We start from the raw sequence: 57,259 nt of genomic DNA, 5'->3' as shown, positions 1-57,259 counted from the left end.
ATGCTCTGATCTTCCTCTGACATAACCTCCTTATGCTTAAAAAGAAATCACATGCATGGGAGGAAGCACAATGAAAGATCCGCGAATCACAAAGATGGCTGAAAACCTGATTTCGTACAGTCTGGATGTACAGGCCGGGGAAAATGTTTGCATTGCCTTGCATGGAGAAGGCGAACCGCTGGCAATCGAGCTGGTCAGGAAATTATACGAGCGCGGAGCACATCCGTACGTCAAAATTTTTCAGCCCAGGCTGCAACGGGAATGGCTGAGGGGACTGACAGAAGAGCAGATTGTCCAGCATTTCCGCTTTGAGCAAGAGATGTGGTATGGCATGCACGCCTATATCGGCATACACGGCATGACCAATGACGCGGAGCTCAGCGATGTTCCCGTGGAAAAGCAGCGCCTGTATGGGCAGGCATTTGAACAGATCGCGCATTATATCGACAACAAGACCAAAGGAATACGCATCCATTACCCGACCGCATCCTTTGCGCAAAAGGCAAATATGTCGACAGAAGCCTTTGAAGACTTTTACTACCAGGTATGCTCGCTTGACTACCGCAAGCTGGAGGAAGCGTGTCAGCCGTTATACGAGTGGATGGATCGGACAGACAAGGTGCACATCATCGGTCCGGGTACGGATCTCGTCTTCTCCATTCGGGGAGTCGAGACACAGATTGCCGCCGGCAAGCGCAACATCCCGGATGGAGAGGTGTATACGGCACCGGTTCGACACTCGATCAACGGGAGGATCTCCTATAATGTACCCAGCCAGTACAAAGGCACTTCCTTTGAGAGAATCAGCTTTACCATTCAAGAGGGCAAGATCGTAGAAACAGCAGCCAACGATACATTCAAGCTGAACGAAATCCTGGACACGGACGAAGGAGCCCGTTATATCGGAGAGTTTGCGATTGGCGTCAATCCGTACATCCTCCATCCGATGAATGATATCCTCTTCGATGAAAAAATCGCCGGCAGTTTTCATCTGACTCCCGGCCGTGCCTATGAACACGCAGACAACGGCAACCGCAGTCTGATCCATTGGGACCTGATTTCCATCCAGCGGGCCGATTATGGCGGGGGAGAGATTTGGTTTGACGATGTGTTGATCAGGAAGGACGGCTTGTTTGTACCAGAAGCACTCCAAGAATTAAATCCCATAAAATGGTAACCGATACAAAAAACCTCCCGCCCTTTCGGATGTTACGATTCCGAAAGAGGGGAGGTTCTTTTCTGTGAAAGAGTCCCGGGGAAAAAACGGCCGGCAATCAATGCGTCAATCAATTGTTCGAGCGATAAAGAAATGGTCAAGCCCGGATCGGGTATGGTGACCAGGAATAAACCCGTTTGGTGCTTGAAATGGAGTGAACCCGACGGATGAAGGGAATAGACAAGGACATCCTGATCCGTCCGTGTCCCGATTTTGCTAATCTCTCTGAGCGTATAAAAAAGCTCTCCCCAAACCGGCAAATACGGCTTCTTGCGATGGCGGATCAGGGTGTCAACCACCTGTTTCTGTAGGTCGACGAGCAAATCCTGCTGTGTGGTGAAAACATCGAGATACATGCGTCGCACGAGCTCCTTTGTTGTGAAGATGGAGCCCGAAATCCGCTCCAATCTCTGCCAGATGGTATCGTCCTAAATAGTGTAAGAGAATCCCTGGAAACTTTCAAGCTCTCCGGGCAGGTTTGTATTTGACTGCTATTCCCGATTCGATTAGGATAAGTGCGAATAGAAATTGAGGTGACAGGATGACACATACGAAAACAAAAATACTGGTGAGCGGTGTGGGAGGGGACCAACTGCTGGCATTGCGGCTCGTCCTGCAGTCGTCCTCGGCCGAACTGAGCGGAATCACTGTTCGCGGTGATGATCACCAGGCAGCGCAGCAGGCTGCCCAGCTTCTGGAGACATACGGTGTAGCGGCATTGCCGATAGCGACAGGAGAGAAAAAAGCATTGTTGTCTGCACAAAGATTGGAACTCACCGACCCAAAAGCCGGCATAACTGCATCCGAATTGATCGTTTCCCAAGCAAATCAGCATACGGGCAAGCTGCATCTGGTAGTGCTCGGCCCGCTGACGGACCTCGTTAAAGCACTGGCCATCGACCCTGATTTGCCGCATAAATTGGCGGGTGTGATTGTGATGGGGGGAGCGATCCGTGTTCCGGGAGATGTCACAGCCGTGGCAGAAGCAAATATCTACAGCGACCCGGAAGCCGCCGCGTTCGTATTGGCTTCGGAATTGCCGCTGACCTTAGTTCCTTTGGATGTGACACAAAAGGTCGCGCTTCCCATGGGACAGGACTACGTAGAAGGGCTGGACGCATGTACGGCGGTGCTGGCCGTGATCGAACCGGAGACACTCCAAAAGACAAAGATGAAGCTTACGGTCGATTGCCAGAGCGTGCTTTCACGGGGAGCAGTGCTGGCTGATCTGCGGGCGATCCCGCGCATCGGCTCCGATGTTGAAGTGTGCGTCGATGTAGATGGACAGCGCGTTGTCCAGCATATCCGAGAAGTTTTGGAAGCGGGAGGAGTACAATGAAAAAAGTGATCATAGACGTCGACACCGGCATTGATGATGCCTTGGCTCTCTCCTATGCCGTCCATTCCCCGGCCCTGGAGGTATTGGGAGTAACGACAACCTTTGGCAATATCGCTGTCGAGGAGGCGACCCGCAATACCCTGCAAATCCTGGAGCTTCTGGGTGCCAGTCAGATTCCGGTATATCCCGGGGCAAGCAGGCCGCTTTTTCGCGAGTTGAAGGAAAAAGCCAAGCTGTTCCACGGCGAAAACGGTTTGGGCAATATTGAGCTGGACAGACCGCAAACGGCGGCGAAAGACGTGCGCGCATCTTCTTTCATGATCGCTCAGGCTAAACAGCATCCAGGTGAGGTGACGATCATCACCGTGGGCAGCCTGACCAATCTGGCTGCTGCGATCATGGCTGAGCCAAAGCTTGTTGACCTTGTAGAGCGCGTGGTCGTTATGGGGGGAGCGGTGACAGTGCCGGGAAATCGGACCCCCGTAGCTGAAGCTAATATCTGTGCCGCCCCCGAGGCTGCCTCTCTGGTCTTTCAATCCGGAATCCCTGTCACGCTGGTAGGGCTGGATGTTACGATGCAGACATTGTTGACCCGGGAACATCTCCAGGCCTGGAGAGAGCTGGGTACCCATGTCAGCCGTTCGTTTGCAGATATGTGCGAGTTTTACATGAACGCCTACGCCCAGGTAGGCAACGTCAAGGGCTGTGCCCTGCATGATCCGCTGGCTGTTGGAGTTGTCATCGATCCGACCTTCGTGAAGGCCACGCCAATGCATGTCGCGGTGGATACCTCTGGTGGTCCGTCCGATGCTCGGACGATTGGCGATCGACGGAAGCAGCCTGCCGCAGCTCCCAATGTGGAGGTCTGCCTTGAGGTCGACCAGGAGCGCTTTGTCACGCATTTTCTTCAGCATGTGTTTTCCAGACAAAAATAGAAAAGGGTTTTGTGCATGGATATAAATAGAGAGACAGTCAATAAAAGAGGTGAGAGGATGCTCAAAGAATTTAAAGAGTTTGCATTAAAGGGGAATGTCATTGATCTGGCTGTCGGGGTTGTCATCGGCGGCGCTTTCGGCAAAATCGTAACGTCTCTGGTCAATGACATCATCATGCCGACCGTCGGCCTGCTGCTTGGCAAAATCGATTTTACCAATCTGTATATCAATCTGGGCGACAAGGTCTACCCGACGTTGGCCGCAGCCAAGGAGGATGGGGCTGCCACGATCAATTACGGATTGTTTATCAATACCGTAATCGACTTTTTAATTATTGCTTTCGCAATCTTTATTGCCGTCAAACAGGTGAATCGTTTTCGGAAAAAGAATGAGCCGGAAAAGGCGCCAGCTACGACAAAGGAATGTCCGTACTGCATCTCGGCCATTCCGCTCAAAGCGACACGCTGTCCACAGTGCACTTCGCCGCTTATCGAGGGAGAAGCTGTCGGGGCAAAAGCGTAAATTCGCTCGTGGCGCGATACGCATATAGCAGACATGAAAAAGAAATCGGCACTTCTCTTTACGAAGAGAGGGCCGGTTTTTTTCTTTTCCGCTGCTTTCGCCAAGCCAGATATTCCGAACGAAGGCGTTTAATCCGGTGATAGTAGATTTTCGTGGGAAGATCGGCAAAAGGACCATAGCCAGGAAAGTCAAAATTGACTTCGATCAGGACAAGCTTGCCGGTTTTGTCGATGGCCCAGTCAATCCCGATCAGGGAAGAATGCTTGTATTTGTTAAAGTGGTCGCAGATGAGATAACTCATTTTAATCAACTCACGCATGAGCTTCGCTCTCCGCTCCGGCTTGACACTGCGGGATTGAGCAATCGCTCTCTGAACGGTAATCACTTTTCCGCCCCCGGCCACATTGGTGACTACGCTATTTTTTGCCGCCACCTTAGCCAGCATGCCAGCGTATTGCCACTTGCCTGAACCATTACGCATCATCATCACGCGGATGTCAAAGGGCCTGCCTTTTACCTTCGAAAGGGGAATTCCCTTTTGAATAATGTGCTGCTTTTCCCCGATTTTTTGTTGTAGCTTCTGTCTCAACCGTGACAGTGTAGGGACGGAAACGGTTTGGCCGCGTTGTTTGACAAAAGAGTAGCCGCGATGAGTTTTCCATACCTTGATAATGCCCCGGCCCATATGCTCCCGACTGGGTTTGATAAAGACGGTATGGTATCGGTGCAGATAAGTTCCCAGAAGAGTTGGCCGATAAAGGGCGGTAGGAGGCATATAACCTTTGATGACGGGATGTTTGGCGAAAAAGCGGTGCAGACTCCATTTTGAAGAAGGTATCAAGCAGAAGCCCTCCATTCATGCTTAGTTCTCCTGATAGAATATACAGCAGCCGAGAAAACTCCACACTTATTTTAACGCTCAGCTTTCCGGGGCTTGGCAATCACTCTCCTTAAATTGCGATGACGGTGACCATTTTGTCCGGTATGATGTTTGGAGATGCTATACGCGATATTCTTGTACCGCGCCATCGCGGCAAGCAACGGAGGGACGGCGGTGAGTCAGGTAGAGCTTGCTACAATACTGAAAAAAAGCCTAAAGGAAAGCCTGGAAGCAGGGATCAGCCAGGGGGTTTTTCCGGGCGGGATTTCCATGCTGATTCAGGATGGTAAGTCGGCCGTCACGGTTGCGGCGGGGACTCTGTCAGCAGCCGAAGACACGGGACTTGCCCTGGAGCTTCAGGAGAGAGTTGATGAGACAACCATTTATGATATGGCCTCCTTGACCAAAGTCATGGTGACGCTTCCGCTTTTGCTGCTCAGTGTGCAAGAGGGAAGGCTATCCTTGACAGATTCAATTTCTCAACATCTGCCGGAGCTGGAAACGGGTACGGACTTAGCCGTGAAACGAAAGATTACACTGCTTCACCTGCTTACCCATACCGCCGGACTTCCTGCCTGGCGCCCATATTTTCTCCATGACAGCGGGTGCGAGGCGTATATTCGACGGATCGCCCAGGAAGCGATGATCGGCATACCCGGCAAGCAGGTCGTGTACAGTGACCTGGGCTTCATACTCCTGGGCTTTATCCTGGAACGGGTTTGGGATGAACCTTTGGACGAGCTGGCCCGAAGACTTATTTTTCAGCCGAGCGGAATGAGCAGCACCTGTTATCTGCCCCTGGTGCATCCGGAGCTGGAGAAGAAGCGAATTGCCCCCATGGAAAAGGGCGACGGCTTTGAGCTGAATCTGGCGATGCAGCAGGTTGTTTCCGAGGAAGCACTGGGCTTGCCCACTGCACAGGCACTGTCGGAGCGGATCGCTTCCTTTCACTGGAGGACCGGGATCATTCATGGCATCGTACATGACTGCAACGCCTATCACGGGCTGGCTGGGATCAGCGGTCATGCCGGCCTGTTTTCTACCTGTCCAGATACCGAGCGATACATGCGTATCTGGACCTCCGCAGAAGCGCCTGTCCGGATTGATCCGCTGCTGCAGAGGTTGGCTTGCCGCTGCCAGACAGGTGGACTTGCGCCGATGCGGGCACTTGGCTGGGAAGCAGCGGCGACAGGCGGCAATCTGGAGCAGTTGAGCGTCGGCTGCACGGGAGGAGATTGTCTCTCGGAGCATGCCTTTGGCCATACGGGCTTTACCGGTACGTCCATTTGGCGGGACCCGTTCAGAAGGGCTACGCTGATCACGTTAACCAATCGCGTTCATCCAACGGTGAGCCGGATGATGGGTACTTGGCGGCGATCCCATCATAATCGTCTGTTTTCTTTGATCACGCCTGTCGCAAAAACGCGTGGAAGATGAGGGGACAGAAAAAATCATGTACAGGTCGTCGAAAACAAGATGGATGGAAAAAATCAATTTGGAAGAAACCAGTTGACTGGTATCGGGAAGCTCAAGTAATATCCTTCTCAATGGGTATGGCCGTTTTACTTGCGGGCAGGGTGCCGTTCCTCGGTACTGTGCACTAGATTGGAGAGAGAAAATGAGTAAACAAACCGTGTTGGTTGCACTTGGGGGAAATGCGATTTTGCAACCAAAGCAGGAAGCAAATTTTCAAAATCAGTATGAGAATGTAAAAACAAGCTGTCAGTTTCTCGCCAAGTTGGTACATAACGGATACAACATCGTGGTAACTCATGGAAACGGACCCCAGGTAGGAACGATTTTGCGCCAAAATGAAGAAGCGAGCCACGTTGTGCCCGCCATGCCGCTGGACGTGTGCAGTGCAGAAAGCCAAGGCTTTATCGCCTACATGATGCAGCAAGCTCTGCATAATGAACTGAACCGTATCGGCAGCCCCAAACATGTGGTGAGCGTGGTCACCCGAACAGAAGTGTCGGCAGACGACCCTGCCTTTGCCAATCCGGACAAACCAATCGGCGTCTTCTACAGTGAAGAAGAGGCGAAAAAACTAAGTGCAGAGAAAGGCTGGACCGTGGCAGAGGATGCCGGACGTGGCTGGCGCCGTGTTGTGCCATCGCCAACGCCGCTAAGCATCGTGGAATCCGCATCCATCGTCGATCTGATCAACGGCGGTCATATTGTGATATCCTGCGGCGGCGGCGGCATCCCGGTCGTGAAAAAAGCGGATGGCAGCTATCAAGGCGTAGAAGCCGTCGTCGACAAGGATCGCAGCGGTTGCAAACTGGCAGAGCAAATTCAGGCGGACATTTTTGTTATTCTGACAGATGTTGAGCATGTATACATCAACTACGGCAAAGAAAATCAAAAAGCGCTGACAAACGTCACGTTGGAAGAACTGGAAGGCTATATCGCGGAAGGGCAGTTCAGCGCTGGAAGCATGGGGCCGAAGATCGAGGCGGCATACAAATTTGCCAAGCAAGGTGGCACTGCCATCATCTGCGCACTGAACAAGGCAGATCTGGCGCTCGAAGGAAAGAGCGGTACCCGAATTACACAATAGGAGTTTTAAACAGCAAGGGAGAAAGGCGGGGGAATCCTGTCTTTCTTTTCTTTTTTTACACATAGGCGTAGCAACGCAGCTGTAGTGAGAAAAATCATGTTTCCCTGCGTGCGACTGTGAAGCCCAGCTCAGCGGAGCAGCGGGTGGAAGGAAAAAGGGACGCAACCCTGATTCGCTTCGGAGCGACACGGCTTTTGCGGCCCCCTGCCACCCGCTGTGGAGCGGACAGTGAATCTTCCATGCAGGGCGGAGTACGGAGCTTAGCAGGGAAACATGATTCTTCTCACCACGGCCTCGATATACGGTAGGAGAAAAAAGAAATAACCAAAAAATAGCAATCAAAAAAAGAATTATAAAAAAATTAATAGTTTTAAACATTATATGCTATGATACCATATATCATTTTAATCAAGTAGGAAACTGTTTACATTGAGTGAAAAAAATATGTCTGATACTATATATTTGTCTCGTCGACAAAAATCGACATATGCACTGCACTTTTTGTTTTAATCAACATCTTTAGAATAGACAGCGAGGTGTCAGGATGAAACGATTTGGATTAGCTATTCAAATTGTTATTGGTCTGTTTTTGGGTATTTTGGTTGGTGCACTTTTCTACGGAAATCCCGCTGTAGCCACCTATCTGCAGCCTATAGGTGATATCTTTATTCGCCTGATTAAAATGATCGTCGTTCCGATCGTCATCTCAACGTTGATCGTCGGTGTAGCTGGCGTAGGTGACGTCAAAAAACTTGGCAAAATTGGCGGAAAGACGATCCTCTACTTCGAGATCGTCACGACCATTGCCATTATCGTCGGTCTCGTTGCGGCCAATCTGTTCCACCCCGGTGTTGGGGTTGACATGACGCATTTGACCAAAACAGATATCCATCAATACGTGGAGACAGCAGAATCCACGCAAAGCCATGGCTTTGCGGACACGTTCGTGAACATCGTCCCGAAAAACGTTTTCGAGGCAATCGTCAAAGGCGACATGCTGGCCATCATTTTCTTCTCCGTCCTGTTTGGGCTTGGGGTTGCAGCTGCCGGTGATCGAGGACAACCTGTTCTTCGTTTCTTCCAAGGTGTAGCTGACGCCATGTTCTGGGTCGTCAATACGATCATGAAGTTTGCTCCGTTTGGGGTTTTTGCACTGATTGGCGTAACCGTTTCCAAGTTTGGTCTCTCTTCACTGGTACCGCTTGGCAAGCTGGTTATTCTGGTCCACCTGACCATGCTTTTCTTTATTCTCGTCGTGTTGGGCATTATCGCCCGGATGAGCGGGATCAGAATTACTTCTCTGATCAGAATTTTGAAGGACGAGCTGCTGCTCGCTTATTCCACAGCCAGCTCCGAAACCGTCCTGCCAAAGATCATGGAAAAGATGGAGCGCTTGGGCTGTCCAAAAGCGATTACCTCCTTTGTCATTCCGACGGGTTATTCGTTTAACCTGGATGGCTCCACGCTTTATCAGGCTCTGGCTGCTTTATTTATTGCACAAATGTACGGCATTCACATGCCCATCAGCGCTCAAATCACACTGATGCTGGTCTTGATGGTAACTTCCAAAGGTATTGCCGGCGTGCCTGGCGTCTCCTTTGTGGTACTGCTGGCCACGCTCGGCTCGGTAGGAATTCCACTGGAAGGTCTCGCCTTTATTGCGGGGATTGACCGCTTGCTGGATATGGCCCGCACCGTGGTCAATGTCATCGGCAACTCTCTCGCCGCTGTAGTCGTCTCCCGTTGGGAAGGACAGTTTGATCAGCAAAAAGCAAAAGAATACATTCAGGAAACGACAGCACAAGTGGCCTGATAACTGCCTCTCCCTTCATCAGTATGACTGGCGAAGGGCTTTTTTTTTGTTGTATGATGAGACGGGGAGGATGTCTGTCCGTGACTAGGAAACGAGCTGAGCCCAAAAGTTCCTCAAAAAGGAGAAGATCCTATGAAAGAGCGTTATGCTGTCGGGATTATTGGATTGGGAGTAATGGGAGAACGTTTGCTGAATGCAATGGTGGCCCATGAGCGTTTTTCGGTGATAGCGGTCTGTGATATTTCTGCAGATCGAGCAAAGGCAACAGCGGAACATTACGATATTAATGCCTGGTACACAAACCATCAGGAACTGTTGGACAAAGAAGAGCTTGATTTGGTTTACATAGCTGTTCCGCCAAAATTTCATCATGGTGTCGCCTTGGACACACTGGCAGCGGGCAAGCATGTGCTTTGTGAAAAGCCGTTGGCAGGATCAGTAAAAGAAGGAGCCGAGATGCTTGCGGCGGCAGAAAAAGCAGGAGTCATTCACGCGATGAACTTCCCGATCTACTACCGTCCCCTCTTTCTTGAGCTAAAAAGAAGAATCGAAGAAATCGGAAATATCCGCCGAATCGACATCGTCACTCATTTTCATCAATGGCCGCGCCCTTGGCAGCAGACCGCATGGTTGTCCGGACGGGAGCAGGGGGGCTTTGTACGGGAAGTGCTGCCGCATTTTCTGCATCTGACCCAGGCGCTTTTTGGCAGCTATGAGGTGGTTCGCAGTGATGTCGATTACCCTGAGGACCCGGAAGCCTGTGAAGTGGGAATCTCCGCGCTGCTCCGTCTGCTAAACGGGACACCTGTGACGATAAACGGTTTGGGCGGCATCGGACAGAAGGAGCATTTGACCTACACCATCTACGGGACAGAAGGCACACTCACCGTCCAAAATTGGAATACGCTTCTTGCCGGGGGAAAAGGAGAGCTGCCAGTAGAAGTAACCATGCCCGAACAGGATCGGCTCTCTCTGCTGCTGGATGAGATGGCCAATGCGCTGGATGGGAAAGAAGCGAGACTCGTCGGCTTTGATACCGGGCTTGCCGTACAAAAAGGGCTGGATACGTTGCTGGGCATTCACAGTTGATCGGCTGTACACCAACAGCACAGCATCATTCGAATCCATGGCGTCGAAAAGAATGCAGAGAGGATACTGCTCATGAAAAATGAGTTGCTCGATATTTTTGATGAAGAAGGTGTTTGGATCGGAACTGAGTCGCGAAGTGAAGTGCATCGGCTCGGGCTCTGGCACCGGACCTTTCACTGCTGGATTTATCGTCGGGAACAGGATGCCATCTATCTGCTTTTTCAAAAAAGACATGCACAAAAAGACACCTGGCCAGAAAAGCTAGATATCACGTCAGCCGGACATTTGCTGGCGGGTGAGCAGCCGGAGGAAGGCGTGCGTGAGCTGGAAGAGGAGCTGGGCATGACGGTTCCAATCGAGAGGTTGCAATCGATCGGTGTGATTCCCGATGTCCTGCATGAGCCCGGCATTCATGACAAAGAGTGGTGTCATGTGTACGCCTGCGAATCTGCTCAGCCCTTGTCCGCCTACAAGCTCCAGCAAGACGAGGTAATCGGCCTTCTCTGGATCGGGCTGAATGACGTGAAGCGTTTGGCCGCAGGAGAGGTAGCCGAAGTGGAGGCGAACGGCTTTGTCCGTGATGCGGACGGCCGGGAGACAGCGGGCTGCCAGAGGGTAGCATGGGACGATTTGGTGCCGCATGAGCCCCATTATTATGAAGCTGTCTTTCGAGCAATCGAGGGTTTTGCAGCCTCGCCGCGCTGACAGAATCGATCCAAATCAGATTTACCTTCAGCTTGATACGCAAGCGTGGCCGCCGGCTTCTCTTATTCGGTATTTTCCTGGTTTTCCACTTTTTCCTTGTCAGTTCAATATGCTATTCGATAAAATATTTTTTATAAAGAGGACTGACAAGGAAGAGGGGATCGAGAAGATGGAAGAGATTCGGGCATTAGAGAAATCAGAAGCAGAAGATTTTGTCAGAATAGTCGGAATGGCGTATCCGCGACTGGAAATACAGGCGCCTGAAGCAAAAGAAAAATGGCTTCAGAGAATTCGTGAGGCGATTGAACATGATGCGACCAGTTCCTTTCAGGGATGTTTTCGCGATGGAAAGCTGGTCGGCGTGATGAAGTGGCGTGACTTTATGACGAATGTTCATGGGAAACGCCTGCTGACAGGCGGTATTGGCACGGTCGCCGTCGATCTTCTCCATAAAAAGGAAAAGGTCGCCAAGTCGATGATGACCCGGTTTTTGCACGCGTATCGGGAAAGGGGAGTTTCTCTGGTCTCGCTCTATCCTTTCCGCGTCGATTTTTACAGGCAGATGGGCTTTGGGGCAGGAACCAAGATGAACGAGTACCGGGTTCATCCCTTGAGTTTGCCTAGAGGCAACAAGCGTGACGTGGTCGCATTGACAAGCGAGGATCGGCAAGGGATTCTTGACTGCTACAATCGCTATGCAGCCCGCACGCATGGGATGACGGAAAAGACGGAGCGTGAGCTGCAGCTCATGCTGGATCGCCCTGACTCTCATTTCTTCGGCTTTCGTCGGGATGGGTTGTTGAGCGGATACCTGATGCTTGAGTTCCAGCAGGTAAGCAAGGACAATGCCAGCATCCACGATATTCATGTGCGGGATCTGGTGTACGAAACCCGGGAAGCGCTAAGTGCCCTGCTTGCCTTTTTGCGCAGTCAGGCAGACCAGGTGAGACGTATTGCCTTTTATACGCAGGAGGAGGATTTTCATGTTCTGCTTACTGATCCGCGAAACGATTCGGACCGTCTGATTCCCTTTTACTACCATGAAAGCCATGCCACAGGTGTGGGGCTGATGTATCGGATCATTGATGTTGGGGCGTATTTTCGTCAGTTGGCTGGACAAAAAATCGGACAAGGGAGCTGCACGCTGACTTTTCATGTGCGCGACAGTTTTTTGCCGGAAAATGAGGGGGCCTACACTGTTCGCTTTTGTGACGGGGTACCTGAGCTGATTGAGCATCCCGGTTCTTCGGTCGAAGCGGATGCCGCGGTGACCATGGATATTTCTGACTTTTCATCTCTGGCTATGGGATCGGTCCGCTTCCGCAGCCTCTATACGTATGGATTAGCTGATCTGTCTCATGATGGTCATCTGGACCTGATTGATCGCCTGTTTGACATCGCGCAGAAACCGCGCTGTACGGCTGCCTTTTAGTAGAATCAAGAGCATTTTTCACACTTTCTCCCCATATGCTGGTGATAAAGGGGAGGGGATGTGTCCGTGTGGGGAGCCGTTCTCATCTTTTGTATCTTCATGGTTTTTGTTTGGCTGGTGATTGATCTTTTGTTCCGGTTTATTCGCTCCGATACCATCAAGTATGATCGGAATCATTTATGGGAAAATTCTCGCGTTACCAAGAAGGAAATGAAGTATCCTGAAAAGAAATAATAGGGAAGTGCTATTTCGAGCGGGAATTTATAAATAGCGCCGTGCAAGCGGCGTTTTTTCCATTGGCAGTACCCAGCTTTGCCGGAGCGTCTGTGACGAATCCAGATTACAGGAAGAATGGGGGGAAAAGCGGTGAACGGCGTCATCACGCGGCAACAACGGGATTATTTTCGGTTAAAGCTGGAATCTCCTCTCTGTTCGCGCATGACAATCGTCATGATCAAAGGCAAGTCTTTGGAAATAGGGAGTGCTGAAGTTTTGATCGAGGACATCGGGGGCGGCGGTCTCCGTTTTCTCTCTGATTTGAAGCTGCCTGTAAATGACCAGCTCGTGCTTCAGTTTGAGACAGAGGTATTTTCTCAGCAGTTGAAAACATACGGTCACGTCGTGAGAAGTAGTGTATGGAGTGACCAGATTTATGAATACGCTGTCAAATTTACGATGGATGAATCTGCGCACGCCGAGATCAATCGCTTGGTCAATTCACTCGCGATCCGTTTCCGACAAAGAGGCAGATTGCCAAGCGGTCGGTTTTTGGAGGGAGAGCGTCTCGATTATTTTGCCAACATGAAGAATACGGAACAACAGCCGGTGTAAGGCTGATAGAAAAGACCTCATCGTGGCTGATGAGGTCTTTTCGCTTTCAGGTGATCCCGGGTGCAGGTGGTGCTCATTAACGGATGCCAGATGGCAGAGTGGGGGGAATGTAATTCAGTTCTTCGTCCGCTGTAATGTAGTCGGTATGGACCATCAACAGCAGATAGCGTTTTCCGGTTTGCGGGTCGCTCAAAATGATGTGATCCCGTCCGGCTGTCTCCAGCACACCGCGGAAGATTTTTGCATTCCATTGAGTGTTGTTTTCAAATGTCTGGTAAACCGTGACCACTTTGCCGCGATTGAGACGAAGGATGTTTTCGATGTAGGACTCTTCCACAAATTGACCCGGTGGCAGAGGGACGCCCGGAATCATGGAGCCGCTTGGCTGCATGGGTACAGCTTGCTGCTGGCCAAGCACTCCCGGTTGCAGAGGGGATTGAGCTGATTGGAAGGGATAGGCTGAGGATGGGTACATCTCCGTATACGGAAACTGTACATAAGGATTTTGCTGACTCATGATGAACTCTCTCCTTTTTTTGTCTTGCAAGCACCATCATCGTAATCCAGCTTAAAAGACGCGCGGACAATCCTGTGGGGTAGGAATGAAGAAGCAATGAGCCTTGTAACGCCCGGAATTGGTCTGATTAAACCACTCAGGGGGGCAGGCCCCTTCCGGCCGAAAGAACCAGAGCGCGTTTGAGGCGGGATGTTGTCTTTCTCCGTTGATCACCCGTCTTGCCAGCCGTCTCTCTTTATCCCTTGCACGTTGATAAAAGTACGACTTTTGAACGGATTCATACCCTCCGGGAGATTGAAACACCATGTCGCGCATGGTGCGAATATTTTTGAAGTCCAGACAATTGGCGAGAATGCGGTTCACACCGACATTCCCTACCATCAGCATCCCTAGATCTCCTTCACCTTCTGCTTCTGCACGCATAAGTCGAGCCAACAAATCCACATCGCTGGAGTTTGTTTGTATCACGGCCATCGCTACACCTCCTCCTAAAAAACTCACACTTCCAATATATTGAACGGTTCACAATAGGTGAATGTCCCAAAAATAAAACGCGCCGAGGAGTGAAGGGCTCCCAAGCGCGTTATCATTTATTACTGATGTTGTGCAAACTTTTTTTTGCGTCTGTTCCAGATCAGCCAAGCGAGGGCGATGAAGATTCCAATCGAAAGTACAGAAATCTCGAGGTAATCATCCAGCAGTTTTTTGGCATGTTGTCCATAGAAATGAAACAAGATACCGATCAGATAAAATTTAATCCCCCGACCTAAAATTGCAAACAGCATCAATTTGGACAGGGAATAGTTAAAAACACCGCTCAGGATGGTAAACACTTTAAAAGGGATAGGGGTAAAGGAGCCGATCAGCACGGCCGCATCCCCATTTTTATCAAACTGCTCGGTTGCCAGTGCAGTCCATTTCTCAGGCAGAATCTTTTTTAAAATCGGTTTGCCCAGCCATTTCCCCAGCATGTATCCGATAGGCGCACCGAGGATGGAACCGGTGAAAGCTACAGTTGCATAACGCAGAGCAGCAGAAGGATCGATCAAGCTCATCGCGATTTGCAGGAAAAAGGGTGGTACAGGGACGATAAATGAGTCCAGAAAAGCAAGTCCAAACAGGCCCCAGATTCCGTAGTGCATAAAAGCTTGCGTAATTTGATCAAACATGAGCGTCTCCTCAAGCGAATTATCCTTGACTCTCGTTCCATTATACAGGAAAGCCAATGGTTTCTGTAGTTTTATATATGCCTTGTACCAGTAGATATGCCTTGTATTACGTTTGGCGGCCAAAAGAGTTACAGACGGACAAGCGAAATCGGCACTTCCTGCTTCTAATTGCCAATGGAGTGGGACATACTGTTAGGGATTTTGAAAAAGGAGGAATTGGTCTATGCAACCCCATGTGTACGGCGCTCATGAAGTGATGGAGCTGCACGAAATCTTGAACGGGGCAGTAGATGCAATCAATACCGCGCAATTATACGCGCCCTATGCCCGTGATCCCGAATTGGTGCAGCTTCTCCGTCACCAGCTTCAATTTATGGAAACCGAATACAACAGTATGGTACATATGGTTCAAGGCTTGGGTGTAGGAGAGGGTATCCCTTATCGCACCATCTCTTCGCAGCAGGCTGCTGCCCCATCGCACATGCAGCCAATGTCACAGATGCATATGCCGCCATCTCAGCAAGCATTGACGATGTCCCAAATGACACAGTCACAGGCACAGCCTCCGCAGCAACCAAACACGCACCCCCATCAAATCGATGACCGGGACATTTCTTCCGCCTTGTTGGGACTGCATAAAACGGGAGCTACCTGCAAGATGAGAGCAGTACTGGAAGCAGCCCATCCCCAGCTCCGCAATATACTTTTGCAAAGTGCCGTCAATTGTGCAAACCAGGCATACGAAGTGTGGAACTACATGAAAAGCAGGGGATATTACCCGTTTGTTGCGTTGCCTGAGAGTGCTCAGGCTCAGCTTCTGAAAGGCTATCAGCCGACTGCTGGCACAAATGCGGGAGCATCTCAGCAGATGATGCCGCCATCCGTTCCCCAGCCTCCGGCACAAAACGGGACACTGTTTACCAATGTCGTTGATCCCGAAAATCCTGTCTCCCAGCAGACCTCGATTCTTTCCGGCATGACAAACCCGGGAGGGCCGCCCCAACCATCCTATTCGATGAATGCCAGCCAGATTTTTTCTTCTCCCCAGTATCGACAGGAGACTTATGGCACTGGAGATGAGCTGGGTATGACGACAGAACACGAGGGCACTCTGTCGGGAGAAGCCTACTCCAGTCTGCCCCAAGCCCAGGATGGAAAGCAGCAACGGGGAAGAAAGAAAGGAAGCTCCGATTCCACGATTGGGTAGAAAGTCCTTTCCGACTTATTGACGATGGGAAAGAATGTCTACTACTATAGAGGTACAGACCACAAAATGGGAGGTACCGATGAAAACATTGGGATCGGGGAAAGTCATCTTTTTTGCGCCAAACGGAACCACGCTGGAATTCAAAGGGGAAATCGACGTGCGCGGGGATCGGGTGGCGATTACGGAGATTATCTACTTCAACGGAAAGCCGAACGGTGCTCGTGAAATGAATATTCCGGTCGGCCAATCCGTGATTTACTGGGACCCGGAAGTATACGAGGAAATCGGCTTCGAATCCTAAGAGCGGTGGTAAACAACCTTGCCTTGAGGCAGGGTTGTTTTTTTAGTGCGCCCAGCATGGGCGATAGCTATAGGGTGGAAGTCCCGAACGGGGGGTGGCTGTCCCAACCGTTAGCTCAAGGCAAGGGTGTCGACCGTGAGGTCGAATCTGAAGGAAGCCAGCGGCAAAATCCCGACCTGAGGTACACGAACCCAATTTGAGGCTGTTGTATTCGGGCGAGTCTGCTAAACAAGACAAAGCCCCATACAGCCAAGGGATACAGCAGTAAACTTGGGCAGGTACATGGGATGAAAGTTATCGTTCTTACCTGGGGAGGTCTGCATGGAACGCCTTCAACTGTTGGTAACCGCCTCCGTAAGGAGGCGCTGAACATGCAGAAGTCAGCAGAGGCCATAGTACCCGAGTAGAGGACGCTTGAATGGGGAAGGGCTGAACATCAAGTCAGCACGCGATCCATGTCTTTTGTTACGATACGTCGAAGCAGAATTCCAGAAAGGAACTACTTTTGAAGAGCAGGGGTGAAGCCCCGAGGGTACAAAAAGAGGGCTGAGTATCGTTCAGCAAACACGGAACCCGCATGTGCGAAGGAAGGAATATCGTTATGGACTTGCTGGAGAAAGTTTTATCACGGGAAAACTTACGGATGGCACTTCAACGAGTAGAAGCAAACAAAGGTGTTGGTGGAGTCGATGGTGTTTCAACCGAACAACTACGCGACTATCTACACGAACACTGGCAAACTATCCGTGAGGAATTGGAAAGAGGAACCTATCGACCTTCACCTGTCCGCAGAGTCGAAATCCCGAAACCTGACGGAGGCGTAAGGTTATTAGGCATTCCCACCGTGGTGGACCGCTTCATCCAGCAAGCCATCCTCCAAGTATTAACACCGATCTTCGATCCCACCTTCTCGGAGTCCAGTTACGGATTTCGCCCGAAACGTAGCGCCCACATGGCAGTAAGGAAAGCGCAAGCGTATATCAGGGAAGGATACAGATTCGTGGTGGACATCGATCTAGAGAAATTCTTTGATCGTGTCAACCATGATATCCTGATGAGCCGCGTGGCTCGTAAAATCCAAGACAAGCGCCTTCTAAAGCTGATTCGATCCTATCTAAACGCAGGTGTCATGATAAAAGGAATCTGTACTACCTCAAGTGAGGGGACACCGCAAGGTGGACCGCTAAGCCCACTATTAGCAAATATCTTGCTTGATGATCTGGATAAGGAATTAGAAAAGAGGGGACATCGCTTTTGCCGCTATGCGGACGATTGCAACGTCTACGTGAAAACAAGACGAGCAGGAGAACGGGTTAAGAAGAGCATGAAAGATTACTTGGAAAAGGTGCTTAGGCTAAAAGTAAATGAGGAGAAAAGTGCGGTGGACCGGCCGTGGAAACGTAAATTCCTTGGCTTTAGTTTTACTTTCGTAAAACAGACAACGGTTCGTATCCACCCAAAATCCCTTCTCAAGTTAAAAGAGAAAATCCGCACGATCACGAATCCAGTGTGGAGTATCTCGCTTGAGGAACGGGTTGAAAGGTTAAACCAGTATCTCATGGGTTGGATTGGATATTTTGCCCTTGCAGACGCAAAGGGAATCTTACAATCCATTGAGGAATGGACAAGGCGTAGGCTCCGTCTTTGCTTGTGGACGCAGTGGAAACGAGTGAGAACCAGATATCGAGAACTCCGTTCTCTTGGTATATCTCACACAAAAGCAATTGAAATTGCAAACACCCGCAAGGGGGCATGGCGTACTACAAAGACTCCGCATATACACAAAGCCCTCGGCATTGCCTACTGGCAACAACAAGGGCTCAAAAGCTTAACACAGCGATATTTTGACATTCGTCAAGCTTGGTGAACCGCCGTATACCGAACGGTACGTACGGTGGTGTGAGAGGACGGGGTTAGCCACCCCCTCCTACTCGATTCTTGTAATTGACAATCATACCATGGCGAATCCACCCTGCAGGGCGGAGCCCGGAGCTGAGCGGGAAAACATGATTCTTCTCATCACAGCCTCGTATCGGGGCCTGATTTGTGATACCATGAAGCGTGGATGAATTGTTTAAGGGAAGAAGGAGTGATCCTTTTGATCGATCATATTTTGGAACGTGCCCTCGCCGGTGAACGCCTCGGTCTGGAAGATGGACTGGCCCTGTTTGACAGCAATGAGCTGGAGAAAATTGGCCATTACGCCAACCTCGTGATGCAAAAATGGCATCCCGATCCCATCACGACCTTCGTCATCGGACGAAATGTAAACTATACCAATGTTTGTGACACATACTGCCGATTTTGCGCATTTTATCGGCCGCCAGGATCAAAAGAAGGGTATGTACTCTCCAATAAGGAAATCTACCAAAAGATTCAGGAGACAGTTGACGTCGGCGGAACCGAGATTCTGATGCAAGGCGGAACCAACCCGGACTTGCCGCTGGAGTACTACCTGGATTTGCTGCGCGGCATCAAGCAGCGTTTTCCGCAAATCACCATGCACTCGCTCTCTACGGCCGAGGTGCAAAAAATGGCCCAGGTGTCGGGACGCTCCATCGAAGAAGTACTGCGCGAATTAAAAGCGGCCGGACTTGACTCTCTCCCGGGGGCGGGCGGTGAGATTCTGGATGATCGGACGAGACGGAAAATCTCCCGACTCAAAGGCTCCTGGACAGAATGGATTGATACGCAGAAAGCGGCCCATCGCGCAGGATTGCCCGGAACGGCAACTATGGTGATCGGTTTTGGCGAGGAGATGGAGGAGCGCGTTCTCTCCCTCATGCGCATTCGCGATGCACAGGATGAGACCAACGGATTTACGGCTTTTATCACCTGGACGTTCCAGCCGGACAATACCAACATGAAGGCTGTCAACAACACGCCGGAGGAATATCTGAAAACGCTGGCCATCGCCCGGTTGATGCTGGACAACATTCCGAATTTCCAATCCTCCTGGGTTACCATGGGACCAGAGATCGGCAAGCTGTCCCTCTCCTATGGCGCCAATGACTTCGGCTCGACGATGATGGAGGAAAACGTCGTGTCCGCAGCCAAATGCGCCTACAAGGTGAATACCAACCTGATCTTGCAATTGATCAGGGAGGCGGGAAAAATCCCTGCCCAGCGAAATACGAAGTACGAAATCCTGCGTGTTTTCCAGGAAGGAGAGCAGGCAGAGGTGGACTTTGTCATGCAAAATTAACCACATAAAACGACCCCGGAAGGGTCAAAGATGCACGGTGCCTGGTTGACAGCGCCGTGTTTTTTCTTGCCATCTGCAACCTTCCCTCTCTTTCCAAGCGTTTAAAAGTATATCGCCTCTAGCGGGACATATACTGTAACTACATTGCGGATTGGGGGGGATAATGATGCAAACCTATACCCTGTTTTTTGAAAATGTCCCTGCGCATTGTGAAGTGTTTCGCTCCATCTTGCATGACATGAAGGAGCGGGTAAAAACAGATCCGGTGCGCATTACATATGAGGAGCAGCAGCAGGATTCCTTTACGCTGTTTCGTTTTCAGAGCTGGTGCCAGGAAGAATACAACGCCGAGACGATCGAATGGGCGCGTGCGTACATCTCCTTGGCAGTTGCTGAATGGGTCCTTCGGGCAAAAGAACCGGAAGTGATGGAAGAGATCGCGACAGATCTGATCCTGTCCGAAGAGTTGGAAGAGGAATGGCCGTCCATCATCCCGTTTGTGCAACGCTTGTGCTTGGAGGAGACAATTCCGGGCGACACGCTGCAAATGACTTCGCGGAAGGCCCGGATCTATCGCAAGGTGTTTGACTACCTGGAGGACGAGCGGCACATCAACGTACTTGGCTTTGTCCGGTTCCGACTGCAGGATCATTGGAATGAACTGTTTGAGTTGGTGGAGACCGGTTTGGATGACTATCTGGAAGACCGGCAGTATCAGGAGTTTGTCGATTTGCTCCGCTATTTCGTTGCCGATCAGGAAACCAAGCAGGAAGTGGTTCACGTCGTTCCTAGTGTGGACAAACCTTTCCATCTCTATGACAAGCACGGAGAGCGAATTTGGCTGGAGCAGTTGGACGCGATTCTCTCGGTTGACGAGCAGAAATGCCGGGACGAAGATTATTTGGTCAGTGCGCTGGTCACGCTGGCTCCCGAACGAATCGTGCTGCATCTGGCAGAGGACAGGCCCTCGCTCATTCAGACGGTGAAAAGCATCTTCGAAACTCGGCTGATGACCTGTCACTCTTGCCCCTTGTGTTTATCAGGCAGACGCATACTTGACGGGAACAAACCAACTCCGCTATAATACGAAAAACAACTCCACACCGAAAATACAATGAGAAGGACATGGATGATGCTGTTGTTGCTTCAGAGAGGCGGGACACTGGCTGGAAGCCCGCTGCATACAGGTGTCGATCTACCCCCTTCGAGTAGCCGCCGGGAAAGAACGAATACACGTTCACAGTATCGGCGAGCCGGTTGAAAAACCGTTATGGTAATGAAGTGTTCTGCCTTGGATGGCCCTTCCCGCAGGAAGTTGGCATCTGACAGATCAGTAGGGTGGTACCGCGGGTAACAAGCACTCGTCCCTTCAGGGGATGCGTGCTTTTTTTATTTCCCAGTAAAGAAAAAATAGGAAAAGAAAGGAAGTATGGATCGTGGCACAAATCAACGTTACATTCCCGGACGGAGCCGTGCGTCCGTATGAGGCAGGCGTCTCCATTGAAGATATCGCCGGCTCGATCAGCTCCAGCCTGAAGAAAAAAGCAGTGGCTGGGAAAGTAAACGGCAAAGTAGTCGATTTGTATACACCGGTATTGGAGGATGCGGCTGTCGAGATCGTCACCCTCGATTCCACCGACGGATTGGAAGTGTATCGCCACAGTACGGCTCACTTGCTGGCCCAGGCGATCAAGCGTGTGTACGGCAAAGATGTAAAGCTGGGGATTGGCCCGGTAATTGAGGATGGTTTTTACTACGACATGGATATCCCGGTATCACTGAATCCGGAAGATCTTCCAAAAATCGAGGCGGAAATGGAGAAAATCGTTAAAGAAGATCTCCCTATCCGCCGAAAAGAGGTAAGCCGTGAAGAAGCACTTGCCATCTTCCAGGAGCTGAATGATCACCTGAAGCTGGAGCTGATTCGCGATCTGCCTGAGGATGCGACCATCACGATCTACGAGCAAGGCGAATTTTTTGACTTGTGCCGCGGTCCTCATTTGCCGTCCACCGGTTTGATCAAAGCATTCAAGCTGATGAGTGTGGCCGGTGCTTACTGGCGCGGCAAGTCAGACAATCAGGTTCTCCAGCGCGTTTACGGTACAGCGTGGCCGAAAAAATCGGAGCTGGATGAATACCTGCACTTCATCGAAGAAGCGAAAAAGCGTGATCACCGCAAGCTCGGCAAGGAATTGGAGCTGTTCATGTTCTCGGAAGAGGCTCCGGGCATGCCGTTCTACCTGCCAAACGGTTTTACCGTACGCAACGAGCTGGAGCAATTCTCCCGCCGTCTGCAGCAGCTCGCTCACTACACAGAGGTGCGTTCACCATTCATCATGAACCAGCGTCTCTGGCTGCAGTCCGGACACTGGGATCACTACCATGAGAACATGTACTTCTCCGAGGTGGATGACACAACCTACGCTCTGAAGCCGATGAACTGTCCGGGCCACATGCTGATCTACAAAAACAAGATGCACTCCTACCGTGATCTGCCGATCCGATACTCCGAGTTCGGCCAGGTTCACCGTCACGAATACTCCGGTGCTCTGAACGGCATGCTCCGGGTACGCACCTTCTGCCAAGACGATGCCCACGTCTTCGTGCGTCCCGACCAGATCGAAAGCGAGATCAAAAGCATGATAAAGCTCATCGACAGCATCTACAAGGTGTTCGGCTTCGAATACAGCGTCGCGCTCTCGACTCGTCCGGAAGACTCGATGGGATCCGACGAACTGTGGGAACTGGCGGAAAGCTCGCTGAAAAATGTACTGGAAGAGGCTGGTTTGCCGTACGAGATTAAGGAAGGAGACGGAGCCTTCTACGGACCGAAAATTGACTTCCAAATTACAGATGCGCTGAAGCGCCGTCACCAGTGCGGTACCATTCAGCTTGACTTCCAGATGCCAGAGAAATTTGACCTGACCTATGTCGGCCAGGACAACGAGAAGCACCGCCCGGTGGTTCTGCACCGCGCGATGTACGGCTCGATGGAGCGCTTCATCGGTATCCTGATCGAGCACTACGCGGGCGCTTTCCCAGTCTGGCTCACTCCTGTACAAGTGCGTCTGATGACCATCAACGAAGTGCATGTGGAGTACGCACAAAAAGTGAAGGAAAAAATGGAGCAAGCCGGCATCCGCGTCGAGTTGGATGCGCGTAATGAAAAGATCGGCTATAAAATCCGTGAAGCCCAGGTGCAAAAAGTGCCGTATATGCTGGTCATCGGGGAAAACGAAGTGGCAGAGGGCACACTCTCTGTTCGCAAACGCGGAGTAGGCGACGAAGGCGCCATGACAGTGGATGCGTTCCTTGACAAGATTAATAAAGAAATCAGCGAAATGAAATAAGCCAGACGGGTCGAATCGCGCTTTGACTAAGAGCGATCAAACGGTTTGACACGTGAATGAAAAAGATGCTGTCCGTTTTTACACGGGCAGCATCTTTTTTTATCATCACCAAACAGGGGCGTCACGCAAACGTATTTTCTCACTAATGGCCTACATATTTAGCGTAGAGAGTCCGGGCTACCGAGATCTCATCCGTCCCTTGTACGAGCACACGGCCGTCCTTGAAGAAGACGAGCGTATAGGCGTCAATATGAAAGCGGAGGAGGAAGGCATTGAGGTTTACTGCTCCAATCTTATGCAAACGATGGGCCAATTGTTCCAGATCAACGGTTTGCGGGTATTGCGGGCTGATCTGTACCGTATCTCTGCCGCAGAGCAGGGCAAAATCCTCCCCTTCCGGCTCAGTTATGCCCAAATAATGGAAGTTCCGCGATGCACATACGTCGCACGACGGGTTTCTTCCTGTGGAAATATCCATTTGCATTTGATCATTCTGCCAGATGTCCAGCTGCTCCAGATGTGGATTCAATTTGTCTTCCGCTCCTACCAGCAGCTTCAGTGCCTCTGTCGCTTGGTAGGAAGCGACGATGTGAACGATGGGCCCGATCACTCCGACGGTATCACAGGTTTCTCCCCGTCCAGAAGCTGAGGTAGGAAACAGACAGCGAAAGCAGGGGGTCACTCCCGGACGGATGACGGCAAACATGCCGCGCGCACTGACCACACCGCCGTAGACCCAGGGAATCTGGTGCTTGACGGCCACGTCATTGATCAAATAACGGACATGAAAATTGTCTGTGCCATCGAGAATTACATCCGCATCTGCAAGAAGCGCCTCTGCATTTCCCGGACCGAGGTCTGCAACGACCCCTTCGACCGTAACCCCGGAATTGATCGCTTGCAGCTTGTTCATCGCGGCGACCGCCTTGGGCAGATGCTGGCGGGCATCCTCTTCCTCGTAAAGCATCTGCCTTTGCAAATTGCTCTCCTCGACAAAATCACGGTCGATCAGCCGCAGATACCCTACACCTGCCCGGACCAGATGATTGGCAAGGACAGTCCCCAATGCACCCATTCCGACAATCGCTACTTTCTTTCGCTGCAATACGGCTTGCCCGGCCTCACCGATCGGGGAAAACAGAATCTGCCTGGAATAGCGTTGTCCCACCATCGGGCATCTACCTCCCCTCATGTGTGTCTTCCCAACTTCAGTAGATCATCCGGCCGCAGAGAAAATCCTGCAAACCACTTGTCTGTGGTTGCTCAAAGAACGACGCGGTATCACATGCCTCCACGATGCGTCCTTTGTGGAGAAACAGGCATCTGTCCGTCAGTCTGCGGGCCTGCTGGAGATTGTGAGAGACGATCAGAATCGTCGTCTGATGCTGCCTGTGAACAGCCTGGATGACGCGTTCGTAGATAGAGACGTTATAGGGATCGAGATTGGCTGTGGGTTCATCCAGAAAGAGCAGGTCCGGTTGATACACCAGCACTCTGGCCAAAGCCACCCGCTGAGCTTCCCCGCCAGAGAGGGTAGGGGCACGCTGGGCTTCAGCATCTTCCAATTCTACCAGTTTGAGGGCTTCTGTTACACGTGCCTGGATCGTCGCCCTGTCCATTTTCCGGTAACGCAGACCAAGCGCCACGTTGTCGAATACAGTAGCATCAAACATCGTCGGTTTTTGTTGGACGAAGCCGATTATTCGTTGAAGTGCAAGGCCGTTTGCATGAGTGAGGGAAGGGAGATGGACTGAGGTACCAAATACATTCATCATGCCTGTAGCTGGTCGCTCCAGCAGGGACATGACACGCAGTAATGTGCTTTTCCCCGATCCGCTGGGACCGACGATGCCAACGATTTTCCCTCGCTCAAAGGAAGTCTGTTCTACCTGCAATACGTTTTTTCCCGAATAGACAACTTGCAGATCACGCAGCTCCAGTTGATTCATTTCGTCATCTCCGCCCGCTTTTTAGTTGTTGGAGTACTCCCATGACAAGAAAGCTGTTAAACAAAAAGCTGATGAAGAGAAGCACCACTCCGAGCTGCAGCCCGGAAGTGAAGTTGCCCATTCTCGTCTCCAGAATAATCGCTGTGGTCATGACGCGGGTGTGATGCTCAATATTGCCCCCAACCAGCATCACAGCCCCAACCTCGGAGATCGCCCTGCCATAGGCAGCCGCCACCCCCGACCAGATTCCTTTGCGCGCTTCCTTTACGATGGTCAGGACCATCTGAGCTGGACTGGCTCCCAGACTTTTGGCTGTTTCCCAGTAAGCCCTCTCCTTGGACTGGACGGCTGACATGCTCAGTCCGGCCAGAATAGGCGTAACCAGGACGACTTGTGCGATCACCATCGCTTCCGGTGTGAATAGCAGGCCAAGCGATCCCAGAGGACCGTAGCGAGAAAGCAGCAGGTAGACGACGACCCCCACCAAAACGGGAGGAAGTCCCATACAGGTGTAGATCAAAACGACGGCCAGACCTTTTCCCGGGAAAGAATACAGGCCGAGAAACGCGCCTAATGGAATGCCGATCAGTGACCCAAGCAGAATGGCAGTTGTTGTCACTTTCAGGGAGAGCCAGACAACCTCCCATACCTCTGGAGTGATTATCATATTGCCGGGCTCCTATCGTTTTTTCGCGGAAGGAACGAACAATCCTTTTCCATATTTATCCGCGCCGAATTGGCTAATTGCTTTTTGACCTTCTTCGCCAACGAAGAACTGAATCAATTTCTCCGCAGCATCTGGCTTGGATGTGGTTTTCACCTGAATAATTCCGTACGGATTTAAAAGAGATTCGTCTCCTTGCTTCAGCACCTGCAGGTTCATTTTACGGGAAAGAAAAGTGGCCTCATCAGTCAAGGTATAGGCGTTTTTCTCGTCGGCCATCTGCAAGGTTGCTCCCATGCCTTGACCCGAGGAGAGATACCAGTTTCCTTCAGGCGTTATGCTTGCTTCTTTCCAAATGCTCTTCTCTTTTTTGTCCGTGCCGGAGTCATCGCCCCGGGAAATGAAAGTAGCTTTTTTCTCCGCGATGCGGCTCAAAGCCTCTGTGGCTGATTTGGCCGATTTTACGCCTGCCGGGTCGTCTGCCGGACCTACGATGTAGAACTGGTTGTACATGACGTCATACGCATTGATCCCAAAGCCATTTGCGACGAATTCATCTTCCGACTTGCGCGAGTGCACCAACACTACATCGGCGTTTCCGTCCTCACCCAGTTTAATGGCTTGTCCCGTGCCTACAGCGATCACCTTTACTTTGATGCCGCTGTTTTGTTCAAAAAGGGGAAGGAGCGTATCCAGCAAGCCGGAATCCTGCGTGCTGGTTGTCGTCGCCAGGATGATCTCCTGACCGGTACCAGACTGCTTCACCTCAGAAGCCGCTGTTGAAGCAGGGTCAGGTGCAGCAGGAGCCTGTCCAGCTGTTTGACCCTGCTGCTCTTGCCCGGAAGGCGCCTGCGGGGCAGGGGTGGACCCTGTGGAGGAAGTACAGGCAGTGAGCAGCAAGCACAGGACCATTGCGAAAAAAAGCGAGAAGGCACGCATGCGTTTCAAATCCATCATCTCCTTGTAGATTGGCTTCAAATGGTTTAGAGGCGTTCAAGAATTTTCCCGGTCGAGGAAACACCGTAGCCGCCCAATGCAACCACAGCTTGTTTGAAAGAAGGATCGCGCAACACCTCCAGAAAGACGCGAAAGCGCTCCTGATTCAGCAAACGGGTAGGAATGACCAGATCATAACGCTCTTCTTGTACGGGAAAAAAGTCGAGGCCAAGCCCTTTGGCAGCACTTTCAATCCCCAGTGCGACATCAGCATCACCGCGAAGCACAGCGGAGGCCACCTCGTAGTGCGTGCTGACCTCGTGCTCATAACCCGGAATGCTCTCGGAAGCATGGCCAAACTGGCGCAGTTTGCAGTCGAGCAGGAGGCGAGTGCCCGAGCCGCGTTGACGGTTCACAATCCGATGCCGTCCGGAGAGAAACTCTTCCCAACTGGTGATCATTCGCGGATTGCCTAGTGGTACGATGAAGCCTTGCCAACGATTGACCAGATTGACGACCGCGATCTCTTCATTTGGCAGGAGCGAGCGGATATGCGTCAGATTGTACTCGCCGGTGCTTTGGTCGAGCAAATGACAGCCAGCCATATCGACGCGCTGCTTGTACAGCTCGATCAACCCGTCCATGCTGCCGGAGAAGACAGGCAACAGAGTAATTCCCCGTTTGCCCAATGCCCGGGTAAGCAGATCCAGAGAGAGGTCGTGACTGCCTGCAAAATAGATCTCTGCTGACGGTTTCCGATTGCTTTCCCTGCCGGCTCGCCCATAGGGAGAAGCTTCTTCGTCCGGCGCTGATTTATGCTGGCGCATGAAGTGGTCCAGATCGGTACGAAGGATGCGCAGTGCTCGTCCAATTTTGGATGCGGGCAGCTCTTTGCGCTTGATCATTTCGTAAACGGTGTACTTGGACAGCTTTAAAGCGGAAGCGACCTCCTCCGGGGTCAAGTAAGACCTGTCCATGACAACCCCCTTTTTTGAGGCTTTTTTTGGTTTTGTTTGGTTCAGTTGGGAATCGTTTGGTTTCATTTGTTTGAAACTAACATACTTGAGGAAAGGACGAATTGGCAATAGAGTGACTTAAGAAAATAATCGAAAAATTTGTTTTTTTGCAGATTCACCTCTGTTCTGAGGGGAGGATATGCTACATACAAGTCGAACTAGGAGGGTAATGTCACGTGTCAAACCAAAGAAAAAAGGGGGAAGCATGCGATGAACCTGGGAGGTTTTAAAAACCGCGAGATCGTGGTCGATCTCTCCTCCGGAGCCGTTGATTATCGGGAAATCAACGAGGAATTGGCGAAGAAATATATTGGCGGCCGCGGATTGGGAGTGAAGTACGTGTATGACAATGGACCGGAGGTGGAACCGTTCTCCGAAGAGAACATCCTCTGCGTCATGACCGGACCGGTGACCGGCTCGCGCTCTGCGATGAGCGGCCGTCTCTGCATGGTGACAAAGTCCCCGCTGACCAATACCGTAACCGATTCCCATATGGGCGGCTGGTCGGCTGCGCGGATTAAGTGGGCGGGAGTTGACAATCTCATTTTTAAAGGGAAAAGCGACAAGCCTGTCTATCTTTATATCGAAGACGGTCAAGGAGAGCTTCGCGATGCCAGCGATCTCTGGGGACAGGGGACCCGCGCCACCGTCAAAGCGATGCAAGATCGGTACGGCAAGGAAAATCTGAGTGTGATCTGCATCGGACAAGCGGGAGAAAACCTGGTGCGCTATGCCGGATTCATCAACGAAAACGACCGTGCAGCAGGCCGTGGCGGCACGGGTGCGGTTGCCGGAAGCAAAAAACTGAAGGCGATCGTCATCAAGGCCGCTCAAAAAGGAAACATGCCGGTGCCAGTTCAGGATGAAGAGTACAAGCAAGCCAACCAGAAAGCGCTCAAGGCGATTATGGAAGGCGGCCTGACCGCACCGAAAAAAGGCGGTCTGTCCGTATACGGCACCAACGTGTTGACCAACATCATCAACGAAGTAGGCGCACTGCCGGCGATGAATTCCAAATATTCGCACTGGGAGGGCGCAGAGGGACACAGCGGTGAGACCGTCAATGCCACGCTGCTGGTTGCCGACAATACCTGTCATGCCTGTCCGGTCGCTTGCAAAAAAGAAGTGGAGGTCAAGGAAGGAAAGTACAAGACACGCGTCGAGAGCTTCGAGTATGAATCCGGCTGGGCGCTCGGAGCAAACTGCGGTCTGGGTGATGCTGCCGCCATTTCTTATATCATCAATCTCTGCAACGAGCACGGCATGGATACGATCGAGCTGGGAAACACGCTCTCCTGCATGATGGAGGCCTATGAAAGAGGGCTGACCGAAGAGCATATTGACTGGGGCGATGCTGACCGGATGATCGAGCTGACCGAAATGCTCGTCTTCCGCAAAGGGGTTGGCGATGTGCTGGCGGAGGGGACAGCCCGGGCAGCGAAACTATTCGGTGACGAGAACCTGGCCATGTGCGTCAAGGGGCAAGCGATTCCCGCATACGATCCGCGCGGGATTCAGGGGATCGGACTGGGGTATGCGACGAGCAATCGCGGAGCATGCCATCTGCGCGGGTACACAGTGGCAAGTGAAATCGCGGGAATTCCGATGCCGACCGACCGCTTGCAGCCAGAAGGAAAGGGCGAGCTGCTGAAGGTGTTCCAGGACCTGCTCGCTTTCTCCGACTCGATGAATATCTGCAAATTCTCCTCCTTCTCGGAAAATGCGGAGAACTACGCAGAGCAGTATTCGGCCATGACCGGCCAAAAGGTGAGCGCCGATGATGTAATGAAGATCGGTGAGCGCATCTACAACCTGGAGCGCCATTACAATAATCTGGCCGGCTTTGACAAACGGGAGGACGACTACCTGCCGAAGCGCTTTACGGAAGAACCGGGTACGGGCAACAGCGCCGGCCACGTCAGCAGAATGGATATCATGCTGGATGAGTATTATCAGGTGCGCGGCTGGGTTGACGGCGTCGTACCGGAGGAAAAACTGAAAGAGCTGGGCATCGCTTGAGTGCCAATGAAAAAAGGTGGAGATTTCATCCACCTTTTTCCCAACTCATCCGATCTGAAAGTTAGCCGCCTACTCTGAGCACCTTCATCCGAAATTGTTTCAGCAAACGATCAAAGCTTGGCTGATCATGGGCGCGAACGTGAATAAATACAGCCTGGACGTGAAAACGGGAGGTAATCGTGACGGTTTCCTCCCGCTGCACTTCCGCCTGCCAGCCCTCTCCTCTGATCGTAATCGGAAGTGCATTGTCCGTGCCACCCAGCCGTTTTCCGCCGCATTCCTCCAGATAGGTGATCAGATGGGAAAGGGGGATTCCGCGAAGCTCCAGGGTTTCTTCGACCATACTAGCCTCCTGCCACGGGAGGGAACAGCGCAAACTGATCTTCTTCCAGGACTCTGGTCTCCAGGCCCTCCGCGTGGATGACATTGCGACCGTTGATGAAGACATGTACGAACGGTTTGAGTGTTCGCTCCGGTGTGAAGACCTCCTCTTCCAAAGCAGGAAACATGCGGATGAGCGACTCCAGAATGTCAATCACGCGATTGCCGTCTGTCATCGGCACATCGACTGACTTCGCAGCGCAGATTTCACGAAAATTGGCAAATACCTTTACAATCATATCGGAATTTTCCCCTTTTTCTTACTTATTATAATCGATCCAAAGAGCAAGCAAAATGCTGAAACGAAAGGGAGGCAGACATGAAATTTTTTAAAGTAAAAACCGTTTCTGAGTCGTTGTCGATCATCGCTGATCAGTTCCGTCCACTCCGGCCCCCTGTACAACTGCCGATTGCTGATGCATGTGGCATGGTGCTCGCAGAAGATATCGTCTCTGGTGAGCAGGTGCCGCATTTTTCCCGCTCCACGGTAGACGGTTTTGCCGTGAGGGCCAGGGATACCTACGGCGCGTCTGATTCATTGCCGGGGTTTTTAGACATCACCGGAAGAATTGAGATGGGCAAGGCACCGGAGCAGCTTCTCAAAGAGGGGCAGGCTCAGGCAATACCGACGGGAGGCATGCTGCCAGAGGGAGCAGACAGCGTCGTCATGATCGAGCACGTGGAAGAAATCGATGATTTACTCAATGTTTACAGGCAAGTCGCTCCAGGAGAGAACGTGATTCGCGCTGGAGATGATGTCCAGCAGGGGGAGCTGGTCATGACTGCAGGTCATCGGCTTCGCCCCCAGGATTTGGGGGTGCTTTCGGCGATCGGAAGGACGGAGGTACGGGTATTTCCCCGTCCCATCGTTGGCATTTTGTCGACGGGCGACGAGGTCGTCCCGACGGATAAAAAACAGCTTGCTCCCGGAGAAGTAAGAGACATCAACAGTGTCACAGTGGGGGCAACAGCTCAGCAGTACGGAGCCAAAGTCATTCAGGGCGGGATCGTCCGGGACGATTACGAGACGTTTGCAGCCAGGGCCCGCCAGTTGTTTGAGGAAGTTGATTTTCTCATTCTCTCCGGCGGCAGCTCTGTCGGGACGAGGGATTTTACCGTACAGGTCATGCAGGCGCTCGGTGAACCGGGCGTGCTGATTCACGGCGTAGCGACCAAACCGGGAAAGCCGACGATTCTCGCCAAAGCGAACGGAAAGCCCGTGATGGGATTACCCGGCCATCCCGTCTCCGCACTGATCATGTTTCGACTCTTCGCCCTTCCGCTGCTCGACAAACTGCAAGGCCTTCGTCCCTGTGAAACTGATACGCGGCTTTCGGCCAAGATTTCGCGCAATGTCCCATCGGCGGTCGGGCGCACAGATTACATCCGGGTGAAGCTGGAAGAGCGGGCGGACGGCTTGTGGGCGGTCCCTGTCTTTGGAAAATCCGGCCTGATCTCTACACTCGTCGAGAGTGAAGGAATCGTGGAAATTGGTCAGAACAAAGAAGGGATCATCGAGGGCGAAGCTGTCAAGGTATATATGCTTTCATAACGGAATACGAGGAACGGACGTAACAGGTAAGAACGGGTGTGATAGGTCAAGCACCCATGCGCAGATGAAGCCACAGCCCCATATATTGAAATGATCGCAGGAGGAGAAGCATGCGGAAAATCTACTTGGAAGATACCCCGCTTCGGGAAGCACAAGAGCAGCTCAAAAAGAGAATCAGCTTTTTGCCAAAAATCGAGACAATCCCGACGGCCCGGGCACTGGGCCGTGTGACTGCCGAACCGGTCTACGCCAAGGTCTCTATGCCGAACTATCACGCATCCGCTATGGACGGAATCGCGGTAAAAGCGGAAAAAACATACGCCGCCCATGAGCAAAATCCGGTCAGACTCAAGCATGGCATGGATTACGTAGAGGTAGATACGGGTGACCCCATTCCCGCTCCGTTTGATGCGGTGATCATGATCGAGTACGTGCATCAGGTCGACGAGCAGACCGTTGAGATATTGGAGCCCGTCGCTCCCTGGCAGCATATCCGTCCGATCGGAGAGGATGTGGTGGTCGGGGAGGTAATTGTCCCGGCCCATCACAAGCTGCGCCCTGTCGACCTGGGCGCGCTGCTTGCAGGCGGCAATCTCCAGGTCCCGGTCTATCGAAAGCCGAAAGTGATCATCATTCCGACCGGCTCCGAGCTGATCCCGCCTTCCGAGCATGTGGCCGAGGGTGAAATCATCGAATTTAACGGCACGGTCTTTGCCGCCTATCTGGAAGAATGGGGGGCAGAGCCGGTCCTGCACAGCATTGTAAAGGATGACTATGCCACCATCCGGGAGGCGCTCCGCGCTGCCGTGCAGGAAGCGGATATCGTGCTGCTGAATGCGGGTTCGTCAGCGGGACGTGAGGATTATACGGTTCATGTCGTAGAGGAGCTGGGCGAGGTTTTGACCCATGGCGTGGCGACACGTCCGGGCAAGCCGGTCGTCGTCGGGATCGTGGAAGGCAAGCCGGTCATCGGCCTGCCGGGATATCCGGTTTCCGCCTATCTGAATTTGGAATGGTTTGCTCGTTCACTCGTTCAGCATTATTATGGAGTGATGGAGCAAGAGCGTCAGCGGATTCACGCGACGATGGGAAGGCGCGTGGTCTCGGTGATGGGAGCAGAGGACTTTATCCGCATGACCATTGGCTATATCGACGGGAAATACATCGCCAACCCGCTTACCAGAGCTGCCGGCGTAACCATGTCCATGGTGAGGGCAGACGGACTGTTGCGGATTCCCCCAGGAGACCTCGGATACGAGCAGGGTGAGCTTGCAGAGCTCGAGCTGTATCGCCCGCTGGAACAAATACACAGAACGATTGTCGCCACCGGCAGCCAAGATCTAACGATGGACGTGCTGGATGCCCTCTTGCGCAGGTCCGGTCCTGATCGGTTCCTCGTCTCCTCCCATGTAGGAAGCATGGGGGGGATCATGGCGATCCAAAAAGGAGAGGCGCATATTGCCGGGGTTCACCTCTTTGATGAAGAGAGCGGCACTTATAATCTGCCGTTTGTCGAAAAGTACCTGCGGGGCAAGGATATCGTTCTCCTCCAGCTCGTCTATCGCCAGCAAGGCTGGATGGTGAAAAAGGGAAATCCGCTGGGGATCTTCACCGTAGTCGACCTGATCCGCCCGGACGTTACCTATATCAACCGCCAAAGAGGGGCCGGAACCAGGCTCCTGCTCGATCATCTGCTTAAGCAGGAAGGGATCGACCGGGAACAGATTTATGGTTATTCACGTGAAGCCGTCTCCCATCTCAGTGTGGCGGCAGCGGTTTCTGGCGGGACTGCCGATGTCGGGTTAGGCATCTATTCCGCGGCAAAAGCGATGGGGCTCGATTTTCTCCCGGTGGCGGAAGAACGGTACGATCTTTTGATGAGCGGCTCTTTTTACCGGAGCAAAGAAGGGGCCCAGCTTCTGGAGTGCATTCGTTCCCAGAATTTTGTTCACGAAGTGGAGCGCCTCGGGGGCTACAACTGCCGGGACACAGGAAGTATCATATACATGTCGCCTCCATTTTGACCAAGATGATGAAAAACTAAGGAAACAACGGCGAACAAAGGAGTGGTCAGCGATGAATAAGCAAGTGTTTGATTCACAAAAACGTCCTCTCCGTGATTTGCGTATATCCGTGACAGACAAATGCAATTTTCGCTGCCAGTACTGCATGCCTGCAGAAATTTTCGGGCCGGATTATCCGTTTTTGCCGCAGCACAAGCTGCTTACCTTTGAAGAGATTACGAGATTGACGTCTATTTTCACTTCAATGGGCGTGGAAAAAATACGCATCACCGGCGGAGAGCCGCTCATGCGCAGAAACATTGCGGATTTGATCGGCATGATTCGCGAAGTGGAGGGCGTTCGGGATATAGCCATGACGACAAATGGCTCCTTGCTGGCCAAGCATGCCGAGGAGCTGAAACGTGCCGGGCTGGACAGAGTGACGGTCAGTTTGGACAGTCTGGATGATGAGCGCTTCGGAGTGATCAACGGCAGGGGGTATCGCGTCAGTCAGATTTTGCAGGGAATTGAGGCGGCTGCCGAAGCTGGTCTTGGCGTCAAAATCAACATGGTCGTGCAGCGCGGGGTCAATGACCAGGACATCCTGCCGATGGCTCGCTACTTCCGGGAGAAGGGCCACATACTGCGCTTTATCGAGTTCATGGATGTGGGCAACAGCAACGGCTGGAAGCTGGATCAGGTGGTGCCCTCCCGAGAGATTATCCAGATGATCCACAGTGAAATGCCGCTGGAGCCGACCAATCCCAACTACTATGGCGAGGTCGCATCGCGTTATCGATATGTGGGGACTGATCAGGAGATCGGTTTGATCTCTTCGGTTACGCAAGCTTTCTGCTCCACCTGTACGCGTGCCCGATTGTCAGCAGAAGGGAAAATGTACAACTGTCTGTTCGCGTCCAACGGTGAAGATTTGCGCGAGCCGCTGCGGGAGGGAAAAAGCGACGAAGAGATACAGGAGATGATCCGTTCGATCTGGCATCGACGGGATGACCGTTATTCGGAAGAGCGGCTGAAAAACACGCCGGGTCTGCCCAAGCGCAACAAGGTCGAAATGTCCCATATCGGAGGCTAGGCAGCGGGCTATACACCCGCTTTGCAAACAGAGAGGGAAGTCACCCTTGACAAGGTTTGCAACAACCGTTATTCTTAGTAGAGTATAAACACTTATACCTTCGAGAAAAAGCAGGAGCGCCCAGCTTCTCACCTGGTTCGACGTCAGTTTGACTGTTGGCAGGTCACTCGCAATGCAATTTGTGAATCTGTTGTATTTGCTAGGTGAGATATGTGCGGGCGCGTTAGCGTTCGCACATTTTCTTTGAAAAACGCCTTTGCGTTTTTCGTAAAATTGGATGTGGCCGCTTGCGGTCAACAAAACGGTCCAGGCCGTTTTGTCCTTCTCGAAAATGACGGAGGTGGCAAGTATTAGCAAGGATCAACTGATAGTGAACGAAGCGATTCGTGCCCGTGAAGTCCGTTTGATTGGATCAGACGGGAGCCAGTTGGGAGTCGTGCCCATTAAAGAAGCTCTGCGTATTGCGCAGGAGGCTGATCTTGATCTGGTGAACGTTGCTCCTACTGCGAAGCCGCCGGTATGTCGCATCATGGACTACGGCAAGTTCAAGTACGAACAGGCAAAAAAGGAGAAGGAAGCTCGTCGCAACCAGAAAATTATCGAGTTGAAAGAAGTCCGTTTTTCTTCCAACATCGAGGAACACGATTTTCAAACGAAGCTTCGCAACGTCCGCAAGTTTTTGGAAGATCAGCACAAAGTGAAGTGCTCCATCCGCTTCCGTGGACGTGAAATCACTCACTCCGAGATCGGGCAACAAGTCTTGGAACGTGTTGCGACCCTTTGCGAGGATATTGCCGCTCCAGAGCGCAAGCCGAAGATCGAAGGACGCAGCATGATCATGATTATGGTGCCGAAAGCGGAAAAGTAAAAGTTGAGGCCACGCTGCCTCGAATCAGCAGTTTAGGACAGGAGGATTTACTACTATGCCGAAAATGAAAACTCACAGAGGCGCTGCAAAACGTTTCAAAAAAACCGGCTCCGGTCAGTTGAAGCGTGATCACGCATACACCAGCCACTTGTTCGCCAACAAGTCCACCAAAGCGAAGCGCCACCTGCGCAAAGGCGCTCTGGTATCCAAAGGCGACCAAAAACGCATCGAGCAACTGGTTACGTATCTGTAAAAAGTCTTTTGAACCAACAAACACATTTCTCAGCATGTGCTCCCTAAGCGCCCTTGCAGTGATCGCGTAAACAGGCCCGCATCCCGAGTCTGCACGCTGCCGTTTGCATCCGGCCGCCATGCTGGAATATCAGGAGGAGTTTAGTATGCCAAGAGTAAAAGGTGGCATTGTTTCACGCCGTCGTCATAAAAAAATCCTGAAGCTGGCGAAAGGTTACTTCGGTTCCAAACATCGCCTGTTTAAATCCGCGAACGCACAGGTAATGAAATCCCTGATGTACGCGTACCGCGACCGTCGTCAGAAAAAACGTGATTTCCGCAAACTGTGGATCACTCGTATCAACGCACAAGCTCGCATGAACGGCCTGTCCTACAGCCGTCTGATGCACGGCCTGAAAGTGGCTGGCGTTGAAGTAAACCGCAAAATGCTGGCTGACCTGGCTGTGAATGACAAAGTGGCATTCAACGAGCTGGCTGCTGTAGCAAAAGGCAAACTGAACGCGTAATTAGCGTGTAAAAACCGGTCTTCCCGTTAGAGGATGGCCGGTTTTTTTCTTTTTTTTTGAGCAGTAGATGAAACTTTCTCCCAGTTCGTTCACTTCGCAGGCTTTCTTTGTGAAAAACGGCTATGACTGACAACACCAGTCTCTCTCCGACCTCAATCCAGCAAACGGTTCCGTCTCAGGATGGAAAGAAAACCCATCGCGCGTCCGTTTCGAGTGTTCGGCCAGGTCCGTTACGATAAGAGCGTAAAGAACAAATCTTGGATTGGAGTGTTTTGAGATGAAAACAGGAAAATGGATGATGGTTGGTCTTTTGGCTGTAGCAAGCTCTGCGGTTCTGGCGACAGGGGCATTTGCCAAAGAGACTGAGAACGATGGAGCCTATGTTGCCCCGCCGATGGGAGTTCTCGGGAAGGCGAATCCAACCGTCCAGAGTCAGCCGACTGTCCAAACGACGACTACTGTGCAGGCAGCCCCAGCCGTCCATTTCTTTGCGCCCATAGAAAGTGGCGTTTCTGACAAGTAAGGGAACACCGTGACGACAGCCCAGTTGCAGACCGCATGCGTCAATGCGGCAATTCGAAAAACATGAGAATTTGATCCTTCCCCGAGGTACGGGACGTTTTTCTCAGAAAGTAAGCGCTGCTTGGAGATATCTTTGATCCATCAGCGCGCTTTTTTTACTTCATTTCCGGGGCTCACACGGGTTGTATAGGCAAATGTTTAGGGGACATATATCCACTTGCGCCCCTCCCTCATATGATATGGGGAAGTCTAGCAGGAAGGGAGAGTACCCGCATGACCTATCACGGGAGGTTTTCCAGAGAAGAGCTGAACCTGACTGCTTATCGACTGGAAAACAAGCAGCCGCAGGACGTGATCGCCTGGGGAGTGGAACAATTCGGAACAGATATCATATTGGCATCCAGTTTTGGAGCAGAGGACGTGGTGTTGATCGACATGCTCCACCAGCTTGCCCCGCAGACCCCGATCTTCTACCTCGACACGGGCAAGCATTTTCCAGAGACGTTGGAGACCAAAGATCGCCTGGAAGAGCGCTACGGGATGTCGTTTATTCAGGTGCTGCCAAAGCTCAGTCTCGAAGAACAAGAAGCTGCGTATGGCGAAAAGCTGTGGGAAAGGGAACCGAATCTCTGCTGCCAGCTCCGCAAAGTTGAGCCGCTGACAGAAATTCTTTCGAAATATAGCGCGTGGATTACAGGGATTCGACGGGAGCAGGCACCAACGAGGGCGAACGCCAAAAAAGTGGAGTGGGATGAGAAGTTCCAGTTGGTCAAACTGAACCCGTTGGCTGATTGGACCCGCGAGCAGGTATGGTCGTATATACGAACGAACGACGTCATTTACAATCCGTTGCATGATCGGCATTACCCCAGCATTGGCTGCAGCGTATGCACACGTCCAGTCGCGCCGGGTGAAGACCCCCGGGCAGGACGGTGGAGTGGGTTTGACAAGACCGAATGCGGCCTGCATAAATGAGCCAAGGGAGCGAAAACAACATGACCATCACCAGCCTGCCCCACGGCGGCATTTTGATCAATCGTCTGACAGAGTCGACGGAGCTTTTGGCATCAAAAGCAAATCGCCGGGTCGTTACGGTAGATCGCTGGACCCAGTCGGACATAGAATGTATCGCCATCGGCGCTTTTTCACCCCTGACCGGCTTCCTTGGAGAGACTGATTATGAGACAGTCGTGGATAATATGCGTTTGCAAAACGGCATCATCTGGCCGCTTCCTGTGACGCTGGCTGTCGACGAAGCGGCGTATGGCGATGTCAGGATCGGGGAGGAGGTCCTGCTTGCTGATGAGGACGGGACAATGATCGCCCTCATGACAGTGGAAAGTATCTACAAGCCGGATAAAAGGCGAGAAGCCTTACATGTATTTCGGACGAGTGATGCCAATCATCCCGGTGTAAAAAAGCTCTTTGAGAAACCGGATCTCTATCTCGGGGGGCCGATATCTGTCCAGAAACGACTGATTCCCGCGCTGTTCGCGGAAACCTATTACACACCTGCCGAAACGAGGGAGGTTTTCAAGAAAAAAGGCTGGAAATCTATCGTCGGCTTTCAAACACGCAATCCCGTCCACCGAGCCCATGAATACATTCAAAAAACGGCTTTGGAGATCGTCGATGGCCTGTTCCTCAATCCGCTTATGGGGGAGACAAAGGCAGACGATGTCCCGGCCGCTGTGCGTATGGAAAGCTATCAGGCGCTGCTGGCACAATACTATCCGCAGGACCGCGTCTTTTTGGGTTCCTTTCCGGCAGCCATGAGGTATGCTGGTCCGCGGGAAGCCGTGTTTCACGCATTGGTTCGGAAAAATTACGGCTGCACGCATTTTATTGTTGGCCGGGATCACGCAGGTGTCGGTGATTACTACGGCACCTATGACGCCCAACATATTTTCTCCGAGTTTTTGCCAGGAGAGTTGGGCATCGAACTGCTCTTTTTTGAACATAGCTTTTACTGCACCGTCTGTCAGGGAATGGCCACGAGCAAAACCTGCCCGCATCCGGGGGAAAAGCATGTCACACTGTCCGGCACGAAGGTAAGGGAAATGCTGAAGGAGGGGATCACACCACCACCAGAATTTTCCCGCCCCGAGGTAGCCAAAATCTTGATCCAGGGAATGGCGGAAAGAAAAGGGGCAAAATTGTAATATGATGAAAAATCTGGAAGTAAAGCCGAGCAAAAACAGTGGAGGGAAGTCCGGGATACCCGGACTTTTTTTCATGACCGACGGAAGCAATAAACAGCCAAGCTGTTTCCAGACACAAAAAAATGGGACATCGGTCTCGTAATTTTGAAAGAATGATGTATCCGCTTACATGAAAAAACGGCAAGGAAAAGGGGATTTTGACTGATCATTCGTTCGGACGAAAGTCCGGCAAAATGTTTTTTATCTCGTTGACACCCCTTGGGCACGTGGCTATAATCAGACGTAACACTTTATTTTCAGACAAAAATAAAATATTAAAAATATTGCTATAAACCGGCCATGACAAGGATGGTGCCCGCCTCTTCTTTAACAGAGAGCCCAGGATGCTGAGAACTGGGCAAAGAATGTGGAGCATTGCTCGCCTTCGAGCCGTCCAGCTGAAAGTCGCTTCCGCCAAAGTGATTAGTAGGTTGGGCCGTCTGACACGCGTTAACGTGTTGCAGTCTTCAATCGACTGGCTGAGATCGGCTGACCGTGAGGCGCCGATGAAGTTGGGTGGTACCGCGAACCCTTTCGCCCCAAACAGACATGGAAAAGAAAACCGTGTCGGGGCGAAAGGGTTTTTCTATTAGCCAATAGGTTTTTTCAATGCATGAAGAGACCGTGGGAGGAGGAGAGAAAGATGAGTGTACAAATCGCCGAATTGCAAGGAAAAAACGGCTTGCCGCCAGTCAAATTCGGTGAAGAGGTGTCAGGTGCGGAAACGCTGCTGCGCTGTCTGATCTTGGAGCAAGTCGAGTACATTTTTGGTTATCCGGGTGGTGCGGTTCTTCCCATCTACGACTCACTCTATGGGAGTTACTTCAAGCACATTCTGACGCGTCACGAGCAAGGTGCGATACACGCGGCAGACGGGTACGCAAGAGCAACCGGGAAACCTGGAGTGGTCATCGCGACCTCTGGTCCTGGGGCTACCAACCTGGTCACAGGAATTGCCACGGCTCAGATGGACTCTGTTCCGCTGGTCTGCATCACTGGAAACGTCGCTCAGAATTTGATCGGGACAGACGCCTTCCAGGAAGCCAATATCACGGGAATCACGATTCCGATCACCAAGCACAGCTACTTCGTCAGAGACATCCGGGATCTGCCGCGCGTCGTAAAAGAAGCGTTCCATATCGCGACGACAGGCCGTCCGGGACCGGTACTGATCGATATACCGAAAGACGTAAGCAACGCAGTCGCACCGTTTACGTATCCCGATCAGGTCGAGATTCGCGCGTACAAATCCGCTGTGGAGCCAACCGATGAAGAAGTACAGGCTTTTGTTCAAGCCATTTCCGAATCCAAACGGCCAGTCATCATGGCGGGGGGCGGAATCATCTCGGCAGGTGCAGACCAGGAACTGCTTGCCTTCGCGGAGGCAGCACGGATTCCGGTGATCAACACCTTCATGGGATTGGGCGGTTTCCCGGGTGTGCATGAGCTCGCATTGGGAATGCCGGGGATGCACGGCAGCTACACAGCCAACCAGGCACTCCTGAATGCAGACTGTGTGATCGGCCTCGGAGCGCGCTTCGACGACCGGATCACGATGGGACGAACCAAAGAATTTGCTCCCAAAGCACGGATTGTTCACGTCGACATCGATCCGGCCGAGCTGGGCAAAAACGTCTCCACAGCGATCAAGGTGACCGGCGATGTGAAGAGCACCCTGAAAAAAGCACTTCCGCTGGTATCGCGCTGCGACTCAGAAGAATGGATTGACCAACTGAAGAAATGGCAGGAGGAGTTCCCGTACAGCTACAAAAAAGACGGAGATGTCCTGAAGCCGCAAGCAGTCATTGAGCTGTTGTACCAATCGACCAACGGCGAAGCGATCGTGACGACGGATGTCGGACAGCATCAGATGTGGACAGCTCAGTACTACAAGTTCAAGCACACCCGTTCCTTCCTCTCTTCTGGCGGACTGGGGACGATGGGCTTCGGCTTCCCGGCAGCAATCGGTGCGCAAATCGCGCATCCTGACCGCACAGTTATCGCCGTAGTAGGGGATGGCGGCTTCCAGATGACCAATCAGGAGCTGGCGATTTTGTCTCAGTACAAAGTACCGGTCAAAGTAGCGATCATCAACAACCAATGTCTCGGCATGGTGCGCCAGTGGCAAGAGCTGTTCTACGACAATCGCTACAGCCAAATTGACCTCACTTGCAGTCCTGATTTCGTCAAGCTGTCTGAGGCATACGGGGTGAAGGGCCTGCGGGCTTCGACACCGGAAGAGGCCAAAGCCGTGTGGGCAGAAGCACTCGCGCACGATGGCCCGGTGGTAGTGGATTTCCGCGTCGCTCAGGAGGAAAACGTCTATCCGATGGTTGCCGCAGGAAACACACTAGATCAAATGGTATTGGGGGACGAATAGATGCAGCGACATACGATTGCGATCCTCGTCAACGACCAACCCGGCGTACTGACGCGCGTCGCCACACTGTTCGGTCAGCGCGGCTTCAACATCGACAGTATTACGGTCGGTGGCAGTGAAGAGCCAGGTCTCTCCCGGATGATCATCACCACAGGGGGAGACGAGCAGAAGATCGATCAATTAATGAAGCAGCTATATAAATTGATTGATGTCATCACGGTCACGAACCTCAGTGAAAATGCTTATGTCTCGAGGGAATTGGCGTTGATCAAGGTAAATGCCAGCCCCAGCCAGCTTGCCGAGCTGAATGCAATTGTAGAGCCTTTCCGGGCGACAATCGTCGACGTGGGCCCTGCTTCACTGATCGTCCAGGTCACGGGTGATACAGAGAAGATCGACGCCCTGCTGGTCTTGCTGGAAAGCTATGGGATTACTGAAGTGACCCGCACCGGTTCGATGGCGATGGCGCGCAGTGTGGTGCCTGTGCCAGCTAATGTGTAAGGGCAATATATTCAGAATAATGATGACAACTAAACAAATTTAGGGAGGCTACACAAATGGTAACTATGTACTATGAAAATGACGTAAACAAAGAAGCGCTGAGAGGAAAAACAATTGCGATCATCGGATATGGCAGCCAAGGGCATGCACAAGCGCAAAACCTGCGTGAAAGCGGCTATCAGGTAATCGTTGGTCTGCGTGAAGGGAAATCCTGGGATCAAGCAGCAAAAGACGGCTTCGAAGTATTGAGCGTCGCTGATGCAACAAGCCGCGCAGATGTTGTACAAATCCTGATGCCGGATGAGCGCCAGGCACAAGTATACGCAAGCGAGGTAGCGCCAAACCTGAAAGCTGGCTCCACTCTTTGCTTCTCCCACGGCTTCAACATCCACTTCGGTCAAATCGTACCGCCGGCAGATGTAGACGTAATCATGGTTGCACCGAAGAGCCCTGGCCATCTCGTTCGCCGCGTTTATCAAGAGGGCTTCGGCGTACCTGGTCTGATCGCGATCTATCAGGATGCTTCCGGCAAAGCGAAGGAAACGGCTCTGGCCTATGCAAGCGGAATCGGCTGCACACGTGCAGGTGTACTGGAAACCTCTTTCCGTGAAGAGACAGAAACAGACCTCTTCGGTGAGCAAGCAGTTCTCTGTGGCGGTGTGACCGAGCTGGTGAAAGCAGGCTTTGACACCTTGACAGAAGCTGGCTATGCGCCGGAAATCGCCTACTTCGAGTGCTTGCATGAACTGAAGCTGATCGTAGACCTGATGTATGAAGGCGGCATGGCTCGCATGCGCTACTCCATCAGTGATACTGCTGAGTACGGAGACTACAGCACCGGCCGTCGCGTGATCACGGAAGAGACGCGTAAAGAAATGAAAAAAGTACTGGCTGAAATTCAAGACGGTACCTTTGCACGCAACTGGATCTTGGAAAACCAAGCAAACCGTCCTGGCTTCAACGCACGCCGTCGCATGGAGGCTGAACATCCAATCGAGCAAGTGGGTGAAAAGCTGCGCGGCATGATGTCCTGGATCAATAAATAATAGAAGAAACTTAAATAAGAAGGACAAGGAAATTGTGGAGGTGGAGAGTTCATGCGGACCATTGAGATTTTTGATACGACATTGCGCGACGGGGAACAGTCTCCTGGCGTCAACATCAGCACGAACGAAAAGGTGGAGATCGCCCTGCAACTTGAAAAGCTGGGCGTGACGCGAATTGAGGCAGGTTTTGCTGCTGCTTCCCCGGGCGACCAAAAGTCCGTGGCCGAAGTAGCGAAACGTGTGAAGAATTCCACAATCGTCAGTCTTGCACGCTCCGTCAAGAGTGATATGGATAAGGCATACGAAGCGCTGCGCCATGCACAAAACGCCTGCCTCCACGTCTTTTTGGCAACGTCCCCGATTCACCGTGAACACAAACTGCGCATGTCGAAGGAGCAAGTCGTCGAAAAAGCAGTAGAAGCTGTAACTTATGCCAAGAAATATTTTTCTGAGGTGCAGTTCTCCGCAGAGGATGCGGCACGGACAGAAATCGACTTCCTGGCGGAGGTAGTGGCAGCCGTCATCAAAGCGGGCGCCACGACCGTCAACCTTCCTGACACGGTGGGGTACATGACCCCGCTGCAATACGGCAACATCTTCCGTGAAATGCGGGAGCGCGTACCCGGTATCGAACGTGTTCGCTTGAGCTGTCACTGCCATGACGATTTGGGCATGGCTGTAGCCAACAGTCTGGCCGCAGTCGAAGCAGGAGCGACCCAGGTGGAAGGCACCATTAACGGGATTGGTGAACGTGCCGGAAACGCTGCGTTGGAGGAAGTAGCTTTGGCGCTGGAGACACGCAAAGACTTCTATCAGGCGACCACTAAAATGCAGCTGAAGGAAATTGCCCGGACCAGTCAGTTGGTCAGTCGTTTGACCGGGATGATCGTCCCTGGCAACAAGGCGGTTGTCGGTGCCAATGCTTTCGCTCACGAATCCGGCATTCACCAGGATGGCGTCTTGAAAGAAGCGACGACCTACGAAATTATTCGTCCAGAGTCCGTCGGCTTCAAGTCCAACAAGCTCGTGCTGGGCAAACACTCCGGCCGCCATGCTTTTAAAGAAAAGCTGGTAGAGCTGGGGTACCATCTGGAGCAGGAAGAGGTTGACACAGCTTTTGCTGCTTTTAAAGAATTGTGCGACAAGAAAAAAGAGATCAGCGATGATGATATTCTTGCGCTCGTTGACGCTAAAATGGTGCGGGGTGCCGAGATGTATCGTCTCGAATCGGTACAGCTCTCCTACGGCAACCTCTCTGTACCGACGGCCAGCGTAAGACTGGTGCGGGCAGATGGCTCCGTATGCGAGGAAGCAGCGTGCGGAAACGGTTCGGTCGACTCCATCTACAAGGCGATCGATCGTGCAACAGGAGAAGATGTTACCCTCGCCGATTACAAGATTCTCTCTGTCACACAAGGGCAGGACGCACTTGGTGAAGTGTTTGTTCGCTTGCAGCAGGGAGACCTGACGGTGAGTGGACGCGGCGTAAGTACCGACGTATTGGAGGCTAGTGCCATTGCGTACGTCCGGGCGATCAACAAAATCTTCGAACGCCGCGGAGAGGTCTTGGTGGGAGCAGCCAACTAGCTGTTTCCCCGGCCGAGACGAAGATAGAGTGGAAGAGACCAAAGAGGAACGGCCTTATCGTAGAGACGGATAGGAGCAGGTGGAAAGAAAAAAGAAAATCAGCCTGCACATAACCTAGCGATAATCCATACTGAGAAAATTATATGAAGGAAAAGCGGGATGAAGATGAAAAAAACCTATCGCATCGCCGTTCTCCCGGGAGATGGAATCGGTCCGGAAATCATGGAGGAAGCTGTCAAAGTTCTTTCTCTGGTGGAGAAACGCGAAGGAGTCACATTTGAGTTCAAATACGGTCGCATCGGCGGAATCGCTATCGATACGGATGGCACGCCGCTGCCGGAAGAGACCATTGCCATTTCCAAAGAAGCAGATGCTGTGATGCTGGGTGCCGTGGGCGGTCCCAAATGGGATCAGAACCCCGGACATCTTCGTCCGGAAACAGGACTGCTCGGCATTCGCAAGGCGCTTGGCTTGTTTGCCAACATTCGTCCTGCCACGATGCATTCCTCGATGGTCGAGGCTTCCTCACTGAAGCCGGAAGTCGTATCGGACGTTGATCTGATCGTCGTTCGCGAATTGACAGGCGGCATTTACTTCGGTGAGAAAAAACGTTATGACGGACCAAATGGCGAAGTAGCGGAAGATCAATGCATCTATCATGAAAATGAGATTGAGCGGATTGTCCGCGTCGGCTTTGATGTAGCTCGGAAGCGGCAAAAACGCCTCGTTTCGGTCGACAAGGCCAATGTACTGGAAAGCTCTCGTCTCTGGCGCAAAGTGACGGAGCGCGTCGCGGCCGATTATCCGGACGTCGAGCTTTCACACATGCTGGTTGATGCTTGCGCCATGCAGCTCGTCCGGGCACCGAAGCAATTTGACGTAATCGTGACGGAAAATATGTTTGGCGATATTTTGAGCGATCAGGCTGCCATGTTGACAGGTTCCATCGGGATGCTGGCATCTGCCAGCCTTGCTGAAGGCAGCTTTGGCCTCTACGAGCCGGTTCACGGCTCTGCACCGGACATCGCTGGTCAAGGGATTGCCAATCCATTGGCGACGATCCTGTCTGCAGCCATGATGCTTCGTCTCTCCTTTGGAATGGATGAGGCAGCAGAAGCGGTTGAACGTGCGGTATGGTCCGTATTGGAAGCAGGTTATCGCACTGGCGATATCGCCGCAGACAGAAGCAAAGCGATTGGCACCAAAGAAATGGGTCGACTGGTTTGCGAAGCTCTTTCCGGAAACGCCATTGCTCAATAAGATTTAAAGAAAAAACAACCCTGAATGGGCGGCGTTCAGCCAATCAACAGGGTTGTTTTTTATCAAATCATTCTTTCTCTAACCGTTTTGTCAGCAATTGGTCAAATTTGTTTGCACTCCATATTTCGTGTGTAATGAATTCGCCATTATAAAACAGACCAAAGGTTGTCCAGATGAGCGGTGAGTGTTGTGCTTCTTCTTTTGTCGTGATCTGGTAAGCGTGAAAGGGGACATTTCTCTTTTCCGCTACCTTTCTCAGCTCTTCAAGCATACCGACAGCAAAGGGACATTGCGCTGTGTAATAGATGCATACGCCCTCATCCCGGGGAGAAGTTATGCCCTGCTTTGAAAAAGAGGGTACGACAGCTTGTTCATTCCACTTCAATGCCATTAATTGGAAATAGGGTTCTGCTTGGTCTACTAATGTAAAACCCATGTGTTCGAAGAAAGATTTCTCGCTTAGATACGGGTAATTTTTCTTTCCGACGATGTGGACAATTCCATCCATGCCGCGTTTCATCGCATCTTCTTTGCAATAATGCAACAATTGCGCTGCATGCCCATTCTTCTTATACCGCCCGGAAACCCATAAACAATTGATATACATATAATTGGGCGCTTGAACAGGAACCCACGCCATCTCAGCGGGTATAAATTCAATAAAAACTTTCGCGCGTTCATCCAGACGGTAAAACACCAATCCTTCATCCATTCGTTCCGTCAGCCATTTCTTTTTTTCGATTACCGCATTCTCGTATTGTTTTGCGCCTAATGCACAGCAGATGTGTTCCGTTTCGATGTTGGCTTTTGTGATTTGAATGTATCCCATATCCTCAACCTCACCACAACAAGACAGAATACAGATTGTCCGTTGAATAATAGAAGCTCTCCAGTTGATGCATTCGTAAAAATTTCTTCCTTCATTATACGTTCAATACAAATTATAGGTCACATGAATGGCAAACAGCAACTTCCCAGCCCCCGTTTACATCCAGCACCATATACCTATAGGAAGTATTCCTTCGGATAACTCTTGTAAATGAACCAGTTCTCATAATATACTTAAGTCATTATTTTAATCTTTCGACAGATGACGCGCCGTTCATCGTTACGCGAAAAATGCAGCATCAGAAGGGAGAACATCGTGTCTTCGATCGGGTTTCTACTCAGTTTTCTTGCAATCTTACTCTCTACAGTAATTGCCGGGGTTGCCGCGAAGCGATCTGTTCGCGGCAGCAGTGATTTTAGCAATGCAGGTAGCTCGCTTTCCGCCGGCATGGTGGCAGGAGCATTGGTTGGCGGATTTGTAGGCGGCACATCCATCGTGGGAACAGGTGAGTTGGCCTATCAATACGGATTGTCGGCGATCTGGTTTACAATGGGCGGCGGTGTGGCGGTCATGCTGCTCGGAGTGTGCGCGAACCGATTCATTCGCATGCGGGTCGAGACCTTGCCAGAGCTGATCGGTGCCCACTACGGTTCTTCATCGCAGCTGGGAGCCAGTATTTTTCTGTCTGTAGGCATGTTCATCCAGGTCATCGCCCAATTGCTGGCTGCATTGCCGTTCGTGTCCGTCTTTTGGAAGGGACCGTTGCTCATTATGGCCTTCATTCCAGCCTGTCTGATCTTTGCCTATGTGCTGGCAGGCGGGTTCATGGGCGCCAGCATCGTAGGCTCGCTGAAAACAGGCATGCTGATACTGCTCTTGTTTGGCACAGGTGGCTGGCTCTGGTGGCTGCTTAGCGGCGAAACCTATGTGAACTGGTGGGAGGAAGGCCGATTTTCCCTGGTCGTGTCTGAGGCCGGATTGGGCTGGGCTCAGGGAGCCGCGATGATCATCGGCATTTTCTCCACACAGGCTTATTTACAGCCGATCTTCGCCAGTCGGAATGCTCGTGAAGCACGGACAGGTGCGATTACCGCGGGGGTGGTGATTCTTATGATCGGGCTGGTTAGTGCATGGATCGGTCTGTACATGCATGATGCCCATCCCGGCATCACTCCCCGGGAAGCTGTTCCCCAGTTCTTCCTGCTTCACTCACCTGATTGGCTGGCAGGGGCTGCTTACGCTATTATCCTGTTGTCGGTCGTGATGACGGGAGCAGCGCTCACACTTAGCATTGCGACGATCCTCAATCGTGACGTGCTGCAGAAATACACGAGCCGGTTTCAATCCGACGGGCAAAAGCTGGCACTGTCGCGCTGGCTGATTACGGGAGTGATCCTGCTAGCCTATCTCTTTGTCTGCCTGGATGAAAATGCCCTGATCCTGCATTGGGCTTTCCTGGCCATGACATTGCGAGGAGTGACTGTCTTTTTACCGGTGATGTTTTTCCTGTTTCAGGTGCGGCCCGTACACAGCCAGTGGGCCGCAGCGGCGATTTGGGGCGCTCCGGTGGTGGCTCTTTTGTGGACGTGGACCCTTTTTCCCATCACCGGGATTGACCCGCTTTATGTGAGCGGACTCTTCAGCCTGCTCCTTTTGCTCGCCGGACGTTTCCGTGCACAAAATAAAGCCCCGTCTCTTCGGCCGTTAAGCTGAAGAACGGGGTTTTCGCTGTCTATCCGATCATGATTTTTCCTTTTGGAAAACGGTAATATTCCTTTTGCTTCCTTTGAGCCAGGGCGAAAGCGATGGTAAGCGGCCCCACCCTGCCGGCAAACATGGTCAAAATGATCATCATTTTTCCGATTGGACTGAGACTCGGGGTGAGCCCCATAGAGAGGCCTGTGGTCGAGAAGGCAGAGGTGACCTCAAATAAAATCGCGAGAAACTCTGCTCCACCCTCCGTGATGGAAAGAATCATGGTCATCATCACAACCAGGAACATGCCGCTGACCGCCACAGTGAGCGATTTGTAGATGACGTGCGGAAGCAGTCGTTGCCGGAAAAAAATAACGTCCTCCTTTCCTTTGATTTGGGCGATGACAGCGCCGATCAGGGTAGCAAAGGTGGTTGTTTTGATCCCGCCGCCTGTAGAGCCGGGGGAAGCTCCAATAAACATCAGTATGATGATGAGAAACAAGGAAGAATGCCTCATGTCTCCAATGCTGAGGGTATTGGATCCTGCTGTTCGGGCAGTCACGGACTGGTACAGAGAGCCAAGCACTTTTCCAAGGGGTGACAGTGGCTGCAAGGTTTTGGGATTATTGAACTCTAAAATGAAAATCAGCGTGGTGCCGATGATAACCAGACAAGCTGTCGTGAACAGAACTACTTTTGTATGAAGGGTCAATCGCCGTGAGCGGCGATATTCAAACACATCGCTGACGACGATAAAACCAATCCCCCCCAGAATAATCATGGTACAGACGACCAGGGTTACAACCGGGTCCTCTACATAATGCGTCAAACTGGAGAAATTGCCCATCAAATCAAAGCCCGCATTGTTGAAATTGGAAATCGCATGAAAGAAGCCGTAGTAGAAAGCGCGTCCGACAGGCATGTCAAAGGAAAAGCGGAGCGAAAGCAGCAGCCCGCCCGTTGCTTCCGTAATGGCTGTAAAGACAAGAATCATTTTGACCAACCGCACGATTCCTTCGATAGAGATTTGGTTGAGGGATTCCTGCAGCAAAAGACGTTCTTTCAAGGAAATCCGTTTTCGTATCAGCAGAGCAAACAGCGTGGCGATCGTCATGAAGCCAAGCCCGCCGACCTGAATCAACGACAAGATGACGATTTGTCCGAAAAGAGTAAAGGTACTTCCCGTATCCACCACGATCAGACCGGTCACACAGGTAGCGGAGGTTGCGGTAAAGAGGGCGTCCAGCCAGGGAAGTCCCCAACCGTCAACGGTGGAGACGGGCAGCGTGAGCAGGAAAGCGCCCAACAGGATGATCAGTGCAAAGCCCACGACAAGGGTCTTGGGCGGATCGAGATGCAGCTTCCCTACTTTTTTTTGTATCATTCGTGATCATCCCTCTACTCTCTACTGTTTGATGGGATCGATGGGGTATGTTTAGTATGCCACGAACCTCTGTAAGTATAATAGATTCCTGCCCCCAGTCGATGCAACCAGTATTTTAGCTCTCTTTTGTCCAAGGCAGTAAAGGGGAAACGGACGGCTGGACGGCGGACGTCTGCTGATTCAACCGGCAGGCGAAAGGAGTGGCCGCCGCTGAGCTCCAGCCCTTCCTTACGTAAAAGCGCGATGACCTGCTTTTCCTGTTCAGCAGCGTCTGGAACGAGTTCTCCCCATTCGATCCAGGCGTTGAGCCCGCCCTTGATAGGGAGGATACGGGCATGAGCTGGCAGCGCCCGCTGCTGTTCCTGCAAAAGGTATTGCCAGCTGGCAAAGAAGAGTGAGCGCCGCCCGGGGAGGTACTCTTCGTAAAACCAGGGATCATCCATCAGTTGGGCGGCCGCCTCCAGGATGAGCAAAGAAGGCTCGGCTCCGGTCAAAGCCACGAGTTGTCTGAGCCGCTCTCGTTCGTCTCCCGAAAGACGGCTGGGCAGAACCAAAGCCCCAAGCTGCACATCCCGGCCCAGTGTTTTCGAAAAGGAGTGCAAGCTGAAGACAGCGGGAGGATCATCCTCTTGGTCAGCCAACTGGTACAGGGAGAGGCGGGGCTCGCGAAACCAGAGATCCCCGTGATGGTCATTTTCCAAAATGGCGACACCGTGTTTTTTGGCCCAATTGATCAGACGCTCTTTTCGTTTGCGCGAATAGCTGATTCCCGTGGGAAAATGGTGGTGCGGATTTATCAGCAGCCATTGCGGGCAAGCAGCAGCGGTTGCTTCTTCCAATGCCTCGATCAAGATCCCTTTACTATCAATCGGTATCGCTTTCACGGTGACACCAAATTGATGGAGCATGGCCGAGAACACCGGATAATGGTATTCTTCGATAAAAACAACGTCGGATTTTTGCATCAATTGCTGGACCACAAAAGAGAATGCGCTGGTACTGCGGTTAAACAAGAGCAGGCGCTCTGGAACACAGGGAATTCCTCTCCTGTTTAAATGGGTGGAGTAGGCAGCAGCGGCCCGTATGCGGCGGAGTTTCTTTTCGGATGACTGTTCGCTTAAGATGTCGACACATTCCGAAAAAGCAGTGCGGAGACGCCGAAGCAAATCTGCGCCTGGCACGGGTATGGAATCGGCGAGTGAAAAAAGCGGGATATCCGTAAGCGGCAGCCGCTCTTTGGTGCGCAGCTCGCGGGTTTTAGCCGTCAGGAAGTACCCTTTTCCCTGGCTCGCTTCTACCCAGCCATGGTGAGCAAGCTGGTCGTAGGCTTTTTTCACCGTTTCCAGAGAGCAGCCGCTGATGGCTTTCATTTCCCGCAAAGAGATGAGCTGATCGCCGTCCAGAAAGGCCCCGCGCAGGATTGCGGTTTGTAGCTGTTCAAACAATTGCAAGTAGAGCGGTGTTTTTGCATGCTTCTGAAAATGAAATGCGAAAAATGGCCGGTTGGGCATAGGCGAGCACCTCGTTCAAAATCAGTGTATGAAAAAGTTGACCCCATTATAAATCAAACCCGAGGCGGCTGGTAATCCCTGCTGGATAGGCTTGGCCGCACATGTTATCATGGCTGGAGAAGAGAAGGACATGACTGCCGGTATAGACAGCCTAACCCGGTGAGAATGGCTGCGGGATGAAGGAGAGGAAGGAAAATGAGCACAGCAGAACACAAAGCGAAGGCACCCAAGCAGGTTGGATGCATGGTTATTACGGTGTCGGATACAAGAACAGTGGAGACGGATAAAAGCGGTCAATTGATGAAGGAGATGCTGCTGGAAGCGGGACATTCTCTCCAGCAGTACCGGATCGTAAAAGACGAGCCTGCCGAAGTGACGGCTGCGATTGAGGCGGGGATCACTGATCCTGCGGTCCAGGTGATCTTGATAAACGGCGGAACCGGGATTTCTCCGCGTGACAATACCTTTGAGGCGGTACGTGAATTACTGGAAAAAGAAATGCCTGGCTTTGGCGAGCTGTTTCGCATGCTCAGCTTCACGGAGGACATTGGTTCGGCTGCCATACTCAGTCGTGCGGTGGCAGGTGTCCGACAGGGAAAAGCGATCTTTTCCACTCCGGGCTCGACGGGTGCGGTGCGGCTGGCGATGACCCGTTTGATTGTACCGGAGCTGGGGCACGTCGTCAGGGAGCTTACAAAGTAACGATTTGGGGAGCATCTGCGCATCCCTTTGGAGACGATCTTTATTTGCTGCACGGCACTCCCATGTGATACTGTAACAGAAGGCAAAAATGCCTGACCCTTTGCCGGGAGAATGAAGCAATTGAAAATTAGCAGGCAGCTCAGCTTGCTATGAAGGTCGCAGGACAGGGTCGAGATTGCTTACAAGAGGAGTACACGTACGAATGAAAATATTGCTATCCACGTTAAATGCCAAGTTTATTCACTCGTCTTTGGCTTTGCGCTATTTGCGCAGCTACACCAGACCGACGTTTCCCGATATTGAGATGGCCGAGTATACGATTAATGATGTGACCTTGAACATCGTCGCAGATATATACAAGCGGCAGCCGGATATTGCCGCTTTTTCCTGTTACATCTGGAATATTCGAGAGACGGCTGATGTTATCGCCAGCCTGAAAAAAATCTGTCCTGACCTGCCGATTATCCTGGGAGGACCCGAGGTGAGCTACGATGCCGATCACTGGCTGAAGCAGCACCCCGAGTTCGACGTGATCGTGCTGGGAGAAGGGGAGCAGACTTTTCTGGAGCTGATGAAAGCGTATGACGAGGCCTTCCGTACCGGCGAGCCTCCGCGGCTGAAAGAGGTGGCAGGTATCGCCTACCGGGAAGGAGAGCATATCCGTTTCAGTGCGCCGCGTCCCCAAATTGAGGAGCTGGACTCTATTCCTTCCCCTTACGAAGACGATCTGGACGAGCTGAACAACCGCGTCGTCTATTTTGAGGCGTCCAGAGGTTGCCCGTTCAAGTGTCAATACTGTCTCTCCTCCATTGAGGACGGTGTACGCTATTTTGGACTTGATCGGGTGAAAGCAGATTTGCTGCGCCTGATCAATCACGGCGTCAAAACAATTAAATTCGTTGACCGCACCTTTAATATCAATAAAAAGTACGCACTGGAGATTTTTCAGTTCCTGATCGACAATCACAATGGAACGGTGTTTCAATTTGAGATCACAGCCGATATTTTGCGCGCTGACGTCCTTGATTTCCTGATTGAGAATGCCCCTCCCGGAATTTTTCGCTTTGAGATCGGCGTTCAGTCAACCAATGACGAGACCAACAGACTCGTACAGCGAATCCAGCGCTTTGATCGGTTGGCCAATACCGTGACCAAGATTAAAAACTCAGGGAAGATCGATCAGCATCTCGATCTGATTGCCGGATTGCCCGAAGAGGATTATCAGTCATTTCGTCAGACCTTCAATGACGTGTTTGCGCTGCGGCCGGAAGAGCTTCAGCTCGGCTTCCTGAAGATGCTGCGCGGGACGGGCGTTCGAGCGAGGGCAGCCAATCACGGATATATTTTTATGGATCAGGCACCCTATGAAATCCTCGGGAACAACGTACTGTCCTTCGGAGACATGCAGCGGATCAAGCGAGCGGAGGATATACTGGAGAAGTACTGGAATGCCCATCGCATGGACCACACGCTGGAATGGCTGGTAACGCGAACATTTGCCACGCCGTTTGATTTCTTCCAGGAATTCGGGGATTACTGGGAAGAGCAAGGGTGGAGCCGGATCGGGCATCAACTGGAGGATCTGTTTCTCCGTTTGCGCCTTTTCCTGGAGAACCGGGGGACGGAGCAGATGGATCACATCCTCAGCTTGATGAAATTCGACTATTTGCGAAACCAAAAGCATCGGCCACGGAGGCTCTGGTGGGAAGATATGCTGGATAAATCTGAGCTCCAGGGACTTCATCAGGCGGTAGCAGACAAGCAGCATGAGCTTCGTGCGGATTTTGCCCGCCATGCAGCCTCAGAGAAAGAGTATTTCAAGCATACGCTGCCGGCACTGGTTTCCATTGATCTGGAGAAATGGGAGCAAACGGGCGAACTCATTCCCGGTGCTTATGTGCTGGTCGTATATTATCCCTATCAAGAAGGTCAGGCTAACTCCTATACGGTTGTTCATCAGAAGGAGGTTCGCTCAGGCAAGCTGGGCTAAAGTGAACGGATCTCCCTGAAATCGTAACTTTATGGTGAGTGGAACTGTATTGGTAATGGAGTACATGTAAAAACTGCCGCTCGTTCAATTGAAAGCGCTGAGCGGTGAGAATAGGGGATTTTACGTCATGGAAATCAACCTGTTGATGTCGATAATCGAGCAATACGGCTATTTTGCCATTTTCTTTTTGCTCTGGCTGGGCATTGTCGGTCTGCCTATTCCGGACGAATTGGTTGTGGCTACGGGGGGATTTCTAGCTTCAATAAATATACTGAACCCGCTCTATGCGTTTCTCGCTGGTTATTTTGGGGTGGCATCCGGTTTGACGATCGGATTTTTGCTGGGTAAATTTTTTGGCAAACCGATCCTGCAGTGGTTGTCCAAGAGTGAGAAGATGAGACATACCGTGGCGCGATCCACGGCCTTGCTGGAGAAATACGGTACGCTCGCTTTGTGCTTCAGCTACCTGTTCCCGGTAGTCCGTCACGTGGTTCCGTATATTGTAGCCATGAGCGGAATGAGTTATCGCCGATATGCCATCCTTTCTTATCCGATCGGTTTGATCTGGACCGCTGCCTTTTACTACATCGGCCATATTTTTGGCCGCAACGTTGAGGGGATCATCGGAATGATCCGCTCCTACGGCCTGTATGCTCTTCTGGTCCTGCTTATTCTGCTCGTCGTGGGGTATGTGGCCCGCCGCTTTTACCTCGCCAATCGGACATTCCGGGCAAAAGGAGAGTAGCGATGAAACAACGGTTTTTATCCGCCTATCGGCGGGCGCGAAACGGGGTGCTTGCAGCATCCTGGCTGTTGATCGGCTATGGCTGGTGGAGCAGTCAGATGCGATGGCTGTTGGTCGGCGGACTATTGCTCAATCTGTACGCAGCCGTCATGATGGCCAAGGATAAGCAGTATGCGAAAGAGGGACGGTTCCGCATTCCCGAGTCGAGCCTTCTACTTATTGCCGGGCTGGGAGGCGCCGCCGGTACCTGGGCTGTCATGATGCTGTATCGCCATAAAACCAAGCATCCGTCCTTTATGATCGCCGTCCCGCTTTTTTTCATCATTCAGATGGTTCTTCTTGTATTTGCCTTTCTAAATCGTTGAGAGATGCGAACAAGTATCCCTTCCGCTTTGGAAGGGTTTTTTGTGTTCATAATACTGAACCTCTTATTCTCATGTTGAAAATAAGAGTGAATCTCCTTTTTTTGGAGATACTATCCTCATCCTTGATAAAGGAGGGCGAGTGATGAGTCAGTTCTGGAAGGCGTGGGAAGAACGAAAAAGAAGCCAGAAGCAACGCAAGCTCGACAAGCATTCCTTGAAAAGTATGGAGAGTATTCCCGAAACACGCCTGTCCTCCAGTCTACAAGACAACCTCTCCTTGTTTGAGGCGCAGTTGGGGAATAGTGATGATTTCGTGATTCGGCGATTTCAGGTAAAAAGCGGCCAAGAAGCCGCTATTCTATTCATTGAAGGGATGGTAGACCGCGAAATAATCAACAATTATATTATTCGCTCGATGACTTCGACGAACCTCTCGATGACGGGACCTGAAGTCAATGAGCTGGAATCTACCAACCAATTGCGGCAAGCCATACGCAATATCTTGACTGGCAACTCGGTTCTGCTATTGGATGGCCAGGACACGGCGTATTTAAACAATACGTGCGGCTGGGATCGACGTGGAGTCGAAGAACCAAAGACTGAGTCAGTCGTACGGGGGCCGCGCGACGGGTTTTCAGAGACATTGACTGTCAACTCGGCATTAATCCGTACCCGTTTGAAAGACCCTAATTTGCACCTCAAGCATTTTGTCGTCGGACAGCGGACGCAGACCGATGTGCACGTCATGCACATTCAAGGCATTGCGCACCAGCCCATTGTTCAGGAAATCTACCGAAGAATCGAGAGTATCAATATCGATGCGATTCTAGAGAGCGGCTATATTGAACAAATAATCCAGGACCGGCGCTGGTCCCCTTTTCCGCAGATTCAGAATACAGAACGGCCTGACAAGGTTGTGGCCAATCTGTTGGAAGGAAAAGTGGCAATTCTCGTTGACGGCACTCCCTTTGCACTGATTGCGCCAGCAGTTATCTCGCAGTTTTACCAGAGTCCTGAGGATTACTATGAACGGTTCTATATTGCTACGTTTATCCGGCTTATTCGCGCTACGAGTGTGATCATCGCGCTATTGCTCCCTTCCCTTTACATCGCATTCAGCTCGTTTCATCCGGAGATGATTCCATCACGGTTGTTGATCGCCATGGCAGCAGGGCGTTCAACTGTTCCGTTCCCTTCTGTCGTAGAAGCGATCATCATGGAAATGGCCATTGAGATTCTGAGGGAGGCAAGCGTTCGGCTGCCGGGTCCAATCGGACCTACCATCGGTATCGTCGGGGCTCTGGTAGTCGGAGAAGCAGCCGTTTCGGCCGGACTGGTCAGTCCCATCATGGTGATCATTGTCGCACTCACCACGATTGGTTCGTTTGCCACGCCCAGTTATAGCGCGGCCATCGCGATTCGGATGCTTCGATTTCCGCTGATGATTTTGGCGGGAATGTTCGGGCTTTATGGGATTATGCTCTTTCTGATCATCATACTGATCCATCTTGCGTCACTCAAATCATTTGGTGTCCCGTATATGACACCGTTCAGCCCAGTCAACCTGCTGGGGCTGCGCGATTATATCATTCGCGCGCCCTTGAACTGGATGAAAAATAGACCTGCCATGTTCCATCCAGAAGATGAGAAGAGGTCGAAAGGAGGGTGGCGTTCATGAGCCATGGTGGTGGAAGCAACAGGCCGAATTCGCTCTCCCTCTGGCAGATGACATGCTTGATCACCAGCACCTTGATCGGGGTGGGCGTACTGACACTGCCTCGGACAACGACATCGAAGCTGTATGAGGCTGGCTGGATGGGTCCATTGATTGGGTCTGTCCTTCCGTTTCTGTCCATTCTGATCATCGCAGTATTGAGCCGTCGTTTTCCGGGGCTGACATTCGTTCAATACAGCCGGATCATTTGGGGCGGCAGCAAGCATCCCCGATTGGGCCTTGTTCTGAGCCTCCCCTGGATCTTTGCCTTTTTGACGGTTCTCTATGTGACAACCGGGATCACCGCACGCATGTTTGGAGAGGTGGTCGTTACGGCCGTCCTGTTGGACACGCCACTCGAAATGATCATTATTACCATGTTTGTCCTTGCGTTCATTTTGTGCATGCATGAAACGGATACGGTTGCGCGGGTAAACGAAATTCTCTTTCCGTTGATTCTTTTTCCCGTTCTGTTTATCGCGATCGCCTCCTTTCAAAAGGCGGAGTGGAATCACCT

At 51.8% G+C, this 57,259-nt stretch carries 54 protein-coding genes (1 of these 54 running past the window's edge); 39 read left to right on the top strand and 15 right to left on the bottom strand.

The features are described 5' to 3' along the window. The first annotated feature begins 70 nt into the window (after positions 1 to 70). Positions 71 to 1,177 carry an aminopeptidase gene (locus NDK47_RS19535; RefSeq protein WP_251871446.1) on the top strand — a complete coding sequence of 369 codons (1,107 nt, stop codon included), beginning with the start codon at positions 71 to 73 and terminating at the stop codon, positions 1,175 to 1,177. Between the two features lie 32 nt (positions 1,178 to 1,209). Here NDK47_RS19535 and NDK47_RS19530 read toward each other — a convergent pair whose 3' ends face one another. Then, a complete protein-coding gene (locus NDK47_RS19530; RefSeq protein WP_251871445.1) occupies positions 1,210 to 1,572 on the bottom strand; it encodes a hypothetical protein in 363 nt (120 codons plus the stop codon). Between the two features lie 185 nt (positions 1,573 to 1,757). Here NDK47_RS19530 and NDK47_RS19525 point away from each other — a divergent pair, with 185 nt between their 5' ends. The 3 genes from NDK47_RS19525 to mscL are packed head-to-tail and all read left to right on the top strand — an operon-like array spanning position 1,758 to position 4,012. Next, positions 1,758 to 2,555, top strand: a complete 798-nt coding sequence (locus tag NDK47_RS19525; RefSeq protein WP_251871444.1) for a nucleoside hydrolase — start codon at positions 1,758 to 1,760, stop codon at positions 2,553 to 2,555. Next, positions 2,552 to 3,490 carry a nucleoside hydrolase gene (locus NDK47_RS19520; RefSeq protein WP_251871443.1) on the top strand — a complete coding sequence of 313 codons (939 nt, stop codon included), beginning with the start codon at positions 2,552 to 2,554 and terminating at the stop codon, positions 3,488 to 3,490. The genes NDK47_RS19525 and NDK47_RS19520 overlap by 4 nt, the downstream gene beginning before the upstream one ends. 57 nt (positions 3,491 to 3,547) lie before the next feature. Then, positions 3,548 to 4,012: a large conductance mechanosensitive channel protein MscL gene (gene mscL / locus NDK47_RS19515; RefSeq protein WP_251871442.1), complete on the top strand. Its 465-nt coding sequence runs from the start codon at positions 3,548 to 3,550 to the stop codon at positions 4,010 to 4,012. Positions 4,013 to 4,070: 58 nt separating this feature from the next. On the opposite strand, the gene NDK47_RS19510 is transcribed toward mscL, so the two are convergent. Then, a complete protein-coding gene (locus tag NDK47_RS19510) occupies positions 4,071 to 4,853 on the bottom strand; it encodes a YheC/YheD family protein (RefSeq protein WP_251871441.1) in 783 nt (260 codons plus the stop codon). A 156-nt stretch (positions 4,854 to 5,009) separates the two neighbouring features. Between NDK47_RS19510 and NDK47_RS19505 the strand changes: the two genes are divergently transcribed. From NDK47_RS19505 to NDK47_RS19475, 7 genes are all read left to right on the top strand, one after another. Next, positions 5,010 to 6,329 carry a serine hydrolase domain-containing protein gene (locus NDK47_RS19505; protein WP_251871440.1) on the top strand — a complete coding sequence of 440 codons (1,320 nt, stop codon included), beginning with the start codon at positions 5,010 to 5,012 and terminating at the stop codon, positions 6,327 to 6,329. Between the two features lie 181 nt (positions 6,330 to 6,510). Then, the gene (arcC, locus tag NDK47_RS19500) at positions 6,511 to 7,452 is read left to right on the top strand and encodes a carbamate kinase (RefSeq protein WP_251871439.1); all 942 of its coding nucleotides are present in this window, start codon (positions 6,511 to 6,513) and stop codon (positions 7,450 to 7,452) included. A gap of 544 nt (positions 7,453 to 7,996) precedes the next feature. Further along, a complete protein-coding gene (locus NDK47_RS19495) occupies positions 7,997 to 9,265 on the top strand; it encodes a cation:dicarboxylate symporter family transporter (RefSeq protein ID WP_251871438.1) in 1,269 nt (422 codons plus the stop codon). Positions 9,266 to 9,397: 132 nt separating this feature from the next. After that, positions 9,398 to 10,354: a Gfo/Idh/MocA family protein gene (locus NDK47_RS19490; RefSeq protein ID WP_251871437.1), complete on the top strand. Its 957-nt coding sequence runs from the start codon at positions 9,398 to 9,400 to the stop codon at positions 10,352 to 10,354. Positions 10,355 to 10,426: 72 nt separating this feature from the next. Next, a complete protein-coding gene (locus NDK47_RS19485) occupies positions 10,427 to 11,059 on the top strand; it encodes an NUDIX hydrolase (protein ID WP_251871436.1) in 633 nt (210 codons plus the stop codon). Positions 11,060 to 11,228: 169 nt separating this feature from the next. Beyond that, positions 11,229 to 12,491, top strand: coding sequence for a GNAT family N-acetyltransferase (locus NDK47_RS19480; protein WP_251871435.1), 1,263 nt, complete (start codon positions 11,229 to 11,231; stop codon positions 12,489 to 12,491). 366 nt (positions 12,492 to 12,857) lie between these two features. Continuing rightward, complete coding sequence (locus NDK47_RS19475) at positions 12,858 to 13,322, top strand: PilZ domain-containing protein (protein WP_251871434.1); 465 nt, start codon at positions 12,858 to 12,860, stop codon at positions 13,320 to 13,322. A gap of 76 nt (positions 13,323 to 13,398) precedes the next feature. Here NDK47_RS19475 and gerQ read toward each other — a convergent pair whose 3' ends face one another. The 3 genes from gerQ to NDK47_RS19460 form a co-directional block, all read right to left on the bottom strand. Beyond that, positions 13,399 to 13,839 carry a spore coat protein GerQ gene (gene gerQ / locus NDK47_RS19470; protein WP_251871433.1) on the bottom strand — a complete coding sequence of 147 codons (441 nt, stop codon included), beginning with the start codon at positions 13,837 to 13,839 and terminating at the stop codon, positions 13,399 to 13,401. Positions 13,840 to 13,890: 51 nt separating this feature from the next. Further along, on the bottom strand, positions 13,891 to 14,313 hold the full coding sequence (locus NDK47_RS19465; protein WP_251871432.1) for a cell wall hydrolase: 423 nt from the start codon (positions 14,311 to 14,313) through the stop codon (positions 13,891 to 13,893). Between the two features lie 119 nt (positions 14,314 to 14,432). Next, a complete protein-coding gene (locus NDK47_RS19460) occupies positions 14,433 to 15,008 on the bottom strand; it encodes a YqaA family protein (RefSeq protein ID WP_251871431.1) in 576 nt (191 codons plus the stop codon). Positions 15,009 to 15,231: 223 nt separating this feature from the next. Between NDK47_RS19460 and NDK47_RS19455 the strand changes: the two genes are divergently transcribed. The 6 genes from NDK47_RS19455 (at position 15,232) to thrS (ending at position 23,071) form a co-directional block, all read left to right on the top strand. Then, positions 15,232 to 16,215 carry a spore coat protein gene (locus NDK47_RS19455; RefSeq protein ID WP_251871430.1) on the top strand — a complete coding sequence of 328 codons (984 nt, stop codon included), beginning with the start codon at positions 15,232 to 15,234 and terminating at the stop codon, positions 16,213 to 16,215. A 79-nt stretch (positions 16,216 to 16,294) separates the two neighbouring features. Then, entirely contained in the window at positions 16,295 to 16,516 is a 222-nt protein-coding gene (locus NDK47_RS19450; protein WP_251871429.1) for a hypothetical protein, read from the top strand. Positions 16,517 to 17,117: 601 nt separating this feature from the next. Beyond that, on the top strand, positions 17,118 to 18,383 hold the full coding sequence (gene ltrA, locus NDK47_RS19445) for a group II intron reverse transcriptase/maturase (protein ID WP_251871428.1): 1,266 nt from the start codon (positions 17,118 to 17,120) through the stop codon (positions 18,381 to 18,383). Positions 18,384 to 18,614: 231 nt separating this feature from the next. Beyond that, positions 18,615 to 19,721 (top strand): cyclic dehypoxanthinyl futalosine synthase, encoded by a 1,107-nt coding sequence (gene mqnC, locus NDK47_RS19440; RefSeq protein WP_251871427.1) that lies wholly within the window; start codon positions 18,615 to 18,617, stop codon positions 19,719 to 19,721. A 166-nt stretch (positions 19,722 to 19,887) separates the two neighbouring features. Continuing rightward, positions 19,888 to 20,805: a putative sporulation protein YtxC gene (gene ytxC, locus NDK47_RS19435; RefSeq protein ID WP_251871426.1), complete on the top strand. Its 918-nt coding sequence runs from the start codon at positions 19,888 to 19,890 to the stop codon at positions 20,803 to 20,805. A 352-nt stretch (positions 20,806 to 21,157) separates the two neighbouring features. Beyond that, positions 21,158 to 23,071 carry a threonine--tRNA ligase gene (thrS, locus tag NDK47_RS19430; protein WP_251871425.1) on the top strand — a complete coding sequence of 638 codons (1,914 nt, stop codon included), beginning with the start codon at positions 21,158 to 21,160 and terminating at the stop codon, positions 23,069 to 23,071. 142 nt (positions 23,072 to 23,213) lie between these two features. Here thrS and NDK47_RS19425 read toward each other — a convergent pair whose 3' ends face one another. The 5 genes from NDK47_RS19425 to NDK47_RS19405 are packed head-to-tail and all read right to left on the bottom strand — an operon-like array spanning position 23,214 to position 27,597. After that, positions 23,214 to 24,239, bottom strand: a complete 1,026-nt coding sequence (locus NDK47_RS19425; RefSeq protein ID WP_407653455.1) for a ThiF family adenylyltransferase — start codon at positions 24,237 to 24,239, stop codon at positions 23,214 to 23,216. Between the two features lie 40 nt (positions 24,240 to 24,279). After that, positions 24,280 to 25,020: an ABC transporter ATP-binding protein gene (locus NDK47_RS19420; protein WP_251871423.1), complete on the bottom strand. Its 741-nt coding sequence runs from the start codon at positions 25,018 to 25,020 to the stop codon at positions 24,280 to 24,282. 4 nt (positions 25,021 to 25,024) lie between these two features. After that, positions 25,025 to 25,687 carry an ABC transporter permease gene (locus NDK47_RS19415; RefSeq protein ID WP_251871422.1) on the bottom strand — a complete coding sequence of 221 codons (663 nt, stop codon included), beginning with the start codon at positions 25,685 to 25,687 and terminating at the stop codon, positions 25,025 to 25,027. Between the two features lie 12 nt (positions 25,688 to 25,699). Further along, entirely contained in the window at positions 25,700 to 26,638 is a 939-nt protein-coding gene (locus NDK47_RS19410; RefSeq protein ID WP_407653318.1) for an ABC transporter substrate-binding protein, read from the bottom strand. Between the two features lie 29 nt (positions 26,639 to 26,667). Continuing rightward, positions 26,668 to 27,597, bottom strand: coding sequence for a substrate-binding domain-containing protein (locus tag NDK47_RS19405; RefSeq protein ID WP_251871421.1), 930 nt, complete (start codon positions 27,595 to 27,597; stop codon positions 26,668 to 26,670). Between the two features lie 249 nt (positions 27,598 to 27,846). Here NDK47_RS19405 and NDK47_RS19400 point away from each other — a divergent pair, with 249 nt between their 5' ends. Further along, complete coding sequence (locus tag NDK47_RS19400) at positions 27,847 to 29,655, top strand: aldehyde ferredoxin oxidoreductase family protein (RefSeq protein ID WP_251871420.1); 1,809 nt, start codon at positions 27,847 to 27,849, stop codon at positions 29,653 to 29,655. A 61-nt stretch (positions 29,656 to 29,716) separates the two neighbouring features. Here the strand turns inward: NDK47_RS19400 and NDK47_RS19395 are convergent, their stop codons facing one another. Together NDK47_RS19395 and NDK47_RS19390 are read right to left on the bottom strand one after the other, a co-directional pair. Beyond that, positions 29,717 to 29,998, bottom strand: coding sequence for a MoaD-like domain-containing protein (locus NDK47_RS19395; RefSeq protein ID WP_251871419.1), 282 nt, complete (start codon positions 29,996 to 29,998; stop codon positions 29,717 to 29,719). Between the two features lies 1 nt (position 29,999). After that, entirely contained in the window at positions 30,000 to 30,275 is a 276-nt protein-coding gene (locus NDK47_RS19390; protein WP_251871418.1) for a ubiquitin-like small modifier protein 1, read from the bottom strand. An 80-nt stretch (positions 30,276 to 30,355) separates the two neighbouring features. On the opposite strand from NDK47_RS19390, the gene NDK47_RS19385 reads away from it, so the two are divergent. From NDK47_RS19385 to leuB, 14 genes are all read left to right on the top strand, one after another. Further along, positions 30,356 to 31,588, top strand: coding sequence for a molybdopterin molybdotransferase MoeA (locus tag NDK47_RS19385; RefSeq protein ID WP_251871417.1), 1,233 nt, complete (start codon positions 30,356 to 30,358; stop codon positions 31,586 to 31,588). A gap of 110 nt (positions 31,589 to 31,698) precedes the next feature. Continuing rightward, a complete protein-coding gene (locus NDK47_RS19380) occupies positions 31,699 to 33,612 on the top strand; it encodes a molybdopterin biosynthesis protein (RefSeq protein ID WP_251871416.1) in 1,914 nt (637 codons plus the stop codon). 52 nt (positions 33,613 to 33,664) lie between these two features. Further along, entirely contained in the window at positions 33,665 to 34,684 is a 1,020-nt protein-coding gene (moaA, locus tag NDK47_RS19375; protein ID WP_251871415.1) for a GTP 3',8-cyclase MoaA, read from the top strand. A gap of 331 nt (positions 34,685 to 35,015) precedes the next feature. After that, positions 35,016 to 35,552, top strand: coding sequence for a translation initiation factor IF-3 (gene infC / locus NDK47_RS19370; protein WP_251876250.1), 537 nt, complete (start codon positions 35,016 to 35,018; stop codon positions 35,550 to 35,552). A gap of 55 nt (positions 35,553 to 35,607) precedes the next feature. Next, entirely contained in the window at positions 35,608 to 35,805 is a 198-nt protein-coding gene (gene rpmI, locus NDK47_RS19365; protein WP_251871414.1) for a 50S ribosomal protein L35, read from the top strand. 145 nt (positions 35,806 to 35,950) lie between these two features. After that, on the top strand, positions 35,951 to 36,310 hold the full coding sequence (gene rplT / locus NDK47_RS19360; protein WP_251871413.1) for a 50S ribosomal protein L20: 360 nt from the start codon (positions 35,951 to 35,953) through the stop codon (positions 36,308 to 36,310). Between the two features lie 277 nt (positions 36,311 to 36,587). Continuing rightward, entirely contained in the window at positions 36,588 to 36,833 is a 246-nt protein-coding gene (locus tag NDK47_RS19355) for a hypothetical protein (protein WP_251871412.1), read from the top strand. A gap of 272 nt (positions 36,834 to 37,105) precedes the next feature. Continuing rightward, on the top strand, positions 37,106 to 37,807 hold the full coding sequence (locus tag NDK47_RS19350) for a phosphoadenylyl-sulfate reductase (protein WP_251871411.1): 702 nt from the start codon (positions 37,106 to 37,108) through the stop codon (positions 37,805 to 37,807). Positions 37,808 to 37,827: 20 nt separating this feature from the next. Beyond that, positions 37,828 to 38,994: a sulfate adenylyltransferase gene (gene sat / locus NDK47_RS19345; RefSeq protein ID WP_251871410.1), complete on the top strand. Its 1,167-nt coding sequence runs from the start codon at positions 37,828 to 37,830 to the stop codon at positions 38,992 to 38,994. Between the two features lie 682 nt (positions 38,995 to 39,676). Next, on the top strand, positions 39,677 to 41,413 hold the full coding sequence (ilvB, locus tag NDK47_RS19340) for a biosynthetic-type acetolactate synthase large subunit (RefSeq protein ID WP_251871409.1): 1,737 nt from the start codon (positions 39,677 to 39,679) through the stop codon (positions 41,411 to 41,413). Next, positions 41,414 to 41,914, top strand: coding sequence for an acetolactate synthase small subunit (gene ilvN, locus NDK47_RS19335; protein WP_251871408.1), 501 nt, complete (start codon positions 41,414 to 41,416; stop codon positions 41,912 to 41,914). 56 nt (positions 41,915 to 41,970) lie between these two features. Continuing rightward, positions 41,971 to 42,960, top strand: a complete 990-nt coding sequence (gene ilvC / locus NDK47_RS19330; protein ID WP_251871407.1) for a ketol-acid reductoisomerase — start codon at positions 41,971 to 41,973, stop codon at positions 42,958 to 42,960. A 51-nt stretch (positions 42,961 to 43,011) separates the two neighbouring features. After that, positions 43,012 to 44,547, top strand: coding sequence for a 2-isopropylmalate synthase (locus tag NDK47_RS19325; protein ID WP_251871406.1), 1,536 nt, complete (start codon positions 43,012 to 43,014; stop codon positions 44,545 to 44,547). 165 nt (positions 44,548 to 44,712) lie between these two features. Next, positions 44,713 to 45,807, top strand: a complete 1,095-nt coding sequence (leuB, locus tag NDK47_RS19320) for a 3-isopropylmalate dehydrogenase (RefSeq protein ID WP_251876248.1) — start codon at positions 44,713 to 44,715, stop codon at positions 45,805 to 45,807. A gap of 67 nt (positions 45,808 to 45,874) precedes the next feature. Here leuB and NDK47_RS19315 read toward each other — a convergent pair whose 3' ends face one another. After that, entirely contained in the window at positions 45,875 to 46,636 is a 762-nt protein-coding gene (locus NDK47_RS19315) for an N-acetyltransferase (protein ID WP_251871405.1), read from the bottom strand. A gap of 315 nt (positions 46,637 to 46,951) precedes the next feature. Here NDK47_RS19315 and NDK47_RS19310 point away from each other — a divergent pair, with 315 nt between their 5' ends. Next, positions 46,952 to 48,349, top strand: coding sequence for a sodium:solute symporter family protein (locus tag NDK47_RS19310; RefSeq protein WP_251871404.1), 1,398 nt, complete (start codon positions 46,952 to 46,954; stop codon positions 48,347 to 48,349). Between the two features lie 19 nt (positions 48,350 to 48,368). Here NDK47_RS19310 and NDK47_RS19305 read toward each other — a convergent pair whose 3' ends face one another. Beyond that, positions 48,369 to 49,715 (bottom strand): TrkH family potassium uptake protein, encoded by a 1,347-nt coding sequence (locus NDK47_RS19305; protein WP_251871403.1) that lies wholly within the window; start codon positions 49,713 to 49,715, stop codon positions 48,369 to 48,371. A 14-nt stretch (positions 49,716 to 49,729) separates the two neighbouring features. After that, complete coding sequence (locus NDK47_RS19300) at positions 49,730 to 51,226, bottom strand: aminotransferase-like domain-containing protein (RefSeq protein WP_251871402.1); 1,497 nt, start codon at positions 51,224 to 51,226, stop codon at positions 49,730 to 49,732. Between the two features lie 195 nt (positions 51,227 to 51,421). On the opposite strand from NDK47_RS19300, the gene NDK47_RS19295 reads away from it, so the two are divergent. The 6 genes from NDK47_RS19295 to NDK47_RS19270 all read left to right on the top strand — a co-directional run. Next, positions 51,422 to 51,928 carry a MogA/MoaB family molybdenum cofactor biosynthesis protein gene (locus NDK47_RS19295; protein ID WP_251871401.1) on the top strand — a complete coding sequence of 169 codons (507 nt, stop codon included), beginning with the start codon at positions 51,422 to 51,424 and terminating at the stop codon, positions 51,926 to 51,928. A 202-nt stretch (positions 51,929 to 52,130) separates the two neighbouring features. Next, the gene (locus NDK47_RS19290) at positions 52,131 to 53,918 is read left to right on the top strand and encodes a B12-binding domain-containing radical SAM protein (protein WP_251871400.1); all 1,788 of its coding nucleotides are present in this window, start codon (positions 52,131 to 52,133) and stop codon (positions 53,916 to 53,918) included. 127 nt (positions 53,919 to 54,045) lie between these two features. Next, positions 54,046 to 54,663 (top strand): DedA family protein, encoded by a 618-nt coding sequence (locus NDK47_RS19285; RefSeq protein ID WP_251871399.1) that lies wholly within the window; start codon positions 54,046 to 54,048, stop codon positions 54,661 to 54,663. A gap of 2 nt (positions 54,664 to 54,665) precedes the next feature. Beyond that, the gene (locus NDK47_RS19280) at positions 54,666 to 55,028 is read left to right on the top strand and encodes a DUF1294 domain-containing protein (RefSeq protein ID WP_251871398.1); all 363 of its coding nucleotides are present in this window, start codon (positions 54,666 to 54,668) and stop codon (positions 55,026 to 55,028) included. A gap of 142 nt (positions 55,029 to 55,170) precedes the next feature. Further along, complete coding sequence (locus NDK47_RS19275) at positions 55,171 to 56,706, top strand: spore germination protein (RefSeq protein ID WP_251871397.1); 1,536 nt, start codon at positions 55,171 to 55,173, stop codon at positions 56,704 to 56,706. Beyond that, positions 56,703 to 57,259, top strand: partial view of a GerAB/ArcD/ProY family transporter gene (locus NDK47_RS19270; RefSeq protein WP_251871396.1) — the 5' portion only. 607 nt of this gene lie beyond the right edge of the window; only the first 557 of its 1,164 coding nucleotides appear in the window; the start codon lies at positions 56,703 to 56,705; its stop codon lies beyond the right edge, outside the window. The genes NDK47_RS19275 and NDK47_RS19270 overlap by 4 nt, the downstream gene beginning before the upstream one ends.

Source organism: Brevibacillus ruminantium, from assembly GCF_023746555.1.
Lineage (GTDB): Bacteria > Bacillota > Bacilli > Brevibacillales > Brevibacillaceae > Brevibacillus > Brevibacillus ruminantium.
Note: the sequence above shows the minus strand (reverse complement) of the source record. Positions and strands in the feature narration are given on the sequence as shown.

What these genes read in the sequence shown, in the direction of transcription:
- NDK47_RS19535 (WP_251871446.1), top strand. Translation starts at nt 71, where the DNA reads ATGAAAGATCCGCGAATCACAAAGATGGCTGAAAACCTGATTTCGTAC.
- NDK47_RS19530 (WP_251871445.1), bottom strand. Translation starts at nt 1,572, where the DNA reads ATGTATCTCGATGTTTTCACCACACAGCAGGATTTGCTCGTCGACCTA.
- NDK47_RS19525 (WP_251871444.1), top strand. Translation starts at nt 1,758, where the DNA reads ATGACACATACGAAAACAAAAATACTGGTGAGCGGTGTGGGAGGGGAC.
- NDK47_RS19520 (WP_251871443.1), top strand. Translation starts at nt 2,552, where the DNA reads ATGAAAAAAGTGATCATAGACGTCGACACCGGCATTGATGATGCCTTG.
- mscL (WP_251871442.1), top strand. Translation starts at nt 3,548, where the DNA reads ATGCTCAAAGAATTTAAAGAGTTTGCATTAAAGGGGAATGTCATTGAT.
- NDK47_RS19505 (WP_251871440.1), top strand. Translation starts at nt 5,010, where the DNA reads ATGCTATACGCGATATTCTTGTACCGCGCCATCGCGGCAAGCAACGGA.
- arcC (WP_251871439.1), top strand. Translation starts at nt 6,511, where the DNA reads ATGAGTAAACAAACCGTGTTGGTTGCACTTGGGGGAAATGCGATTTTG.
- NDK47_RS19495 (WP_251871438.1), top strand. Translation starts at nt 7,997, where the DNA reads ATGAAACGATTTGGATTAGCTATTCAAATTGTTATTGGTCTGTTTTTG.
- NDK47_RS19490 (WP_251871437.1), top strand. Translation starts at nt 9,398, where the DNA reads ATGAAAGAGCGTTATGCTGTCGGGATTATTGGATTGGGAGTAATGGGA.
- NDK47_RS19485 (WP_251871436.1), top strand. Translation starts at nt 10,427, where the DNA reads ATGAAAAATGAGTTGCTCGATATTTTTGATGAAGAAGGTGTTTGGATC.
- NDK47_RS19480 (WP_251871435.1), top strand. Translation starts at nt 11,229, where the DNA reads ATGGAAGAGATTCGGGCATTAGAGAAATCAGAAGCAGAAGATTTTGTC.
- gerQ (WP_251871433.1), bottom strand. Translation starts at nt 13,839, where the DNA reads ATGAGTCAGCAAAATCCTTATGTACAGTTTCCGTATACGGAGATGTAC.
- NDK47_RS19465 (WP_251871432.1), bottom strand. Translation starts at nt 14,313, where the DNA reads ATGGCCGTGATACAAACAAACTCCAGCGATGTGGATTTGTTGGCTCGA.
- NDK47_RS19460 (WP_251871431.1), bottom strand. Translation starts at nt 15,008, where the DNA reads ATGTTTGATCAAATTACGCAAGCTTTTATGCACTACGGAATCTGGGGC.
- NDK47_RS19455 (WP_251871430.1), top strand. Translation starts at nt 15,232, where the DNA reads ATGCAACCCCATGTGTACGGCGCTCATGAAGTGATGGAGCTGCACGAA.
- NDK47_RS19450 (WP_251871429.1), top strand. Translation starts at nt 16,295, where the DNA reads ATGAAAACATTGGGATCGGGGAAAGTCATCTTTTTTGCGCCAAACGGA.
- ltrA (WP_251871428.1), top strand. Translation starts at nt 17,118, where the DNA reads ATGGACTTGCTGGAGAAAGTTTTATCACGGGAAAACTTACGGATGGCA.
- ytxC (WP_251871426.1), top strand. Translation starts at nt 19,888, where the DNA reads ATGCAAACCTATACCCTGTTTTTTGAAAATGTCCCTGCGCATTGTGAA.
- NDK47_RS19420 (WP_251871423.1), bottom strand. Translation starts at nt 25,020, where the DNA reads ATGAATCAACTGGAGCTGCGTGATCTGCAAGTTGTCTATTCGGGAAAA.
- NDK47_RS19415 (WP_251871422.1), bottom strand. Translation starts at nt 25,687, where the DNA reads ATGATAATCACTCCAGAGGTATGGGAGGTTGTCTGGCTCTCCCTGAAA.
- NDK47_RS19410 (WP_407653318.1), bottom strand. Translation starts at nt 26,638, where the DNA reads ATGGATTTGAAACGCATGCGTGCCTTCTCGCTTTTTTTCGCAATGGTC.
- NDK47_RS19405 (WP_251871421.1), bottom strand. Translation starts at nt 27,597, where the DNA reads ATGGACAGGTCTTACTTGACCCCGGAGGAGGTCGCTTCCGCTTTAAAG.
- NDK47_RS19400 (WP_251871420.1), top strand. Translation starts at nt 27,847, where the DNA reads ATGAACCTGGGAGGTTTTAAAAACCGCGAGATCGTGGTCGATCTCTCC.
- NDK47_RS19395 (WP_251871419.1), bottom strand. Translation starts at nt 29,998, where the DNA reads ATGGTCGAAGAAACCCTGGAGCTTCGCGGAATCCCCCTTTCCCATCTG.
- NDK47_RS19390 (WP_251871418.1), bottom strand. Translation starts at nt 30,275, where the DNA reads ATGATTGTAAAGGTATTTGCCAATTTTCGTGAAATCTGCGCTGCGAAG.
- NDK47_RS19385 (WP_251871417.1), top strand. Translation starts at nt 30,356, where the DNA reads ATGAAATTTTTTAAAGTAAAAACCGTTTCTGAGTCGTTGTCGATCATC.
- NDK47_RS19380 (WP_251871416.1), top strand. Translation starts at nt 31,699, where the DNA reads ATGCGGAAAATCTACTTGGAAGATACCCCGCTTCGGGAAGCACAAGAG.
- moaA (WP_251871415.1), top strand. Translation starts at nt 33,665, where the DNA reads ATGAATAAGCAAGTGTTTGATTCACAAAAACGTCCTCTCCGTGATTTG.
- infC (WP_251876250.1), top strand. Translation starts at nt 35,016, where the DNA reads ATGACGGAGGTGGCAAGTATTAGCAAGGATCAACTGATAGTGAACGAA.
- rpmI (WP_251871414.1), top strand. Translation starts at nt 35,608, where the DNA reads ATGCCGAAAATGAAAACTCACAGAGGCGCTGCAAAACGTTTCAAAAAA.
- rplT (WP_251871413.1), top strand. Translation starts at nt 35,951, where the DNA reads ATGCCAAGAGTAAAAGGTGGCATTGTTTCACGCCGTCGTCATAAAAAA.
- NDK47_RS19355 (WP_251871412.1), top strand. Translation starts at nt 36,588, where the DNA reads ATGAAAACAGGAAAATGGATGATGGTTGGTCTTTTGGCTGTAGCAAGC.
- NDK47_RS19350 (WP_251871411.1), top strand. Translation starts at nt 37,106, where the DNA reads ATGACCTATCACGGGAGGTTTTCCAGAGAAGAGCTGAACCTGACTGCT.
- sat (WP_251871410.1), top strand. Translation starts at nt 37,828, where the DNA reads ATGACCATCACCAGCCTGCCCCACGGCGGCATTTTGATCAATCGTCTG.
- ilvB (WP_251871409.1), top strand. Translation starts at nt 39,677, where the DNA reads ATGAGTGTACAAATCGCCGAATTGCAAGGAAAAAACGGCTTGCCGCCA.
- ilvN (WP_251871408.1), top strand. Translation starts at nt 41,414, where the DNA reads ATGCAGCGACATACGATTGCGATCCTCGTCAACGACCAACCCGGCGTA.
- ilvC (WP_251871407.1), top strand. Translation starts at nt 41,971, where the DNA reads ATGGTAACTATGTACTATGAAAATGACGTAAACAAAGAAGCGCTGAGA.
- NDK47_RS19325 (WP_251871406.1), top strand. Translation starts at nt 43,012, where the DNA reads ATGCGGACCATTGAGATTTTTGATACGACATTGCGCGACGGGGAACAG.
- leuB (WP_251876248.1), top strand. Translation starts at nt 44,713, where the DNA reads ATGAAAAAAACCTATCGCATCGCCGTTCTCCCGGGAGATGGAATCGGT.
- NDK47_RS19315 (WP_251871405.1), bottom strand. Translation starts at nt 46,636, where the DNA reads ATGGGATACATTCAAATCACAAAAGCCAACATCGAAACGGAACACATC.
- NDK47_RS19305 (WP_251871403.1), bottom strand. Translation starts at nt 49,715, where the DNA reads ATGATACAAAAAAAAGTAGGGAAGCTGCATCTCGATCCGCCCAAGACC.
- NDK47_RS19300 (WP_251871402.1), bottom strand. Translation starts at nt 51,226, where the DNA reads ATGCCCAACCGGCCATTTTTCGCATTTCATTTTCAGAAGCATGCAAAA.
- NDK47_RS19295 (WP_251871401.1), top strand. Translation starts at nt 51,422, where the DNA reads ATGAGCACAGCAGAACACAAAGCGAAGGCACCCAAGCAGGTTGGATGC.
- NDK47_RS19290 (WP_251871400.1), top strand. Translation starts at nt 52,131, where the DNA reads ATGAAAATATTGCTATCCACGTTAAATGCCAAGTTTATTCACTCGTCT.
- NDK47_RS19285 (WP_251871399.1), top strand. Translation starts at nt 54,046, where the DNA reads ATGGAAATCAACCTGTTGATGTCGATAATCGAGCAATACGGCTATTTT.
- NDK47_RS19280 (WP_251871398.1), top strand. Translation starts at nt 54,666, where the DNA reads ATGAAACAACGGTTTTTATCCGCCTATCGGCGGGCGCGAAACGGGGTG.
- NDK47_RS19275 (WP_251871397.1), top strand. Translation starts at nt 55,171, where the DNA reads ATGAGTCAGTTCTGGAAGGCGTGGGAAGAACGAAAAAGAAGCCAGAAG.